This is a genomic window from Flavobacterium sp. (assembly GCF_030146175.1).
GTDB lineage: Bacteria > Bacteroidota > Bacteroidia > Flavobacteriales > Flavobacteriaceae > Flavobacterium.
In genome coordinates this window covers 1-40,425 of sequence record NZ_JASLCE010000053.1, presented here as the reverse complement: position 1 = coordinate 40,425, position 40,425 = coordinate 1, and the positions used below count along the sequence as shown (strand labels likewise).

General features: G+C 40.6%; 29 protein-coding genes and 1 tRNA gene. 19 read left to right on the top strand and 11 right to left on the bottom strand.

Annotated features, from left to right (window positions below; all coding sequences use genetic code 11):
• The first annotated feature begins 227 nt into the window (after positions 1 to 227).
• The 4 genes from Q1R07_RS06640 to Q1R07_RS06625 all read left to right on the top strand — a co-directional run bounded on the left by Q1R07_RS06640 (position 228) and on the right by Q1R07_RS06625 (position 4,261).
• On the top strand, positions 228 to 791 hold the full coding sequence (locus Q1R07_RS06640; protein WP_300487582.1) for a phosphoribosylglycinamide formyltransferase: 564 nt from the start codon (positions 228 to 230) through the stop codon (positions 789 to 791).
• Position 792: 1 nt separating this feature from the next.
• Complete coding sequence (rnhA, locus tag Q1R07_RS06635; RefSeq protein WP_300487580.1) at positions 793 to 1,269, top strand: ribonuclease HI; 477 nt, start codon at positions 793 to 795, stop codon at positions 1,267 to 1,269.
• A 99-nt stretch (positions 1,270 to 1,368) separates the two neighbouring features.
• Positions 1,369 to 2,298, top strand: coding sequence for a PfkB family carbohydrate kinase (locus tag Q1R07_RS06630; protein ID WP_300487578.1), 930 nt, complete (start codon positions 1,369 to 1,371; stop codon positions 2,296 to 2,298).
• Positions 2,299 to 2,362: 64 nt separating this feature from the next.
• On the top strand, positions 2,363 to 4,261 hold the full coding sequence (locus tag Q1R07_RS06625; RefSeq protein WP_300487574.1) for an amidophosphoribosyltransferase: 1,899 nt from the start codon (positions 2,363 to 2,365) through the stop codon (positions 4,259 to 4,261).
• Between the two features lie 227 nt (positions 4,262 to 4,488).
• On the opposite strand, the gene Q1R07_RS06620 is transcribed toward Q1R07_RS06625, so the two are convergent.
• Positions 4,489 to 5,097 carry a superoxide dismutase gene (locus Q1R07_RS06620; RefSeq protein ID WP_136403469.1) on the bottom strand — a complete coding sequence of 203 codons (609 nt, stop codon included), beginning with the start codon at positions 5,095 to 5,097 and terminating at the stop codon, positions 4,489 to 4,491.
• Positions 5,098 to 5,216: 119 nt separating this feature from the next.
• Here Q1R07_RS06620 and Q1R07_RS06615 point away from each other — a divergent pair, with 119 nt between their 5' ends.
• The 4 genes from Q1R07_RS06615 (at position 5,217) to Q1R07_RS06600 (ending at position 13,941) form a co-directional block, all read left to right on the top strand.
• Positions 5,217 to 8,369 carry a UvrD-helicase domain-containing protein gene (locus tag Q1R07_RS06615; RefSeq protein ID WP_300487569.1) on the top strand — a complete coding sequence of 1,051 codons (3,153 nt, stop codon included), beginning with the start codon at positions 5,217 to 5,219 and terminating at the stop codon, positions 8,367 to 8,369.
• Between the two features lie 33 nt (positions 8,370 to 8,402).
• Entirely contained in the window at positions 8,403 to 9,599 is a 1,197-nt protein-coding gene (gene kbl, locus Q1R07_RS06610; RefSeq protein ID WP_300487566.1) for a glycine C-acetyltransferase, read from the top strand.
• A 109-nt stretch (positions 9,600 to 9,708) separates the two neighbouring features.
• Positions 9,709 to 11,112, top strand: coding sequence for an OmpA family protein (locus Q1R07_RS06605; RefSeq protein ID WP_300487564.1), 1,404 nt, complete (start codon positions 9,709 to 9,711; stop codon positions 11,110 to 11,112).
• 63 nt (positions 11,113 to 11,175) lie between these two features.
• Positions 11,176 to 13,941 carry a PD-(D/E)XK nuclease family protein gene (locus Q1R07_RS06600; RefSeq protein ID WP_300487562.1) on the top strand — a complete coding sequence of 922 codons (2,766 nt, stop codon included), beginning with the start codon at positions 11,176 to 11,178 and terminating at the stop codon, positions 13,939 to 13,941.
• Here Q1R07_RS06600 and Q1R07_RS06595 read toward each other — a convergent pair whose 3' ends face one another.
• Both Q1R07_RS06595 and Q1R07_RS06590 read right to left on the bottom strand, forming a co-directional pair.
• Positions 13,942 to 14,724, bottom strand: coding sequence for an alpha/beta hydrolase (locus tag Q1R07_RS06595; protein WP_300487560.1), 783 nt, complete (start codon positions 14,722 to 14,724; stop codon positions 13,942 to 13,944).
• 111 nt (positions 14,725 to 14,835) lie between these two features.
• Positions 14,836 to 16,128 carry an aminopeptidase P family protein gene (locus Q1R07_RS06590; RefSeq protein WP_300487558.1) on the bottom strand — a complete coding sequence of 431 codons (1,293 nt, stop codon included), beginning with the start codon at positions 16,126 to 16,128 and terminating at the stop codon, positions 14,836 to 14,838.
• Between the two features lie 110 nt (positions 16,129 to 16,238).
• Between Q1R07_RS06590 and Q1R07_RS06585 the strand changes: the two genes are divergently transcribed.
• The 6 genes from Q1R07_RS06585 (at position 16,239) to Q1R07_RS06560 (ending at position 22,758) form a co-directional block, all read left to right on the top strand.
• Positions 16,239 to 17,093: a ChaN family lipoprotein gene (locus tag Q1R07_RS06585; protein ID WP_300487555.1), complete on the top strand. Its 855-nt coding sequence runs from the start codon at positions 16,239 to 16,241 to the stop codon at positions 17,091 to 17,093.
• A gap of 53 nt (positions 17,094 to 17,146) precedes the next feature.
• Positions 17,147 to 18,013, top strand: coding sequence for a hypothetical protein (locus Q1R07_RS06580; protein WP_300487552.1), 867 nt, complete (start codon positions 17,147 to 17,149; stop codon positions 18,011 to 18,013).
• A 177-nt stretch (positions 18,014 to 18,190) separates the two neighbouring features.
• Positions 18,191 to 19,027, top strand: coding sequence for a succinate dehydrogenase cytochrome b subunit (locus Q1R07_RS06575; RefSeq protein WP_300487549.1), 837 nt, complete (start codon positions 18,191 to 18,193; stop codon positions 19,025 to 19,027).
• Between the two features lie 20 nt (positions 19,028 to 19,047).
• On the top strand, positions 19,048 to 21,048 hold the full coding sequence (locus tag Q1R07_RS06570) for a fumarate reductase/succinate dehydrogenase flavoprotein subunit (RefSeq protein WP_300487546.1): 2,001 nt from the start codon (positions 19,048 to 19,050) through the stop codon (positions 21,046 to 21,048).
• 44 nt (positions 21,049 to 21,092) lie between these two features.
• On the top strand, positions 21,093 to 21,836 hold the full coding sequence (locus Q1R07_RS06565) for a succinate dehydrogenase/fumarate reductase iron-sulfur subunit (RefSeq protein ID WP_300487543.1): 744 nt from the start codon (positions 21,093 to 21,095) through the stop codon (positions 21,834 to 21,836).
• A 154-nt stretch (positions 21,837 to 21,990) separates the two neighbouring features.
• Positions 21,991 to 22,758, top strand: a complete 768-nt coding sequence (locus Q1R07_RS06560; protein ID WP_300487540.1) for an amidohydrolase — start codon at positions 21,991 to 21,993, stop codon at positions 22,756 to 22,758.
• Here the strand turns inward: Q1R07_RS06560 and Q1R07_RS06555 are convergent.
• Together Q1R07_RS06555 and Q1R07_RS06550 are read right to left on the bottom strand one after the other, a co-directional pair.
• A complete protein-coding gene (locus Q1R07_RS06555; protein ID WP_300487537.1) occupies positions 22,745 to 24,358 on the bottom strand; it encodes an Ig-like domain-containing protein in 1,614 nt (537 codons plus the stop codon). The genes Q1R07_RS06560 and Q1R07_RS06555 overlap by 14 nt on opposite strands.
• A 78-nt stretch (positions 24,359 to 24,436) precedes the next feature.
• Complete coding sequence (locus tag Q1R07_RS06550) at positions 24,437 to 25,120, bottom strand: phosphoribosyltransferase family protein (RefSeq protein ID WP_300487534.1); 684 nt, start codon at positions 25,118 to 25,120, stop codon at positions 24,437 to 24,439.
• A gap of 62 nt (positions 25,121 to 25,182) precedes the next feature.
• Here Q1R07_RS06550 and Q1R07_RS06545 point away from each other — a divergent pair, with 62 nt between their 5' ends.
• Positions 25,183 to 25,977, top strand: a complete 795-nt coding sequence (locus Q1R07_RS06545) for a hypothetical protein (RefSeq protein ID WP_300487532.1) — start codon at positions 25,183 to 25,185, stop codon at positions 25,975 to 25,977.
• A gap of 61 nt (positions 25,978 to 26,038) precedes the next feature.
• Positions 26,039 to 27,580 (top strand): glycine--tRNA ligase, encoded by a 1,542-nt coding sequence (locus tag Q1R07_RS06540; RefSeq protein WP_300487529.1) that lies wholly within the window; start codon positions 26,039 to 26,041, stop codon positions 27,578 to 27,580.
• Between the two features lie 422 nt (positions 27,581 to 28,002).
• Here the strand turns inward: Q1R07_RS06540 and thiL are convergent, their stop codons facing one another.
• From thiL to lepA, 3 genes are all read right to left on the bottom strand, one after another.
• Entirely contained in the window at positions 28,003 to 29,052 is a 1,050-nt protein-coding gene (gene thiL / locus Q1R07_RS06535; protein ID WP_300487526.1) for a thiamine-phosphate kinase, read from the bottom strand.
• Positions 29,053 to 29,142: 90 nt separating this feature from the next.
• Positions 29,143 to 33,195 carry a T9SS type B sorting domain-containing protein gene (locus tag Q1R07_RS06530; protein WP_300487523.1) on the bottom strand — a complete coding sequence of 1,351 codons (4,053 nt, stop codon included), beginning with the start codon at positions 33,193 to 33,195 and terminating at the stop codon, positions 29,143 to 29,145.
• A gap of 202 nt (positions 33,196 to 33,397) precedes the next feature.
• Complete coding sequence (gene lepA, locus Q1R07_RS06525; RefSeq protein WP_300487520.1) at positions 33,398 to 35,194, bottom strand: translation elongation factor 4; 1,797 nt, start codon at positions 35,192 to 35,194, stop codon at positions 33,398 to 33,400.
• Between the two features lie 338 nt (positions 35,195 to 35,532).
• Between lepA and dusB the strand changes: the two genes are divergently transcribed.
• A complete protein-coding gene (gene dusB / locus Q1R07_RS06520) occupies positions 35,533 to 36,525 on the top strand; it encodes a tRNA dihydrouridine synthase DusB (RefSeq protein WP_300487584.1) in 993 nt (330 codons plus the stop codon).
• Positions 36,526 to 36,590: 65 nt separating this feature from the next.
• On the opposite strand, the gene Q1R07_RS06515 is transcribed toward dusB, so the two are convergent.
• The 3 genes from Q1R07_RS06515 to rbfA all read right to left on the bottom strand — a co-directional run bounded on the left by Q1R07_RS06515 (position 36,591) and on the right by rbfA (position 39,773).
• The gene (locus Q1R07_RS06515; protein WP_300487517.1) at positions 36,591 to 38,018 is read right to left on the bottom strand and encodes an MATE family efflux transporter; all 1,428 of its coding nucleotides are present in this window, start codon (positions 38,016 to 38,018) and stop codon (positions 36,591 to 36,593) included.
• Positions 38,019 to 38,180: 162 nt separating this feature from the next.
• Positions 38,181 to 39,380, bottom strand: coding sequence for an FtsX-like permease family protein (locus Q1R07_RS06510; protein ID WP_300487515.1), 1,200 nt, complete (start codon positions 39,378 to 39,380; stop codon positions 38,181 to 38,183).
• Positions 39,381 to 39,773, bottom strand: coding sequence for a 30S ribosome-binding factor RbfA (gene rbfA / locus Q1R07_RS06505; RefSeq protein ID WP_300487512.1), 393 nt, complete (start codon positions 39,771 to 39,773; stop codon positions 39,381 to 39,383).
• A gap of 114 nt (positions 39,774 to 39,887) precedes the next feature.
• On the opposite strand from rbfA, the gene mce reads away from it, so the two are divergent.
• The gene (gene mce / locus Q1R07_RS06500) at positions 39,888 to 40,292 is read left to right on the top strand and encodes a methylmalonyl-CoA epimerase (RefSeq protein ID WP_300487509.1); all 405 of its coding nucleotides are present in this window, start codon (positions 39,888 to 39,890) and stop codon (positions 40,290 to 40,292) included.
• Between the two features lie 46 nt (positions 40,293 to 40,338).
• Positions 40,339 to 40,412 (top strand) — tRNA-Ile (locus Q1R07_RS06495).
• The last annotated feature ends 13 nt before the right edge of the window (positions 40,413 to 40,425 follow it).

The following is a 40,425-nucleotide window of genomic DNA, read 5'->3' as shown; positions in this document are numbered from 1 at the left end:
ACACCTAATTTGTCTACGATAATCGCTTTTACTCTTGATGCAATGTCTGACATAATCTTTAATTTTAAAATTTAATTTGTTGGCAAAAATAAAAAACTTTATTTTAAAACAACATTTTAGTTAATAAATGTAGCTACGAAAATAAAAAATTAATTTGAAAAGGCTCTCAAAAACTGTTTAATATCATTTATTATTCTTTTTTTTGCGGTCTGAAAAACAAAGGATAAATGAGAAAGATCGTCATATTTGCCTCGGGTTCGGGAAGCAATGCAGAAAAAATAATTTTACACTTTAAAAATAGTAATTCAGGGGTTGTTTCGGCTGTTTTTTCGAACAAACCGGATGCAAAAGTGTTAGAGAAATCCCAAAATTTAGGAATTTCGACCGTCGTTTTCGACAAAAATGCGCTTTCTGACGGTACCGTTTTGACAAAAATTAAGACAATCGATCCCGATTTAATCGTTTTGGCCGGCTTCCTTTGGAAGTTTCCGGAGTCGATAATCGAACAATATCCGGGAAAAATTATAAACATTCACCCGGCTCTATTGCCAAAATACGGCGGAAAAGGGATGTATGGAATGAATGTACACCGCGCCATACTCGAAAATGGCGAAAAAGAAACCGGTATCACGATTCATTATGTAAACGAACAGTATGATGAAGGCGGAATCTTGTTTCAGGCAACCGTATCGGTAGAAGGTTGTACCACACCCGAAGCCATCGCGGCCAAAGTTCAGGAGTTGGAACACGAGCATTTTTCAATAGTAATCGAAAACTTATTAAAAGCATAAAGTGCATTCTCACGAAGTACATATATATACAGACGGTGCGGCAAAAGGAAATCCGGGCCCGGGCGGTTATGGCGTAATCCTGCAATGGGTAGGCAAACCGTATAAAAAAGAATTTTACGAAGGATTCCGATTAACAACCAATAACCGAATGGAATTGCTGGCGGTAATTGTTGGCCTGGAAAAACTTAAAATTCAGGGAACAAGTGTTTTGGTGGTTTCGGATTCCAAATATGTGGTCGATTCCGTTTTAAAAGGATGGGTGTTCGGATGGGAAAAGAAAAACTTCGACGGCAAGAAAAACCCCGATCTGTGGATGCGTTTTCTAAAGATATACCGCAAACACCGCGTCGATTTCAGATGGATCAAAGGGCATAACAATCATCCTCAAAATGAGCGTTGTGACCAATTGGCGGTAATGGCTTCACAACAGGAAAAGCTTTCGGTGGATACCTATTATGAAAAAGTGCAGCACGATTAACGATCGTATTGTAAAACTTTACCATTACTTTGTGAGGCTGAATCGTTGCAACTCTGAAACTTATGAAGTATATTTGCACCCTAATTTTCAACACGTTTTATGAACAAACTATTAATTGTAGGTACCGTTGCGTTTGATGCGATTGAAACGCCATTCGGAAAAACTGACAAGATTCTAGGTGGGGCGGCAACGTATATCGGATTGTCGGCGTCATTTTTTAATATAAAATCAGCTATCGTTTCTGTTGTAGGAGAAGATTTTCCGGAAGCGTATTTGGACTTGCTTCGAAATAAAAACATCGATATTTCGGGAGTGGAAGTGGTTAAAGGTGGAAAAACGTTCTTTTGGAGCGGACGCTACCATAACGATTTGAATTCCAGAGATACCTTGGATACCCAATTAAATGTATTAGCGGATTTCCAACCGAAAGTACCGGCCGATTATACCGATGCCGATGTGGTTATGTTAGGAAACCTGCACCCGATTGTACAAAGCAGTGTTCTGGATCAGATGACAACGCGTCCGAAATTGGTGGTATTGGATACCATGAACTTCTGGATGGATTGTGCACTACCGGAATTACTGGACGTAATGAAACGAGTAGATGTAATTACCATTAACGATGAAGAAGCGCGTCAGCTATCAGGAGAATATTCGCTGGTTAAAGCGGCAGCCAAAATTCATACAATGGGACCAAAATATGTAGTGATCAAAAAAGGAGAACACGGAGCGTTATTGTTCCATAATAAAGATGTTTTCTTTGCACCGGCTTTACCGCTGGAGGAAGTTTTTGATCCGACTGGAGCCGGAGATACTTTCGCAGGAGGGTTCTCAGGATTTATTGCACAAAGCGAAAACATTTCGTTTGGCAATATGAAAAATGCAATTGTATACGGTTCGAACTTAGCCTCGTTCTGTGTAGAAGAATTCGGAACACAACGTATGGAGCGTTTGGAAAAACACGAAGTACTGTCCCGACTACAACAGTTTAAAGCGCTGACACAGTTCGACATCGCATTACAAGATTAACGGAAACATCCGAAGCCTCGAAACGGGGCTTTTTTTATTAATACACAACAACAACACAACAACTATGAGTGACGCAATAAAACACGAGTGTGGCATTGCCCTTTTACGATTAAAAAAACCATTATCCTTTTATAAAGAAAAATATGGTTCTGCGTTCTACGGAATACAGAAAATGTATCTCTTAATGGAGAAACAACATAACAGAGGACAAGATGGAGCCGGTTTGGCAAGTATTAAACTGGATGTGGAACCGGGAGAACGCTATATTAGCAGAATTCGTTCCAACCAGTCACAGCCGATACAGGATATTTTTGCGCAAATCAATCAGCGTATAAACGAAGAATTGACCGCACATCCGGAATATAACGATAACGTGGATTTACAGAAACAGGAGATTCCCTATATCGGAGAATTGTTTTTAGGACACGTACGGTATGGGACTTTTGGTAAAAACAGTATCGAAAGTGTACACCCGTTTTTACGTCAGAACAACTGGATGCATCGCAACCTGATTGTGGCCGGAAACTTTAACATGACCAATGTTAAAGAATTGTTTGACGACCTGGTTCGATTGGGACAACATCCAAAAGAAATGGCCGATACGGTTACCGTAATGGAAAAAATCGGACATTTTTTGGATGATGAAGTAACCGATTTGTACCAACAATGTAAAAACGAAGGATTAAGTAAAAGAGAAGCGTCACCGGAAATTGCAGAACGTTTGGATATTGCCCGTATTTTACGACGCGCGTCCAAAAACTGGGACGGAGGATATGCTATGGCGGGACTTTTAGGACACGGCGATGCTTTTGTAACCCGTGATCCGGCTGGAATCCGTCCGGCATTCTATTATCAGGATGACGAAATCGTAGTTGTAGCGTCCGAAAGACCGGTGATTCAAACCGTATTTAACGTACCGTTTGAAGCCATCCGTGAAATCACACCGGGACATGCGATTATCGTTAAAAAAGACGGAAGAGTACTGGACGAACAGATCCGCGAAGCCCTACCGTTAAAAGCCTGTTCGTTCGAAAGAATTTATTTCTCAAGAGGAAGTGATGCCGAAATTTACCAGGAACGCAAAGAATTAGGGAAGTTGATCATGCCGGCGGTTCTGGAAGCAATCGGAAACGATACCGATAATACGGTGTTTTCTTATATACCGAATACAGCGGAAACCTCTTTTTATGGAATGGTCGAAGCGGCACAGGATTTTTTAAACCAACGTAAGATTTCCGATATTTTAGCGAATAAAGAAGTGTTGACGGCCGAAAAATTACAGGATATTTTATCGGTAAAACTCCGAACCGAAAAAGTAGCGATTAAAGATGCGAAACTGCGCACCTTTATTACCGAAGATAGTAGTCGTGACGATTTGGTGGCACATGTATACGATGTGACATATGGGGTGATCAATCCAAGTGACAATCTAGTGATCATCGATGATAGTATTGTACGGGGAACAACCTTAAAAAAGAGTATTATCAAGATGATGGATCGTTTGCATCCGAAGAAAATCGTAATTGTCTCTTCGGCACCGCAAATCCGTTATCCGGATTGTTACGGAATTGATATGGCCAAGCTGGAAGGTCTGATCGCATTTCAGGCTACATTAGAGTTGTTGAAAGAACGCAATCTGTACCATTTGGTAGACGAAGTGTATCAGAAATCAAAAGCACAGGAACACCTTCCGGATAATGAAGTGGTAAACTATGTAAAAGAAATATACGCACCGTTTACAGATCAGGAAATTTCAGACAAGATTGCCGAGATGTTAACTTCGTCGGATGTTAATGCTGAAGTGAAAATCATTTTCCAGACCGTGGAGAATTTACACACGGCTTGTCCGAAAAATTTAGGGGATTGGTATTTCACAGGTGACTATCCAACCAATGGTGGTAATCGCGTAGTGAACCGTGCTTTTATGAACTTTTACGAAGGTAAAGACGCCCGCGCGTACTAACAAGTAGTTAAAAACACGCTTTTTATCGAATTTATTAGTAGATAATCTGATTTTTTTGATAGCAAAAAGCATTGACAATACATTTGTATCACCATAGCATTAGTAGGTTAAGTTTATGGTAGATTTGGGGCAAAAAGGGTGGAATTCTATTCCACCTTTTTATTTTATGATCAATAAAAAACCCCGACAGTAGTACCATCGGGGCTATTTGTAGTTGTTATTTTAGATTATTTTGCAGCTGCATAACGTTTTGCTACTTCAGCCCAGTTAATCACATTGAAAAATGCCTCAATATAATCCGGTCTTCTGTTTTGATAGTGCAAATAGTAGGCATGTTCCCAAACGTCCATTCCTAAAATAGGAGTTCCGCCACATCCGATACCGGGCATTAACGGGTTGTCCTGATTTGGAGTTCCGCAAACATCAAGTTTTCCACCTTTCTGAACACATAACCATGCCCATCCGGAACCAAATTGTGTCGCACCTGCTTTTGAAAACTGCGCTTTAAATTCGTCAAAAGAACCAAAAGAAGCATTGATAGCCTCTGCTAATTCTCCTGTTGGTAATCCGCCTCCGTTTGGCGACATCACTTCCCAGAATAAATTGTGATTGTAAAAACCACCACCATTATTACGAACAGCTGCTTTAGACAAATCAAGACCGTTAAGGATTTCTTCGATTGTTTTGCCTTCTAAATCCGTTCCTGCGATTGCAGCGTTTAAATTCGTAGTATATGCATTGTGATGTTTAGAATGGTGAATCTCCATTGTACGGGCATCAATATGAGGCTCTAACGCGTCATAGGCATATGGAAGTTTTGGTAATTCGAAAGCCATAGTATTTTTATTTAAAGATTAGTATTAATTTTATTCAAAATTATAAATTATACTTTGGAATAAAAAATAGTAATTTTCTATTCTGATATTGGTAATGCCAATATAAACATTTCTTAATTGTGGAGAAAACTGCTTTTTCAATTTATGACGCTTCCGCCGGATCGGGTAAAACCTATACGCTTGTCAAAGAGTATCTTAAAATTTTATTGACGGCCGATTCGAATGATGCGTATAAAAAAATCCTGGCCATAACTTTTACCAATAAAGCCGTAGAGGAAATGAAAACCCGGATTGTAAACGGTTTGTCGGAGTTCTCAAAACCCGATACCAATGACAAAGCTTTGGAGTTGATGAAGGATATTTCGGCAGAAACGCGGCTAAGTCTGGCGACCATTCAGGACAAATCGAAAGCGATCATCAAAAATATTATCCATAATTATGCGTCTTTCGATATTTCTACGATTGATAAATTTACCCATAAAGTAATCCGTGCTTTTGCGCACGATCTGAATTTGCCGGTAACCTTTGATGTTTCGTTGGAAACGGATTCGCTTTTAATGGAAGCCGTGGACGCCATTGTGGCTAAAGCGGGTGAGGAAAACGAACTGACAAACCTATTGGTCGATTTTTCCGTGGATAAAACCGATAACGACAGAAGTTGGGATGTGACCGGAGAATTGTTGGATGTGGGCCGATTATTGCTCAATGAAAACAACCGGAACGAGGTTCAGAACTTTGAAGGCAAATCGATCGAAGAGTTTTTGGCGGTTAAAACCAAACTAAAAGAAGCCGTGTCGTATCTCGATGCCGATAGTGTGGCTAAGGCGGATGAAGCCATGGCGCTGATCGAAAGCAAAGGAATCGACCTCAAATCATTTTCCCGCGGAACGTTTCCTAATCATTTGGGGTATATCCAAAAAGGAGAATTAAAAAGTTCGCATAAAAAGTTTCGGGAGATCGATGATATCGCGGTTAATAAAACAGCAAAAGATAAGGATATAATCGAGTCGATTTCCGGAGAGTTGATCACATTACTGGATGCGGTTTATAAAAACTATGAAAAAAAGAATTTTTATACGGCTTTTCTAAAAAACATCACACCGTTGTCGTTGTTAAACTCGATTAGTCAGGAGTTGGAACGGATTCAGAAGGAGCAAAATATACTGTCGATTTCGGAGTTTAACGCGATCATTTATAAAGAAATTCAAAACCAGCCGGCGCCGTTTATTTACGAACGTCTGGGCGAACGTTACCGTCATTTTTTTATCGACGAATTTCAGGATACGTCCGAAATGCAATGGCACAATCTGATTCCGTTAATCGACAATGCGCTGGCCAGTGAAGATTTGTCAGGCGTACGCGGATCGCTGATGATTGTGGGCGATCCGAAACAATCCATTTACCGTTGGCGCGGTGGGAAAGCAGAGCAGTTTATCGCGCTGAGTAAATGCCATAATCCGTTTTCAAACCCGGATAAAAAACTCGTCCGACTGGAGAAAAATTATAGGAGTTACTCGGAAATCATTCAGTTTAACAACGCTTTTTTTGCGATGCTGGCCGATGAGTTTTCAAACGAAGACTATCAGGATCTTTACCGCAATCACAGTCACCAGGAAAACAATTCCAAAATAGGGGGTTATGTGAATATTTCATTTATTCCCGAAACGGTCGAAGTAACCGATGAAGACGGAGAAGAAACAAACGACAAAGAACAGTTATACCTGAAAGCGACCTTAAAAACTATATTTGATGTCGTTGCAAAAGGGTATGCCTACAAAGATATTGTGTTGCTCACGCGAAAGCGATCGTCGGGTGTCGCGTTGGCAAATTACCTGACCGAAAACGGAATCAAGATATTATCGTCCGAAACCTTGCTGATCGAAAATGCAACCGAAGTACGATTGATTTTAAACGTGCTGCGTTACCTGAAAAACAACAACGACAAAGAGTCCAAAGCAGCCTTTTTATATTTTGTAGCGCGGCATCGTCAAAACCAGTTGCAGATTCACGATTGTATTGAACAGGGGATGCAACAGGAAACGGAAGCGGCACTCGAAAACTGGTTGCGGGAACTCGGAATCGGAATTTCATTTGATGAATGCCGGAAGAAATCGCTCTATGAAACCGTCGAAATTATAATAGCCGTTTTTATAAAAGAAAAAAGTACCATTTCCTATGTGCAGTACTTTTTGGATCTGGTATTGGAAAGAGACGTGCGAACCCAGTCCGGGATTGCGGATTTTCTCGATTACTGGGATAAAAACGGATCCAAATTTAGTATTCCGTCGCCCGAAGGAAACAATGCGGTTCGCATCATGACGATCCATAAATCCAAGGGGTTGGAATTTCCGGTGGTGATCTTTCCGTTTGCAGAAGAAAACTATGCTGCGGCACCGCGGAATAAGATGTGGCTCGAAATGGAAGAAGATGAATTTGCGATTTCCAGAGCCTTGGTCGATGCCAAAAAAGAAGTATCGGAATACGGTGGAAAAGCCGCCGAAGTCTATGAAGAAAAAAGTCAGCAGGACATTCTGGATAACATCAATGTTTTGTATGTGGCGTTAACCCGTGCCGAAGAGCAATTGTATATTATTTCCGGGCGCAACATCAGCAGTAAAGGGGAATTACAAAATAACATGTCGTCGTTCTTTATCAAATACCTCGATTTTCAGGGTGTTTATAATGAGGATAGCATGGTGTTTGAATTCGGAGAACCGAACCGACAGTCGATAGGAGGAAGTTACACCGACACGCAACAGCTAATTGTGGAAGTAAACGAAAAGCTAAATCCAAAAGCCATCAAGATTGCCCAACGGGAAGCATTGATGTGGGGAACCACACAGGAAAAAGCAATTGAATTCGGAAATATACTACACGAAATCCTATCGTTTATAAAAACCAAAAACGATATTCCGCTGGCTTCGATAAAAGCACAGGAAACCGGATTGATTGTCCGGATGCAAAAAGAAACCGTCGAACAGACGTTGCACACGATTGTAAATCACGAAGAGCTACGGCTGTTTTTCGAAGAAGCCGATGCTATCTATAACGAACAAAGTATCATTAAAAAAGACAGTAGAACCATTAAGCCCGATCGCGTGGTTATACGCGGAACAACGGCCTATTTACTGGATTATAAAACCGGAGCACATCAGGCCAAATACGCCCGTCAGTTGGAAGAATACGAACTGGCCTTACGGGAAATGGGTTATGAGGTTGCGAAAAAAACACTGGTATATATAGGGGAAACGTTAAATGTGATACATTTGTAACCGGAATAATAATAACCGAATAAACAGCATATCATGTACGGAAAAATTAAAGCGCATTTACAGAACGAATTAAATGCCATTCAGGATAACGGATTGTTTAAAAAAGAACGTATCATCACGTCGCCACAAGGTGCGGAAATCACCATTTCGACCGGTGAAACCGTATTGAATTTTTGTGCGAACAACTACCTCGGATTGTCATCGCATCCGGAAGTGGTTCAGGCGGCAAAAGACGCTTTGGATACACACGGATTCGGAATGTCGTCTGTTCGTTTTATCTGTGGTACGCAGGATATTCACAAAACATTAGAGCGAAAAATTGCCGATTTCTACGGTACGGAAGATACGATACTGTATGCGGCTGCTTTTGATGCCAACGGAGGTGTTTTTGAGCCATTATTAGGCGAAGAAGATGCGATCATTTCCGATAGTTTAAACCACGCTTCGATTATCGATGGGGTACGTTTGTGTAAGGCGGCCCGTTACCGTTATGAAAACAACAATATGGCCGATTTGGAGCAGCAGTTGATCAAAGCGAATGAAGAAGGAAGACGCTTTAAGCTGATTGTAACCGACGGTGTTTTTTCGATGGACGGTTTGGTAGCGCCATTGGATAAAATCTGTGATTTAGCCGACAAATACGATGCGATGGTGATGGTAGACGAATGTCACGCCGCCGGATTTATCGGAGCGACCGGAAAAGGTACGCTGGAGGCTAAAAATGTAATGGGACGTGTGGATATTATAACCGGAACATTAGGAAAAGCCTTAGGTGGAGCGATGGGTGGTTATACAACGGCCAAAAAAGAAGTAATCGAAATTTTAAGACAACGTTCAAGACCGTATTTGTTTTCAAATTCATTGGCACCGTCTATTGTGGGCGCGTCGATTAAAGTTTTTGAATTGTTGGAAAAAGATACCACATTGCGCGACAAACTGGAGTGGAATACGAACTATTTTAAAGCGGGTATGAAAGCGGCCGGATTTGATATCATCGATGGCGACTCTGCAATTGTACCGGTAATGCTTTATGATGCAAAACTTTCGCAAGTAATGGCAGATGAATTACTTAAAAAAGGAATCTACGTAATTGGTTTCTTTTTCCCGGTGGTTCCAAAAGATAAAGCAAGAATTCGGGTACAATTATCTGCAGCCCATTCTAAAGAGCATTTAGACAAGGCTATAAGCGCTTTTACAGAGGTTGGAAAGGCATTGGAAGTAATTCAGTAAGAAGTTTTTAGTAAGAAAAAGCGAATTTTTTAACAAATTGCTTTGTAGTTAATATTTTACATCTTACTTTTGCTGTAATTATAACGTATTGTAATTAAATAAAAAAAGTATGAGACATCTAAACAAATTATTCGTAGCAGCATTGATGTTTGCGGGTCTAAGTTCGCAGGCTCAGGATAGCAATAACCCTTGGGCTATTACTATTGGTGCGAATGCTGTAGACACTAGATTCAGCGCTAGCAAGAAATTAGAAGACCAATTTTCACAGTTTTTTAACGCAAAAGCCAACTGGAACATTATTCCATCAGTATCTTTTGTTAACGTTTCCAGACACATTGGAGATAACTTCTCTTTTGGCGTAACTGGATCGGTAAACAAAATCACTAAATTTGTTGAGCCAAGAGTTACAGTACCTGGAGATTACACTGTAGTAAATCCTGGAGATTTATCTTACTACGGAATTGATGGGGTTATTAACTATAGCTTCATGAACCTGATCGGATCTAAAGTTATTGATCCGTCTGCACACATCGGTGGAGGTTATACTTTCTTTGGTGATGCTAGTACAGGAACCGTTAACGGAGGTTTAGGATTAACTTTCTGGTTCTCTGAAAACGTAGGTTTATCTTTCCGTTCAACTTACAAACATTCATTTGATGAGACAAGAGATCCGTCAGTAGACGTTCCTTCTCACATGCAACACTTCGCAGGTATTACTTTCAAATTTGGAGGTAAAGATACAGACGGTGACGGAATCTATGATAAAGATGACGCTTGTCCAGATGTACCTGGTTTAAAAGAATTCCAAGGTTGTCCTGATACAGACGGTGACGGAATTCCAGATAAAGATGACGCTTGTCCAGATGTAGCTGGTCCTAAAGAATTCCAAGGTTGTCCTGATACAGACGGTGACGGAATTCCTGATAAAGACGATGCTTGTCCTGAAGTAGCTGGTCCAAAACAATTCAACGGATGTCCTGATACAGACGGTGATGGTGTGCCAGATAACGTAGACAAATGTCCAAACGTAAAAGGTCCTAAAGAAAACGGTGGTTGTCCTTGGCCAGATAGAGATGGTGACGGTGTAGCTGATAAAGATGATAAATGTCCAGATGTTAAAGGAACTGTTGCTAACAACGGATGTCCTGAAGTTTCTGACGAGACTATCAAAAAATTAAATGCTTACGCTAAAACGATCTTGTTCAACTCTGGTAAAGCTACTTTCCAAAAACAAACTTTCCCTGTGTTACAATCGATCACTGCAATCTTAAAAGAGTATCCAAACTCTAGATTCAGCATCGAAGGACACACAGATAGCGATGGTAAAGATGCATTCAACCAAAAATTATCTGAAGAGAGAGCTAAAGCTGTTAAAGATTATTTAATCGAAAACGGAATTGACTTCGAAAGATTGTCTTCAATCGGATACGGTGAGTCTAAACCAATCGATACTAACAAAACAGCGAAAGGTAAAGCTAACAACAGACGTGTTGAGGTTAAATTAATCAAATAATTTCCCACACAAATAAATAAGGAAAACGCCCCGTTTATCGGGGCGTTTTTTTATTTTTATACTATGGCAACGTTTTCCTTTTTAGACAAGCTCAGTAGTGCGATTATCGAACAGTATCAGGATACTATCTCCAATATTGTGATTGTACTTCCCAACAAAAGAGCGCGTATTTTCCTGATAGAAGCCTTAAAAAAACAATTGCCGGGGACGCTTTTTGCTCCGGAAATCGTCAGTATCGAAGATTTTATACAGGATGTTGCCGGTATACGAACCTGTGATAATATCGAATTGTTGTTTGAGTTCTACGATGTCTACCTCGAAGTAACGCCACCCGAAAAGCAACAATCGTTCGAACTGTTTGCCAACTGGGCAAAAACACTGATACAGGATTTTAATGAAATCGATCGCTACCTGCTAAAACCGAGTCATATATTTTCATATTTAAAAGATATTGAAGATATCAAACACTGGTCGTTGGATCTGGAAAAAAGAACCACGATGATCGATAATTACCTCGAATTCTGGAAACTTTTACCGTTATACTACGAATCACTATACGATCATTTATTGCGAAAAGGAATCGGTTATCAGGGATTAATTTATCGGGAAGCAGTGGAAAACCTCAATCATTTTTCGGAAGCGCTCGGATCCAAAAAATTAATTTTTGCCGGTTTTAACGCTTTGAATCAAGCCGAAGAAAAAATCATACAACAATTACTGTTTAACGATCAGGCAAAAGTCTATTGGGATATTGACGCCGCTTTTTTAAATGATTCGTTTCACGATGCCGGTTTGTTTGTACGCCGTTTTAAAAAAGAATGGAAACAATATACAACCCAGCCTTTTGAGTGGATTGTAAACGATTTTAGCGAGGAAAAAAATATCCGGATCATCGGAACGCCCAAAACCGTAGGACAGGCTAAAATAGCCGGAAAGCTAATAGAAGAAATTCAGCTCGAAACCGAAAGTCTCGATAAAGTTGCTTTGGTTTTAGGAGAAGAAAATTTGCTAATTCCGGTGCTTTATGCCTTACCATCGTCGGTGGAAAGTCTCAATATCACCATGGGTTATAATAGTAAAAATAACCCGGCTCAGATTCTGATCAATAAGCTGTTTAAACTACATACAAACGCCGTTCAGCGAAACGAAAAAAGCTACGTTTTCTATTATAAAGAAGTGTTGGACATACTCACGCATCCATTGGTGGAACCCTACGTAAAAGCCGGATCGCTGGTTCAGGTGATCAACAGAAATAACATCACGTTTCTAACACATAAAAAACTATTTGAAATCCAGGAAAAACCATCCGCATTGTTTCAGTTGTTGTTTGAAAAATGGGATAATAATAATGTCGGACAAGTATTGGATCGATTGTCGCAAATCATATTGACAATCAAATCGTTTTTAAACAACGATAAGGAAGAAGACAAGCTGTCAAAAACCTTTTTGTACTCGATTTTTAAAGTCATCAATAAACTGATCAACTACCACGAAGCACATCCGAAACTGGATACGGTGAGTACGCTTTATACAGTGTACAAACAAGTGATCGATCTGGCGGAAGTCTCATTCGAAGGGGAACCGTTAACCGGACTTCAGATCATGGGGGTGTTGGAAAGTCGTGTTCTTGATTTCGAAACCGTGATCGTAACATCTATGAACGAAGGGAAATTTCCAGCCGGAAAAACCATGAATTCGTTTATTCCGTACGATGTAAAACGCGAATTAGGCTTGCCTACTTACAAAGAAAAAGACGCAATTTATAGCTATCACTTTTATCATCTGCTGTTACGCGCCAAAAATATCTATCTGTTGTATAATACGGAAAGTGAAGGTTTGGATGCGGGCGAACGAAGCCGATTTATAACGCAATTGGAAATCGAAAAGCAACCGGCTCATAACCTGTCGCATCAGATTTATAATGCCTTTTTACCGGACAAAGCCTACGAACCGGTAGCGGTACCAAAATCGGATCGGGTGATGGTGCGCTTAAAAGAAATCGCAACCGGGAAAGGGTTTTCGCCTTCGGGACTGACGACTTATATGCGGAATCCGATTCAATTTTACAACCAACGAATCCTGCGCATTTCGGAAGTGGAAGAAGTGGAGGAAAACATTGCGCTGAATACATTGGGAACGATTATTCATGCCACTTTGGAAGAATTGTATAAACCGTATGTTGGCAAATTCCTGTCGTTTACGGATATGGATTGGTTGTTTGCGATGGCCGATTCGGAAGTGGAAAAACAATTCCGATTGGTGTATAAAGAAGGGGAGATTTCGAAAGGAAAGAACCTTTTGGCATTTGAAGTCGCCAAACGGAATGTCTATAACTTTTTAAAAGAGGAAAAACGACAATTGGAAGCCGGTGATGTAGTTAAAATAATCGCTTTGGAAACGCCGTTGGAACGAACATTAGAAGATAGTCGGCTGCCGTTTTCGGTTAAAATTGCCGGGAATGTCGACCGGATCGAACAACGCAACGGGAAAATCAGGATTGTCGATTATAAAACCGGAAAAGTTTTAAAAAACAACGTACAGCTAAAAGATTGGACAGGTCTGACCGAAGATATCAAAAACGACAAAATCATACAGTTGCTTTGTTATGCGTTTATGTATGAAGAGAAAACGGCAGGTTTGGAAATGGAAGTGGGAATTGTGTCGTTTAAAAACATGCGAGGTGGCTTTATGCCTTTTGGTAGAAAAGTGGAAAAAGACTACGAAACGATTGTAACCCCGGATATACTTGCCGATTTCAGAACGCAGATTGTTATACTGATCAATGAAATTTTGAATCCCGAAATTCCTTTCGAAGAAAAAATAAAATAATTAAACGGTTTTAAAAAAATCGCGGAGTACGGTTAGCAGTTCGTCCTGATTTTCCAGATGACTCATATGGCCGTCGTTAAACGTGACCAGCTTTACACCGGTATTCTCGATTTGCTCCAGACTATCCTGATAATTTAAAACCGGATCTTTTTTGCCGAGAATAAGCATAATCGGATAGGGTGCAAAATGCAAAATCACTTCCCGGTCGTTACGGGTTTTCATCCCTTCGAGTGCGGCAATAATTCCTTGTAACGGTGTTTTTAAAGCTTCCGTTTTGGCGGTTTCAATTGCGTCGGCCAGTCGGTCGCGGTTATCTTCGCTAAAAAGATTTGCGATCGACATTTTAATAAAATTTGTATAACTCTGTTTTACGGCAACGATAGCCCGGTCACGGTTGCGTTTCCGCTCCTCACTGTCGGCTCTGGAAGTCGAATTTAAAAGTACCATTCCTTTTACGTGATCCGGATAAAGTTCGGCAAAAGCCAGCGCCACATAACCACCCATCGAATGCCCGATAAAAACGGCTTTCCGAATTCGAAGTTCGCTTAAAACCGTCTGAACGGCATCGGCCATATCTTCCATACTATGAATATATCCGATCGATTCCGATTGTCCGTGACCTAAAAGATCGATGGTAATAACGCGGTATTTTTGGGAAAACGCAGTCGTATAAAAATCCCACATTCCGGCATTTTCAAGAAAACCGTGCAAAAAAACAAGTGCGGTTCCTTTTCCGGTATCCGTATAGGCAATCTTAGCGTTTTTAAAAAGGGAAAACTTCAAAGTAAGCGGTTTTGATAGTGCAAAAATAAAGAATAAAGCGAGACGGCCGAAAAAGAAAACGGTTTGCAAACCAAAGCCGCAAACCGTTTTTATAATTCGTTTGATATCGTATTAGGAATTCATCAGGCTTTCGATTTCATCAGCCTCGATAGGAATATTACGCATCAGGTTAAACGGTTCTCCTTTAGCCTGAATCACCACATCGTCTTCAATTCGGATTCCGAATCCTTCGGCCGGAATATAAATTCCCGGTTCAATAGTGAAAACCATATTTGCCTGCATTGGCTCATATAGTAAACCATAATCGTGCGTATCTAATCCCATATGGTGTGACGTACCGTGCATAAAATATTTTTTATACGCCGGCCATTCCGGATTTTCGTTTTGAACATCCGCTTTGTCAAGCAAACCTAATCCCAGTAACTCAGACGTCATAATTTTACCGACTTCCACATGGTATTGTTTCCAGAAATTCCCCGGAACCAACATTTTGGCGGCTTCGTTTTTAACGCGTAATACGGCGTCATAAACTTCACGCTGTCTTTTGGTAAAACGTCCCGAAACCGGAATTGTACGGGTCATATCGCTGGAATAGTTGGCGTATTCGGCACCTACGTCCAATAACAATAAATCGCCGTCGTTACATTGTTGGTTGTTTTCGATATAGTGTAAAACATTCGCGTTATTACCCGAAGCGATAATCGGCGTATAAGCAAAACCTTTGGAACGGTTTCGTAAAAATTCGTGTGCAAATTCGGCTTCCACTTCATATTCCATAACGCCTGGTTTTACAAACGATAAAATACGACGGAATCCTTTTTCGGTAATGTTACAAGCCTGTTGGATCAGATCCAGTTCTTCGCTTTCTTTTACCGAACGAATGCGCTGTAAAATAGGATTGCTCTTTTCTACTTTATGTGCCGGATACGTTTCTTTCCACCATTTGATAAAACGAGCCTCACGTGTTTCTGTTTCCACAGAAGCGCGGTAGTGTTCGTTTGTGTTGATGTACATCGTATCGGCATAGGTCATCAGTTCGTATAAAACTTTTTTGAAATCCTGTAACCAATAAACCGTCTTGATTCCCGACACTTCAAAAGCGCGTTCTTTAGTAAGTTTTTCACCTTCCCAAACGGCAATGTGTTCGTTTGTTTCTCTAAGAAAAAGTATTTCTTTCTGATGTTCGTACGGAGCATCCGGGAAAAGCAATAAAACGCTTTCTTCCTGATCTACGCCCGACAGATAGAAGATGTCGCGGTGTTGTGCGAACGGAAGTGTACTGTCGGCACTAACCGGATAGATATCGTTGGAGTTAAAAATGGCAATGCTGTTTGGTTTCATAGCCGCAGTGAATTTCTTGCGGTTTTTGATAAAAAGGTTTCGGTCAATCTGATGGTATTTCATAACGAAATAAATTTAAGTATAGAACTTCAAATTTAGAGATTTTAGGTCGAAATGGTGTTAATGCGAATTTAAAATTTTGAAGAATTCATAATAATGGGTAATTTTCTGCCATGAAAAAAATACTATCACTCTTTATACCCCTGTTTTTTGTGACAATTTTGCAGGCGCAGGACAAAATGCCGTATCAGTTATTTGATAAAAAAGGAAAAAAAGCAAACTATGGAAAACTGCTAAAAGCGGCCGAAAAGGCGGAAGTGGTTTTGTTTGGCGAGCATCATGATAATTCGGTTGTTCATTGGTTGCAATTGGAGCTGACAAAAGATCTGGGTGAAAAAAGAGAAGTCGTATTAGGCGCCGAAATGATCGAAGCCGACAATCAGAAACAATTGGATCAATACCTGCGTGGCGAAATTGATCAAAAAGCATTTGATACGCTGGCAAGGCTTTGGAACAATCATAAAACCGATTATAAGCCTTTGGTAGACTATGCAAAAGAACATCGTAAACATTTTGTAGCTACCAATGTACCGCGCCGTTACGCCAGTATGGTTTTTAAAAAAGGACTTGAGGCTTTGGAGGCATTGACACCGGAAGAGAAAAACTGGATCGCGCCGTTACCGATAGCTTATGATGCGCAATTGCCGGGCTATGTTAAAATGATTGAAATGATGGGCGGTCATGGAGGGGATAACCTGCCAAAAGCACAGGCGATCAAAGATGCTACGATGGCCTATTTTATCCAAAAAAACCAAAAACCGGAATCGGTATTTATTCATTATAACGGAACGTATCACAGCGATAATTTCGAAGGAATCTATTGGTATTTAAAGAGAAATAACCCGGAAAGTAAGATAATTACTATTGCTACGGTTACGCAAAAAAATATTTCGCAATTAGAGGCCGAGCACTACAATAAAGCCGACTATATTCTCGTTGTAGATGAAGATGTAACCAAAACATACTGATTTAACAAAATCTTGGCAGGATTTTTGTTAGTAATGTTGTGTTAATCCAGGCTATGAAATTTAAAAGCATCATATTAATTGTATTACTTGCCATCGCATTCTTTTCGTGCGATGATAATGATGATGTAAAAAATGCCGAACCACACTTGGTAATGCGATTTAAGTTTGATGCGACACAGCCAAGATTGAACAATTTGGGCCAACCGGCGGCTATTACCGAAGGTAATGCGGCACAATCACCTTCGTTTAATGCAATCAGTTCGCATTATATGGAACTGGCACCCAATGCCAGTACGGCCTTAGGTATGGGGACGGTAGTGTACCATGCGCCCGAAACGATGGCAGGCGGCGAAAATGCCATTGATTTCAGTCAGTCGAAAATTGCTGAGGAAGGCGAAATCTTTTTGTCGATACCCTTGAGTCAAGTCGCAACAGGAAGTTACGAATGGATACGGACATCGCTTTCGTATCAAAACTACGATATTAACATATTGCATCAGGGAACCGATTATACCGGTACATTGGCTAGTTTTGTCGGTTTTAAAACCTATTTGACTACACATCATATCGGAAACAGTAGTTTTCCGGTAAACGGAAACCGCGAACAGGGATATTGGGCTTTGAGTGTAAACGGAATGCCGTTTTCAGGTCAGACCGCAACCGGAGCGACCACCGTTCCAAATCCGCTTTATGCAACGTCTCCGATTCCACCTAAATCGTGCGTCGTAACCGGTAAATTTGCCACACCTTTGGTGATCACCGGAAATGAAACCCGCGACGTCGAAGTGACGCTTTCGCTATCGGTAAACAACAGTTTCGAGTGGAAAGAAGTTCATGTGGATGGAAAATACGAGCCATCTGCCGGGGAAAATGTGGTCGATATGGGCTTAAGAGGCTTGGTGCCGACCTATCAGAAATAAAACTCCAAAAGTTATTCCGCTATAATTTAATAAGATAGGAAAATGAGAATATGCTTTTCTCAATACTATCGGACAAATACTTTAAATTCATTATAAATAAGCCTGAAAGGGTTGCGGTTAATTTGAAATAGCCTTATTTTTGTTTGATTTTTTTAAAAACTATTACAATCAAACACTATGGCGAAATCTGCACTTTTAAAGTCATCTATTGGAAAGAAATACTGGATGGCTCTTACGGGTTTATTTTTATGCTTGTTTTTGGTGGGACACTTAGCAGGTAATCTACAGTTATTGTTCGGTACACAATTGCAGTTCAACGAATATGCATTGTTTATGACAACCAATCCAGCGGTAAAAATTCTATCTTATGTTACCTACATTTCGATCCTTTTCCACGCGATCGACGGTATTCTTCTAACTATTCAAAACAAAAAAGCGAGGCCTATTGGTTATGCGAAGAACAATGCTGGAGCAAACAGTGCCTGGGCATCTAGGAATATGGCTGTTTTGGGAACATTGATTTTGATTTTCATTGCAACGCACATGGTAAATTTCTGGGCAAAAATGCACTTTACAACAATGCCGTTACAAAAAATCACAGTTGAAGCACAACCGGGAGCAACTCAGGATTTTTACCTGACTTCAGGATGGGGACAGGATAAATTTATTCCGGTACAAAGTGTTGATGGGGAAAATATCGTTATTGATGGACGTGATTTCTACTACACAAAACCACTTAAAGTGAAATTTGCAGAAGGATATAAAGATTTGCATACCATTACAATTGAATTCTTTAAAGACCCGAAATGGGGATTGGCATTCACAATTTTCTACGTGTTTTCTATGGCGGTATTAGCGTTCCACTTACTACACGGATTTAATAGTGCTTTCCAGTCGTTAGGAGCAAACAATCCTAAATACACCCCGGCGATCAAAGTTTTCGGAAAAGGATTTGCAATTATTGTACCGTTATTATTTGCTATTATTCCTTTATATATTCACTTCTTTAAATAATCCTATAATAGATAAAGATTATGGCATTAGATTCTAAAATACCTCAAGGTTCTATTTCGACGAAATGGACAGACTATAAAGATCATATAAACTTAGTGAACCCGGCCAACAAGCGTAACATCGATGTGATTATCGTTGGAACAGGATTGGCAGGAGGTTCGGCTGCTGCAACTTTAGCAGAATTAGGATATAACGTAAAAGCATTTTGTTTTCAGGATTCTCCACGTCGTGCGCACTCGATTGCAGCACAGGGAGGTATCAATGCGGCAAAAAATTACCAGGGAGATGGTGACTCAACTTTCCGTTTATTTTACGATACGGTAAAAGGTGGGGATTACCGCGCCCGTGAAGCAAACGTACACCGTTTGGCAGAAGTTTCGGCTAATATTATTGATCAATGTGTGGCTCAAGGGGTGCCTTTGGCTCGTGAATATGGCGGATTATTAGATAACCGTTCTTTCGGGGGTACTTTGGTATCGAGAACCTTCTACGCAAAAGGACAAACCGGACAACAGTTATTATTGGGAGCTTATTCTGCGATGAACCGTCAGATCGGACGTGGAAAAATCCAAATGTATAACCGTCACGAAATGTTGGATCTTGTAATTGTTGAAGGAAAAGCAAGAGGAATCATTGCCCGTAACCTGGTTACCGGAGAAATCGAAAGACATTCGGCTCACGCTGTAGTGATTGCTTCCGGAGGTTATGGAAACGTATTCTTCCTTTCTACAAATGCGATGGGAAGTAACGTAACGGCAGCCTGGAAAATCCACAAAAAAGGAGCGTATTTCGCTAACCCTTGTTATACGCAAATTCACCCAACCTGTATTCCGGTTTCGGGTGATCACCAGTCAAAATTAACATTGATGTCCGAATCATTGCGTAATGACGGTCGTATCTGGGTACCTAAAAAATTAGAAGATGCACAGGCAATCCGCGAAGGTCGTTTAAAACCGACGGATCTTGCTGAAGAAGATAGAGATTACTATTTGGAAAGACGTTATCCATCTTTTGGTAACCTTGTACCGCGTGACGTAGCTTCGCGTGCGGCAAAAGAAAGATGTGATGCCGGTTTCGGAGTAAACAAAACAGGAGAAGCGGTTTATCTTGATTTCGCCTCTGCGATCCAACGTTATGGAAAAGAGCAGGCAAAAATCAAACACTTAAACCCAGAGGATGCGGCTCTTGTTAAAAAATTAGGAACAGAAGTAGTAGCCAATAAATATGGTAACTTGTTCCAGATGTATGAGAAAATCGTTGACGATAATCCATACGAAACACCAATGATGATTTATCCTGCGGTTCACTATACTATGGGTGGAATCTGGGTAGATTATAACCTGATGACGACTATCGAAGGTTGTTATTCTATTGGTGAAGCAAACTTCTCCGATCACGGAGCGAACCGATTAGGAGCGTCTGCTTTGATGCAGGGTCTTGCCGACGGATATTTCGTATTACCGTATACTATCGGAGATTATTTGTCTAAAGATATCCGTACCGGAAAAATCTCAACCGATTTACCGGAGTTTATCGAGGCAGAGAAAAACGTTAGAGATCTGATTGAAAAATTAAGTAAAAATAACGGAACACATTCCGTAGACTACTTCCACAGAAAACTTGGAAAAGTAATGTGGGATAAAGTAGGGATGGCGCGTAACGCAAAAGGATTAGCAGAAGCGATGGAAGAAATCAAAGCCATCCGTGAAGAGTTCTACAGAGACGTTCGTGTACCGGGTGATGTTAACGGATTCAATCAGGAACTGGAAAAAGCATTACGTGTAGCCGATTTCCTTGAATTAGGAGAATTATTTGCGAAAGATGCTTTACACCGAAACGAATCATGTGGTGGACACTTCAGAGAAGAATATCAAACGGAAGAAGGAGAAGCACAACGTGATGACATCAACTTTGCGTACGTAGCTGCCTGGGAATACAAAGGAGATCCTAGAGAAGCCGTATTACACAAAGAAGAGCTGAAATTCGAAAATGTGAAACCGGTACAAAGAAGTTACAAATAATGTAATGTGTTAAGGGATCCTCTTAATACTTAATACTCAAAGTTATGAATTTAACGTTAAAAATATGGCGTCAGAAAAACGCTCAAGATAAAGGACAATTAGTTGATTATAAAATCAGCGATGTGTCACCGGATATGTCTTTCCTTGAAATGTTAGACGTATTAAACGACGGATTAGTAGAAAAAGGAGACGAACCGGTAGCTTTCGACCACGATTGTCGTGAAGGAATCTGCGGAATGTGTTCCCTTTATATTAACGGAGAAGCTCACGGACCGGACAAAGGTGTAACAACATGTCAGTTGCATATGCGTATGTTCAAAGATGGCGATACGATTTTTATCGAGCCATTCCGTGCTAAAGCATTCCCGGTAATTAAAGATTTAGTAGTAGACAGAAGTGCTTTTGACAGAATCCAACATGCTGGTGGATTTATTTCGGTAAACACTTCCGGAAATACACAGGATGCCAATGCTATTCCAATTCCAAAACACGATGCCGACAGAGCTTTTGACGCGGCAACCTGTATCGGATGTGGTGCTTGTGTAGCAACTTGTAAAAACTCATCTGCTATGTTATTCGTATCGGCAAAAGTTTCCCAGTTTGCCTTGTTACCACAAGGTAAAGTTGAGGCAGCGGAGCGTGTATTAAACATGGTAGAACAAATGGACAACGAAGGATTTGGAAACTGTACCAATACAGGAGCCTGTGAAGTCGAATGTCCAAAAGGTATTTCGCTTGAGAATATTGCTCGTATGAACAGAGAATACTTTAAGGCAAGTATCAAATAGGTTTAAAAAAATCACGATTTAAAACGCACCCTTCGTTCCGTTGGGTGCGTTTTTGTTTTTTACATCGAAATTATAGCCCGAAACCGTTTCTTTTGACAGAACTTTCATATTTTTATTAGATAAAACTCGCCAACATTAAAAATAATAACACAAGATGAAAGTCAGTATCATTCAGGCGCCGCTATTTTGGGAAAACCCGGAAGTGAACAGAAATTATTTCGCAGCAAAAATTCAGAATATACCCGAAGATTCCTTACTAATTGTTTTACCGGAAATGTTTAGTTCCGGATTTACAATGAATCCTGAAGAAGTCGCTGAGCCTATGAATGGTTCAACGGTGAATTGGATGAAACAAACCGCTACGGAAAAAAACTGCGCGATAACAGGTAGCCTGGTGATTAAGGAAGACGGGAATTTTTATAACCGCTTGCTTTTTGTCTTTCCAAACGGCGATGTCGAACACTACGACAAACGCCATTTGTTTTCTTTGGCGGGAGAACACAAAACCTATACGTCCGGCGGAACCGAACGTTTGGTGGTAAACTACCTGGGTTGGCGTATTTGCCCGTTAATCTGTTACGATTTGCGATTCCCGGTATATTCCCGAAATAACGACGATTACGATCTGTTGATTTATGTGGCCAATTGGCCGCAGGTGCGAATCCTGGCCTGGGATACACTTTTAAAAGCAAGAGCCATCGAAAATATGTCCTATGTAATTGGTGTCAACCGAATTGGCGACGATGTAAACCACAATTTTTATTCCGGTCATTCGCAGGTTTTGGATTACCTGGGGAATGCCTTAGTGGAACCGGTTGAAAAAGAAGTGGTCTTTTCGGTACAATTGGATAAAGAATTAATGCTGGCGAACAGAAATAAACTGGGCTTCCTGAGAGATAGGGATAGGTTTAATCTCCTTTAAAAACCTGATCTACGTCCCAATTGGCGCGTACATCAACTTCACCCTGGAAATAGAGTACTTCTTCCGGAAGCTCTTTTCTTAGGAAATTACCGGTATCCCATTTACGGTTTTTATTGTCGTCGTAGATAAGACGTAGGGTATAGGTGGCCGGATCGAGCAAATTGAAATCAATAACCGTTTCTTTTTCACTGTATTCCGACGCGATGGTTTTTCCGTTTTTATCGAGTATTTCCAGTATTACCGGAAAGCGTTTTACATGTTCAAGTCGGACGCGTAAATTTCCGAAATCGGTATTGCTACGCGTTCCCAGCGTATACTTTAAAGTGTCGTTCGGGGTTTCGTAAAAATCGGTCAAAGCGCCTGGAAATAGAGTTAACTTATACCGCTGATCGGCCTCTTTTTTAAAGTCGATTTCCAGTTTCTTTTCATACTCATGATACGTAAGTTGGAACGGTAGTACTGCCGTTGAATCTTTTACATTAATCAGTCTGATTTTTGTGTTGTCAATTTTTGAGATTGGAATCGACGGCGTAATGGTAAGAATATCTCTAAAACCAATTGTGCCGCTTGGTTTGGCTTCAAAAGACAAGGTATCGGCTTTGGCCTTCATTTCTTTTATTTTCGCGGTAAAATCTTTTGTATAATCGCCATTACGGACATTAATTTTTAAGGAGTCGGCCTTTATTTTTGGAAGCCAGATATACAAGGAGTCTTTCGAAGGATATTTTGTAATAACCGAACGAAGTTCCTCATTTCCTTTGGAAACCGTAATCTTGGTGTTTTTTGCTTTTTCCTTACCTTCAAAACCCATGATCAGTTTATTTGCGTTTTCCTGTGACGGTTTTTCGGCTTTAAAAGCGATCTCTTCTTTGAACAGATCCAATCGGAAAATCGTATCGTTAGGGATACGTATCGGTTTTTTAAAGAATGCAATTTTATCCGTTTTAGGGTTGAATTTGTAATCGTTGTTCTGGTCTTTAAGCGCTACAAGGTAATAATCGCCTTCTTTTACATTTTCAAGTGTAAAAACTTTTAAACTGTCCAGTGTATTGGTTACATAGCGAGGTTGTTGTTTAAAAACGGTTGAATCGGCAAATGTGCTTGCTTCATACAACATTACCGAAACAAAATTATCGGTTTTTATATCGTGTGCATCACGAATGATTCCGCCAATTTTTAAAGAATCAATATACGATCCGGTCGAGAAAACATATTTAAACTGCGAGTATGGATTTTGCTCGTTATTGTCGGAAATACTTTGCCCGAAATTAAAACTGTATGTCGTATTGGGTTGTAAAGTGTCCTTGATCTTAATCGTGATATATTTACTGGCGTAGCCCATTGGAATAATATCCGGAGCTTTTTTCATTGGAGGAGAAATGATCAACTGCTTGTTGATGTCTTTTACCTTAATATATTCACTAAAGTTGATTTTGATAAAATTACCGGTAAAATTAGTGCTGAAATTCTTAGGCGTACTAAAAGTAATCGTCGGCGGAATAGTATCTTTCGGTCCACCCGAAACCATACCTCTTTTGGCACAACTGGTTAGCAGTAGCGAAAAAACAACAATAAGAAAAGCGATGCGGTATTTCAACATGTTAGCAGTGATTTTAACAGCACAAAATAACGATTATATTCAGTGGAAAGAAAATCTTTTTGGAAAATCTTTGTAAAATTACGAGTCGGTATAGGCAATCGTGGCAATACTCAGCCTTGCTCCCGGAATTTTTAACAATTGTTTGCCACAGGCTTCCAATGTCGAACCCGTGGTTATCACATCGTCGATTAATAGGAAATGTTTTCCGCGACAGGAATTAATATCGCGAAGCGCAAACAGTTCCATATCGGTTTCGGTTCGTCCGAAAAGCGTCTTTTTGGTTTGGGTTTTCGAGTACCGCTTTCGGTATAATAGCTGATCGTTATAAAAAGTATGGAAACCGTCTGCCAAAGTACGACCAAATGTAGTCAGCTGGTTATAACCGCGTTCGTGCAACCGTTTTGGATGTAGCGGAACGGGAATGATATCGGTCACGGTTTGTAAATCAGGATTGGCTTCAAATCGGGCGAAGTACCATTCGGCGAGTAAAGTGCCAATTTCCTGTTGGCCTTTGTACTTTAAATGGTGGATAAGTTGTTGTGTAACACCATTTTTACGGTAATATAAAAGCGAAGATCCGTGGACTAACGGAAGCCGTCCGTAGAACTTTTTATAAGTCATATTGGCGTTGGTAATCGGATGATCGGTGTAAGGAAGCTCATGACGGCATTTAAGACATATAATCTTCTCATTTTGCAATAAAACGGAATTACAGCCAACGCAAATTGGCGGAAAAAGTAAGTTTATCAAGTTTTTTATCATTTCATCGATTATTTTTTTTGAATTACGGAAGGCGGAATACTTTTAGCGATTATTAAATAGAAATGGTACGTAAAAGCGCTACAAAATTAATTCAGGTAAGTGTTGGTGTACTGCTCATCGGAGTGTTCACCCTGTCTTTTAATTTATATCGGTTATCCGTTGAAAATAAGACGCTTAAAGATAAGCTTTCTCTGGAAAATTCCCTTCATAAGAATGAGCTTTTGGAGATTTTAAAGCGGTACGATTCGGTCAGTAATATGCTGGTCGGTCGAACAAAGGCCGCAATGACTCCTTTTAAGTCCACCGTGCCATCCAATACTCTTTTAAAAACTGTCGGAACCAGTCATTTTAAGACAGAAGTTGTAAAAAACAAACCGCTAAGTGCTAAAATTAAAGCGGAAAAACGAAAACCCGTTAAATCATTAGCCGAATCCGACACTCCTTCCGACAATACTGATGCGTCTTCAAAATACTTAAAAGCACTCAATGTTAGTGTAAGAGGCGTAAAAATCATCTACAGTGATTATCTGGAAACCAATCGTTCCAAAAAAATAGACCAGATCCGTATTTGTTATACCTTAGGTTATAATGAAACGGTTTCAAAAGGAAACCAGGAAATTTTTTATCAGATCGTTGATCCCGAACATATGGTACTGGCCAATTGTTCCCATCCGGATGAAAAATTCAACTGCGATTTAAGCTGTACGGCTAAAGGAATCGTATTCTACGAAAATAAATCCACCGATGTCTGCGCCTTTGTAGATGTGGATAAAAAAAAGCTGATCCGCGGCGATTATGAAGTGAACATAATCCATCAGGACCGTATAATCGGAACGGCGAATTTCCAATTTAGATAATTGGTGTAAAAAGTTAAAATTTCTCCTGTTTTTTACAATCTCTTTTTCCTATTTTTGCAACATGGCAAAACAAGATGACTTATTTAAAAATGTAGTTTCGCATGCTAAAGAATACGGATTTATATTCCCTTCGAGCGAAATCTATGATGGTTTGAGTGCAGTTTACGACTATGCTCAGAACGGTGTTGAATTAAAGAAAAATATACGGGAATACTGGTGGAAATCCATGGTTCAGATGCACGAAAATATCGTCGGTATCGACGCGGCTATTTTTATGCACCCAACAACCTGGAAAGCTTCGGGCCACGTAGATGCGTTTAACGATCCGTTAATTGATAATAAAGATTCCAAAAGAAGATATCGTGCCGATGTTTTAATTGAGGATTATGCCGAAAAATTAAATCAGAAAGCACAAAAAGAAATAGATAAAGCACGCGAACGTTTTGGCGATGCTTTTGATGAAGCACAGTTTGTAGCGACAAATGCCCGTGTGATCGAATACCGTTCCCGCCAGAGAGAAATCCTGGAGCGTATGGCGCGTTCGCTGGAAACCGAAAACCTGGCTGATGTAAAAGCACTAATCGAAGAGCTTGAAATCGCTTGTCCGGAATCGGGATCTAAAAACTGGACAGAAGTGCGTCAGTTTAACCTGATGTTCGGAACAAAATTAGGTGCTTCTGCCGATTCGGCGATGGATTTGTACCTGCGTCCGGAAACGGCTCAGGGAATTTTTGTAAACTTCCTGAACGTTCAGAAAACGGGACGTATGAAAATACCTTTTGGTATTGCACAAACCGGAAAAGCCTTCCGTAATGAAATTGTAGCCCGTCAGTTTATTTTCCGTATGCGTGAATTTGAACAAATGGAAATGCAGTTTTTCGTTCGCCCGGGAGAAGAAATGAAATATTACGAATACTGGAAAGAAACCCGATTGAAATGGCATCTTTCATTAGGACTTGGAAAAGAGAATTACCGTTTCCATGACCATGAAAAACTGGCACACTACGCCAATGCTGCTGCGGATATCGAATTTAATTTCCCATTCGGATTTAAAGAATTAGAAGGAATTCATTCCAGAACCGATTTCGATCTTAAAGCACACGAATCGCATTCCGGAAAAAAATTACAATATTTTGACAATGAAACCAATTCCAGCTATGTACCGTATGTCGTGGAAACATCTGTTGGATTGGATCGAATGTTTTTATCCGTATTCTCAAAATCCTTACAGGAAGAAACATTGGAAGACGGATCGACACGTACGGTATTAAAATTACCGTCGGTGTTGGCGCCAACCAAAGCAGCCGTTTTACCATTGATAAAGAGAGATGGTTTACCGGAAATTGCCCGAAATATTATCGACGATCTGAAATGGGATTTCAATGTATCGTATGACGAAAAAGATGCTGTAGGGCGTCGTTACCGTCGTCAGGATGCTTTGGGAACACCATTCTGTATTACGGTTGATCACCAGACATTGGAAGACCAAACCGTAACGATCCGTCACAGAGATAGCATGAAGCAGGACCGCGTTAAAATTTCCGAATTAAGAGGAATTATTAGTGACGAAGTTTCGATGCGTAACTGGTTAATGAAAATGTAAGATACCTATAGTGAAAAAGCTTTCCGTAATTGGAGAGCTTTTTTGTTTACGGTTGGGAACTAACGTACGGTCTGAATTACGGTTTGGGTAGTCTTTTTAGGACAAAATGGGAGTTTCGAAAGTCATTAAAAGTGTTAAAATGGACAAAAAAGCTAAAAAAAAGTCAAACCGTAAAAAAAACTGAAAAAAACCGTAAAATGCTTGTGTGGGAAACAAGTACTTTTACAGTGTCATTAAATACTTAATTAAGTTAGTTTATACAGTATAAGGTAAATATAGTGGATTACCTTCTTTAGCCCAGCCTGTAAAAGGTCTTGCTACAGCCCAGCCAAATAGAGGATTTGGTTTAGCTCATTAAAAATCAAGCGTTAGTAATGTACTAACGCTTTTTTTATCGATTTATTTTAATTTTGTAAGAATTTTTATTCGTTTTCCAAAGCATTCCATCCTCTCGCTTTTAACGGAATCTTGGTGTTTGCTCTGGTAATCAGATGAATTCCTTCGCTTTCCGGTGCCATATGACCAATTACCGTAAAATTCGGATTGGCTTTGATCTTGTCGTAATCGTCCATTTTAATAGTAAACAATAATTCGTAGTCCTCACCGCCATTTATCGCGATTGTCGTACTGTCGACATTAAATTCTTCACAAGCGTTGATCAACTGTGGATCCAATGGCAATTTATCTTCATATAAATTACAGCCTTTTGAAGAATTCTTACAAAGGTGAATAATCTCAGACGATAATCCGTCGGAAACATCAATCATCGAAGTCGGTTTCAAATCCAAAGCCTCCAATAATTCTTTAATGTCCTTACGCGCTTCCGGTTTTAACTGGCGTTCGATTAAATAGGTATAGGCATCCAGATCGGGCTGGTTGTTCGGGTTAACCTGGAAAACCTGTTTTTCGCGTTCCAAAACCTGTAATCCCATATAAGCCGCACCGATATCACCGGTCACAACCAATAAATCGGTTTCGCTGGCTCCGTTACGGTAAACCAGTTCTTCTTCGTTGGCCTCACCAATAGCTGTAATGCTTATGATCAATCCTTTTTGAGACGAAGTGGTGTCACCACCAATCACATCTACATCATATATTTTGGAAGCCAGCGCAATTCCTTCGTACAATTCTTCCAATGCTTCCAGTGGAAAACGATTCGAAACAGCAATCGATACCGTAATTTGTGTCGGTTTGGCATTCATCGCACAGATGTCGGAAAGATTTACCACAACGGCTTTGTATCCTAAATGTTTTAAAGGCATATAGGCAAGGTCAAAATGAACACCTTCTACCAGTAAATCGGTAGAAACCACTACTTTTTTATCCTTAAAATCCAGTACGGCCGCATCGTCGCCAATCCCTGTTAGTGTGGATGGCTGATTGATTTTGAAATTTTGGGTCAGATGACTTATTAATCCAAATTCGCCCAGTTGCGACAAACTGGTTCTTTGAGGTGTTTTGTCTTCTATCATCGAAATAAAGTATAAGATGCAAAGTTGCGAAGGTTTTTTAAATAAAAAAAACGCATCCGGTTAAATACGGGGACTTTAAAAATGAAAGGCCTACCGTTTCATTGAAAAGTGGGATTTAAATTCTTTTTCTTCTCCGTTATCTTTAAAGATCACCTTAAACCAATAGTCGGTCGACGGAAGCGGATAGCCGTTATAGGTTCCGTCCCAACCCGGTCCGTCCGGTCGAAGTTGTTTTAGGAATTTACCATAGCGGTCAAAAATATAGATTCGGGCATCTTTCTGATTTCGCAGGTCGCGGATGTTCCAGGTGTCGTTATAACCGTCGCCATTCGGTGTGAAAAATTTCGGATATTTTAGAATAAAGGCTCTTAGTCGGATACTGCCACAATTGGCTTTGGTATCGGTAACGGTTACCCAGTGTTCACCACCGGAAACATTATCAAAGTAATTGGAAGATTGCGGATAGCCATCGTCCAGTTGATATTCGTAGTGACCATATCCGCCGGTTATGTTAACGGTAATTGAACTGTCATCAGAAAAAGGCTCTCCAACGGAAAGCGTAGCCACGGCTGTACTTGATTGATCAATCGTAACTGTAGTCGGGTTATAATTACAATCGCTGCCTGATTCCGGAGTGAGTTTTATGGTATTGATCGTATACTGTCCGGGTTGAGTAGCAGTATAGTTGGGCCCGGTATGAATCAGTTGGTTGTTCTGATACCATTCTACGGTAAATAAAGCGGGACTTAATCCGGAGGTAATGGTGTAGGATGTCAATGGATTCTGAGTAATCGGATCAACGCAAATAGTGCCATTGGCTATATTAAGATCTAATAAAGGGTATATGGTGACCAGAAACTGTTTTTCGCTAAAACAATCTACATTGTCGGACGCTGTAACATATACATAGACGGTTTGTGAATTGGTAATCGCATCGCCCGGTTGGTAGGCTGTGCCCGTTCCGCCACTACCGCTAAAGTAAGCACCCAAAACCAATGGTGGCAGAGTATAACTACCGCAGCGTTCCTCGTTGTTGAAATTCGGAAGTACCGGCGTCGTGGAAATAGTAACAAGAAAATCATCTTCGTCCGTACAATTGATACGGTTTCCGGAGATCGCATATACATATACCGTCTGACTGGTCGTTAAAACAGCTCCTGCCGGAATAACCGGACCCTGACCATTGGGTTGTGCGTAATAATTTCCTACGGTAAGGTTGGGAAGTGTATAACTATCGCAGGCTTTAACATCGTCAAATGTGCCAACTTCAACACCGATCGCATTTACGGTGAATACTGTTTGAGAATTACATTCCGGGAAATCAGTCCAATAATTGTAGATGTATATGGTTTGTGTAGTCGAAATTTCGGTTCCGGCGGCTAATTCGGTTCCGGTACCACCTGGTCCGGTATAGTATTTTCCATTGGTTAGCGTTGGTAAAATAAAAGAGGTACAGGTATAAATATCCGTAAAACTAGTGATAGGCGGACGCGGACGAATCGTTACCGTAAAGGAATGCTCGTTGGTACAGCCATTGGCTGCAATAGCATAAATATAGATCGTTCGGGTACTGATGATGGCTTGACCGGCACTCATTGGTGTTCCGGTTCCGCCAGTTCCGGTAAAATAATTTCCGTTTGTTAAAGGCGGTAGAATATATTGTCCGCATTCCCTACGATCGGTTGGTGTGTCGACCAAAGGTTTCGGGAGTATTGTGATCTGATAATTTAAAAAATCGGTACAATTGGGTGAGCTTGTGGTTGGAGCATAATAATATACAGTTTGTGAATTGTGAATCACCGTACCGGCCGGAATCACGGTTCCGCCACCCAAGGGCTGTGTATAATAGTTTCCGACTTCAATAGCGGGAAGTGTATATTCGCCACAGGCGGTTATCGGTTGAAAGGATGGACCATCGATGATGGTTACCCGAAAATGATGTTCATTCGAACATTCTCCGTCAAAAGCAAAAACATAGACATCCTGAGACGTAGTAATAATGGTTCCGGGCGGCAGTTGAGGACCAGTGCCATTAGGTTGTGAATAGTAGCTACCGTAGTTCAACGTTGGTAAAACATAAGAATTACAAGTAATCACATCGGCAGGTTTGTCGACAAGTGGACGTGGTAAAATCCGGATATGATATATTTTTTCCTGACAAACATTTCCGTTGACAACCGCATAAAAATAAATCGTCTGAGGGGTAGTTAATACTGTTCCTACAGGTAAAAGCGTTCCAGTTCCGCCTGGTCCGGTATAAAAATTACCTGCCGGAGAGTTGCGGATAATATATTGTTCGCAGCCAATATCCGGAAAGCTTATCTGATCAATTAATGTTACGACAAAGGTAGTTTGATCGGCACAACCTAAAGGTCCGGGCGCGGTGTTATAAATATAATAGGTTCCCTGTTGGGTAATGACGTCACCGGCAAAAAGTGGCGTTCCCGATCCGTGAGAACCGGTAAAATAATTTCCGTTAGTAATAGGAGGTAGTACATAACTACTACATTCGATAACATCTGGAAGGACATCTACTAATGGAAGTGGTAGTATCGTAATGGTAAAACTGGTAAGAGCATAGCAGTTTGCGTTAGTAACATCAGTCATCCGAACCCATATGGTAACTGGCGACTGTGAAGCATTTACGATAAAAGCCGTCGGATTGGCAATACTGTTTGTGTTGTTGTCTGCGTTGCTTTGTGAGGTAAAGTACAGAATGCTAAAATCGCTAAGGCTTTGCCCATTTAAAACGATAGGGGTTTCAACCGTCAGGTCAAAACTCAGGAGACCATTACGATTGCTACACTTTGTCATATTTAAAGCCTGTCCGGGTACAATGGTATTATTGATGATCAGATCAAACGAAGTAAGATTATCACAAGTTACGCTGCCATTTCGTTTACGGACTTTAATATATATGGTCTGACTGCCGGCACTCATATAGCTACTGATATCTGAAGCGGGAATTGGATTGTTGGCGTTGGCATCCGCTAGTGAAGCATAATATAAAACATCAAAATCAGCAGGATTCAAGCCTAAAACCGTAGCGTTATTCTGAGTAAGATCAAAAGGGTAACTGGCTAATCCGGTGTTGCAAACTCGTAAGTCATTTGGCGTACCGATAGTCAGCTCGGTAATCTCGATTTCGTCGGTCATCTGACAGGCACCGTTTGTGGTGGTAGCGATCACACTATAAAGTCCGGCTTGTGTTACACTTAGAGACGATGCTGTTGCGCCCGGGATAATATCATGATTAAATGTCCAGACATGATTAAATTGTGGCCCCAAACCGGATTGTAGTACTATGGTTTCACCCTGACAAATAGTGGTGTCGGAACCTAAGTCGGTATTGGTGGTAAAACTCTTTCCGGCGATAAAAACAGCGGAGTCAAAATTGGAATCGTTATAATCGCCAATCGCTAATTTAATCCGATAGGGATTGTTAGGAGTAACGGCCGATGAAGCGGTTAATAGAACCGTTTCTCCCCGCATATTGATGGCCGAAGTTCCCGGATTAGTAACATTATAGCGACCAAATAAACCCGGATTGTCTGATGTACATCCGGAATTGTACTGATTGTTGCGAATGGTTTTTACGGAAATCGGAGTGTTGGTATTGGGAATAACTGCCAGATTTGTGGTAACACCGGTAGTCAGATCGGTTAACAAAAAAGCAAAAATGTCGTTGAAACCGCATTGGTATTCTCCATATTCGTTGGAAGCAAACAGGAAATCAAAACTAAAACTACTGGATAAAGGCGTGAAATCAAACTGGATATAAGCGACATCGCTTATGGGAAGCGTCTGTCCGCTGGCATTACTGATATTTTGTAAATCGGGATCACCGGCATTGGTTAAAGAAGTACTCTCGTTTAATCCGGTATATTGACCTTCGGTATATTTGGCAATACCGTTTCGGATAATAATTCCTTCCTGAATCGGGAAATTGGGGTTTGTATTGGTAAACCGACCGATACCGCGATGTGAGGAAAACTGAAAATTGGTTTCGTTAAAACAGGAATTCTGTAAAAGGGTGTTGCTTACCAATTGCGGAACAGTTTGGGAAGTGGTATCAATAGTGATTCCCTGCGCATAAAAAGTAAGGCAGCTGAAAAACACTAACAAAACGAGTACCCTTTTCATGAATTAGGAGTTAAGCCTATAAAGTTACTAAAAAAAGCGTTTTTTATTGTGTTAATATAGTGGATTGGATGGTTTGTGTTTTTAAAACCGTATTTTTTTTGTTAAAAAAGCAAAATGTCCACAAGTTGTCTGAAATTTAGAATTGTTTACGATCGTAAAAAGCGAAAAAAAAGACCGGATTTTAAAATCCGGTCTTATATGATTAGTCGTTTAATTTTAATACGGCCATAAATGCTTCCTGTGGAATTTCAACATTTCCTACCTGACGCATACGTTTTTTACCTTTTTTCTGTTTTTCAAGTAATTTACGTTTACGGGAGATATCACCTCCATAACATTTGGCGGTTACGTCTTTACGCAACGCTTTAATCGTTTCACGTGCGATAATTTTCGCACCGATAGCAGCCTGAATCGGAATATCAAATTGTTGACGCGGGATCAGTTCTTTTAACTTTTCACACATTTTTTTACCGATGTTATAGGCATTGTCAGCGTGAATCAAGGCTGATAAAGCATCTACAGAGTTCGCGTTTAACAGTACATCCACTTTAACCAGATTCGACGTACGCATTCCGATAGGTGAGTAGTCAAACGAAGCGTATCCTTTGGAAACCGTTTTTAAACGATCGTAGAAATCAAATACGATTTCAGCCAATGGCATGTCAAATGTCAACTCCACACGTTCCGGTGTTAAATACGTCTGGTTGGTGATGACACCTCGTTTTTCAATACAAAGACTCATTACTTGTCCGACAAAATCCGATTTAGTGATGATCGTTGCTTTGATATACGGTTCTTCCACGCGGTCCAGCCTGGATGGTTCCGGTAAATCGGAAGGATTGTTTACAATTAATTGTGTGTCCGGTTCCTTTTTGGTATAGGCGAAATACGAAACGTTGGGTACGGTAGTGATCACGGTCATGTTAAACTCACGCTCCAGACGTTCCTGAATGATTTCCATGTGAAGCATTCCCAGGAAACCACAACGGAAACCAAAACCTAAAGCAGCCGAACTTTCCGGGCTAAATACCAGCGAAGCGTCATTTAACTGTAGTTTTTCCATTGAATTACGAAGCTCTTCATAATCCTCAGTGTCAACAGGGTAAATACCGGCGAAAACCATTGGTTTTACATCTTCAAATCCCTGAATCATATTCTGAGTTGGTGTTTTGGCATCGGTAATCGTATCTCCCACTTTTACTTCGCGGGCTTCTTTAATACCGGAAATCAGATAACCTACGTCACCGGTAGATACTACCTGTTTGGGTACCTGATTTAATTTTAAGGTTCCGATTTCATCGGCGAAATATTCATTACCGGTCGCCATAAACTTAATTTTCTGACCTTTTCGGATTTCTCCGTTGATCACACGGAAAATAACTTCAATTCCGCGGAACGGGTTGTAAACCGAGTCAAAAATCAAAGCCTGAAGCGGTTCCTCTTTATCACCTTTTGGTGCCGGAATACGTTCGATAATGGCTTCCAGAATTTTATCCACACCAAGACCGGTTTTTCCGGATGCCGGGATAATATCTTCCAACTTACAGCCTAACAGATCCACGATATCATCGCTCACTTCTTCCGGATTGGCACTTGGTAAGTCAATTTTATTTAGAACTGGGATGATTTCCAGGTCGTTTTCCAGAGCCAGATACAGGTTGGAAATAGTTTGCGCCTGAATACTCTGAGCTGCATCCACAATTAAAAGTGCGCCTTCACAAGCGGCGATCGAACGGGATACCTCATACGAGAAATCCACGTGACCCGGAGTATCGATCAGGTTCAGGATGTACTGTTCTCCTTTATAGGTGTACTCCATCTGAATCGCATGACTTTTAATAGTAATACCACGTTCGCGTTCCAAATCCATATTGTCCAGCAACTGAGCTTGCTGCTCGCGTGCGGTAACGGTTTGGGTAGCGTCCAGTAATCGATCGGCAAGGGTACTTTTCCCGTGATCGATATGTGCAATAATGCAGAAATTTCTAATATGCTTCATCTTCGTTTTGTATCAATTTTAAGAGCAAATCCGAATCCGGATCGGCCATACCTTTGTTAAAAAACAAAAGGACTTTATAAGCCTTTATGCAGATAATCAGCCGGATATGGGGATTTCCTATATAAAGGTAGTGAAATAATCCGCAAATATAATTGAAAGTTGGTCAGTTACAAGCGGATAGTGTTGAAATCACTGTCTTTTTTATGCCGATTCGATGATTTTCAGAAAAGACAAGTATGGCTTCGGTTAAAGCGCTACTCAAAAGCACGCAAAGCTTTACAGTAACGTTAAGAAAAAGAATTGATTAAAATTTGTAATTTTGCGGCAAAATGTAGATGATGGTCAAGATTGGCAATATAGAATTACCGGATTATCCGCTATTACTCGCACCTATGGAAGATGTGAGTGATCCGCCATTCCGCAGGTTGTGCAAATTGCATGGTGCGGATTTGATGTATTCCGAATTTATCTCTTCGGAAGGATTGATCCGTGATGCAATGAAGAGTCGTAAAAAACTGGACATTTTCGATTACGAACGACCGGTAGGAATTCAGATTTTCGGCGGTGATGAAGAAGCGATGGCATTATCGGCCAAGATCGTGGAAACCGTAGAGCCGGATCTGGTAGATATCAATTTCGGATGCCCGGTAAAAAAGGTAGTTTGTAAAGGTGCCGGAGCAGGTGTTTTAAAAGATATTGATCTGATGGTTCGTCTAACCAAAGCCGTGGTTAAAAGTACACACTTGCCGGTAACGGTAAAAACCCGTTTGGGATGGGATGACGATTCGATTAATATCGATGAGGTGGCCGAACGCTTACAGGACGTCGGAGTTCAGGCGCTTACGATCCATGCGCGAACCCGTGCACAGATGTACAAAGGACATTCCGACTGGACGCATATCGAACGGGTAAAAAATAACCCGAGAATCACGATGCCGATTTTTGGTAATGGCGATATTGATAGTCCGCAAAAAGCATTGGAATATAAAAACCGTTTTGGCCTTGATGGCATTATGATCGGGCGTGCCGCGATTGGTTATCCTTGGATTTTTAACGAGATCAAACATTATTTTGAGACCGGCGAATTATTAGCTGCGCCTACGATCAAAGACAGAGTGGAAGCAGCACGTAATCACCTTACCTGGTCAATGGATTGGAAAGGCGAACGCGTTGGGATTGTAGAAATGCGCCGTCATTATACCAATTATTTTAAAGGCATCCACGGATTTAAAGAATACCGTCAGAAACTGGTTACTCAGGATGATGGAGCGATACTGTTTAAAGTATTCGAAGAAATTGAAGAGGCGTATGCCGATTATCAGATGACATAAAAAAAGAGCTGTTCGAACAGCCCTTTTATATAGGAAACCTGCCAGAATGAATCTGGCAGGTTTTTTTATACTTCAACACGTTTCCATCGACCTCTTCGGTATAGGAAGATACTGGCGATCGTAATTGCTGTTTCGGCAATCGGAACTGAAAGGAATACCCCGGTTGGTCCCATTTTATAATATTTAGCCAACAGATATGCTAATGGAATCTGGAACAACCAAAACCCGAAAAAGTTTACCCAGGTTGGTGTCCAGGTATCTCCGGCTCCGTTAAAAGTATTAATCAATACCATTCCGATACCATAAAAAACATAGCCTAAGCACATAATATGCAATGCCTCAACCGCGATGTTTTTTACCAGTACATCATTGGTGAAAAAACCGATGATATAATGCGCAAACAAAAATGTAACGACTGTAATTACAGCCATAAAAGCCACATTATATTTAGCGGTTGTCAATACCGATTTTTCAGCGCGTTCCACCTGTTTGGCACCGAGATTTTGCCCTACAAGGGTAGAAGCGGCATTACTTAATCCCCAGGCTGGAAGGATAAAAAACATAATGATCCGCAAAGCTGTTTGGTATCCGGCCGATCCATGATCACCTCCGGTTGTAGCCACCAGTTGCGCTAAAAAGATCCAGCTACACGAAGCGATTACAAATTGTAAAACGCCCGGAGCTGCAATTTTGATCAGTGCTTTTATCTGTTCGGAATCCGGGACAAAATAGGAAGGGATAATTTTTAAAATGCCCCGTCCGTTAAACAAATGATACAATTGATAGAGCACACCAATACTTCTGCCGGTTGTTGTGGCAATCGCGGCACCGGTAAGCCCGAAAGCCGGAATCGGTCCGAAGCCATTGATCAATATCGGACATAAAATGATGTTACAGATATTGGCCAACCATAAACTTTTCATCGCGATAGCCGCATTTCCGGCACCGCGAAAAATTCCGTTGATCAGGAAAAGCAACATAATACACAAGCTACCACCCATCATAATACGGGTAAAATTCACCCCATAATCGGCGGCTTCCTGCGAAGCACCCATTAGTAATAAAATATCTTTAGCGAAAATAAACCCGCCAATGCTGATAATACTATTAATAAAAACCGCGATAATAATGGCCTGCATACCGGCTTTGGCTGCGGCAACCGGGTCTTTTTCTCCGATACGACGCGCCACCACGGCGGTTGCCGCCATACTGATTCCAATGGCAAGTGAATAGATAATGGTGATCACCGATTCGGTTAGGCCTACGGTTTGAATGGCATAGCTGCTATGTTCCAAATGACCTACAAAATACAGGTCGACCAAAGCAAAAACGGATTCCATCAGCATTTCCAAAACCATAGGAATGGCCAGCAGGATTACCGCTTTTTTGATACTACCACTGGTATAATCGAAGTTTTCGTCCCCTTTAAGGGCTTGTTTGATAGTGCTGAAAATTTTAAAAAGAGTGCCTTGCGGCCTATTTGTTTCTGTCATAATAATTAGGATTAATGATTGATAAGATCCCGGTAAACGGGAAGGGAAGTGAAATCGAAATGTCCTAAATTATCTCCGGATAGGTTAGGACGATGCAGAAACTTTCATCGGCGTTCAGTTATAATGAGCGACAAATATAGAATTTATTTTTCAGGAGAAAATCTATTGCAATAATTTTTTACTCACGCGGCTGGAGGCGATAAGCGATGCCAGAAAGCCTAAAATAACGATCGTCAGTAATACGGTAAGGATGTTCATAATATCGAAAACCACCGGATAGGCCATTGTTGGTGTGACCATGATCAATGAAAACTGCTTTTGCAGGATAACCACAATAATACCAAGCACTAAACCGATTAGTCCGCCGGTTACGGTGATCAAACTTCCCTGAAGTAAGAAAATGCTTCTCAGATGTTTGATTTCGGCACCGAGATTAAAAAGTGTTTTCAGATTGGCTTTTTTATCCAGAATCATCATGATCAAGGCACCAATCAGATTGAATAATGCAACGATGATCACTAATGTAAAGATCAGGTATACGGCAATATTTTCGGTATTCAGCATTTTGTAAAGACTGTCGTTGAGCTGCGCCCGGGTTTTGATCGAAACGGTGTCTTTAAAAATCGATTTGATTTCGGATAACGCCTGATTTTCATCGGCTCCGGCTTTAAGCTGAAATTCGATGGCAGTCACCTGATTGGGTTTGTACTGTAATAATTCCTGCGCCAATCCTAAATCGGAAAAAACGTACTTGTTGTCCAGATCTTCGTTGATGGCATAAATCCCAATCGGAACCAGAACCGCTTTGTTAAAAGCATCGTTCGGATTGTCGATCGTGCCTTTGCCGGGTTTGGGTACAAAAACTTCAAAGGTGTTGTTGTAATCGAAAAGGCCCATCGACAATTTATTGGTAATGCCATATCCCACGACTACCTGACTGGTATTTGGATTTAACCATTGACCGCCGTAAATTTTCTTTTCAAACGGATTGATTTTTCGATAGATGCTATCCACACCTTTTAAATAAGCCACCTGTTCCTTACCGTTAAAGTAGAACAGGACGCGTTCCTCGACCACTTTACTAAAAAGGGCGATGCTTTTGGTGTTTTTGAGCTGTTTTTCCTGTTCCGGACTTATGGTTAGAAATTTGCCGGTTTTTCCGAACATTTTTAAATCGGGATCGGTATCGTTGGCAAACGAAAGACTAAACTCCCGTAGGCCACTAAACACCGAAAGCACGACAAATAAAGACATAGCACTAACAATAATACCCAGCGATGCAATACCGGTAATGATATTGATCGCGGTGCTTTTGCTAAAACTAACGGTATATCGTTTGGCTATGTAAAACGGGAAATTCAATTACGATTTTTTTCGTTTGATTAGAAGTTCCGGGTTTTCGATCGGATTTTCGTCGCCGCTTAATGCTTTGTCGATTTTCTCGATATAATCAAGACTATCGTCGATATAGAAAGCCAGATTGGGTACTTTGCGCAATTGTAGTTTTACACGTTGTGACAAATCGTGTTTGATCAATGGAGTATTGCTACGGATGGCATTTAGAATTTCCGGACCTTTGTCGGCCGGGAAAATACTCAGGTATACTTTGGCGATAGATAAATCGGTGGTTACACTTACTTTCGATACGGAAATAATTAGATTGCTAATTCCGTTTTTACGCACTTCGCCCTGCAGAATATCAACAAGATCTTTCTGCAAAACGGTTCCTATCTTTTTTTGTCTATTTGTTTCCATGATGCAAAAGTACAATTTTTTGGATTGTAAAGTTTTAAAGTTGGTGGCGGATAAAGTTTTTTATCTTTGTTTTCGGAAGATAACGACCAAAAAAACAAAACAGCAAGTAGTACAATGAGAAAAATAGAGCATATCGGGATAGCGGTAAAAGACCTTGAAGTGTCCAATGTTATTTTTGAAAAATTATTCGGTGCGCCGGCCTACAAACAGGAGGAAGTGGCTAGTGAAGGAGTGAAGACATCCTTTTTTATGAATGGACCGAATAAAATAGAGTTATTGGAGGCTACTACTCCGGACAGTCCGATTGCCAAGTTTATCGAGAAAAAAGGCGAAGGGATTCACCATATTGCTTTTGATGTAGAAGACATTGTTTCGGAAATCGCCCGTTTGAAATCGGAAGGATTTACGGTATTAAACGAAACACCAAAACGCGGCGCTGATAACAAACTAGTGGCCTTTTTGCACCCTAAAGGGACCAATGGTGTACTGGTAGAACTGTGTCAAGAAATTTCGGAATAAGTTTGCACTAAACGAAAAATAGTAGTAATATTGCAGCCTCTAAACCGGTCCTATAGCTCAGTTGGTTAGAGCACCTGACTCATAATCAGGTGGTCCTTGGTTCGAGCCCAAGTGGGACCACTGGTTAAAAAAA

Coding starts and splice junctions, on each gene's coding strand:
- Q1R07_RS06640 (WP_300487582.1), top strand. CDS start 228: ATGAGAAAGATCGTCATATTTGCCTCGGGTTCGGGAAGCAATGCAGAA.
- Q1R07_RS06630 (WP_300487578.1), top strand. CDS start 1,369: ATGAACAAACTATTAATTGTAGGTACCGTTGCGTTTGATGCGATTGAA.
- Q1R07_RS06625 (WP_300487574.1), top strand. CDS start 2,363: ATGAGTGACGCAATAAAACACGAGTGTGGCATTGCCCTTTTACGATTA.
- Q1R07_RS06620 (WP_136403469.1), bottom strand. CDS start 5,097: ATGGCTTTCGAATTACCAAAACTTCCATATGCCTATGACGCGTTAGAG.
- kbl (WP_300487566.1), top strand. CDS start 8,403: ATGTACGGAAAAATTAAAGCGCATTTACAGAACGAATTAAATGCCATT.
- Q1R07_RS06605 (WP_300487564.1), top strand. CDS start 9,709: ATGAGACATCTAAACAAATTATTCGTAGCAGCATTGATGTTTGCGGGT.
- Q1R07_RS06600 (WP_300487562.1), top strand. CDS start 11,176: ATGGCAACGTTTTCCTTTTTAGACAAGCTCAGTAGTGCGATTATCGAA.
- Q1R07_RS06590 (WP_300487558.1), bottom strand. CDS start 16,128: ATGAAATACCATCAGATTGACCGAAACCTTTTTATCAAAAACCGCAAG.
- Q1R07_RS06585 (WP_300487555.1), top strand. CDS start 16,239: ATGAAAAAAATACTATCACTCTTTATACCCCTGTTTTTTGTGACAATT.
- Q1R07_RS06580 (WP_300487552.1), top strand. CDS start 17,147: ATGAAATTTAAAAGCATCATATTAATTGTATTACTTGCCATCGCATTC.
- Q1R07_RS06575 (WP_300487549.1), top strand. CDS start 18,191: ATGGCGAAATCTGCACTTTTAAAGTCATCTATTGGAAAGAAATACTGG.
- Q1R07_RS06570 (WP_300487546.1), top strand. CDS start 19,048: ATGGCATTAGATTCTAAAATACCTCAAGGTTCTATTTCGACGAAATGG.
- Q1R07_RS06565 (WP_300487543.1), top strand. CDS start 21,093: ATGAATTTAACGTTAAAAATATGGCGTCAGAAAAACGCTCAAGATAAA.
- Q1R07_RS06560 (WP_300487540.1), top strand. CDS start 21,991: ATGAAAGTCAGTATCATTCAGGCGCCGCTATTTTGGGAAAACCCGGAA.
- Q1R07_RS06555 (WP_300487537.1), bottom strand. CDS start 24,358: ATGTTGAAATACCGCATCGCTTTTCTTATTGTTGTTTTTTCGCTACTG.
- Q1R07_RS06550 (WP_300487534.1), bottom strand. CDS start 25,120: ATGATAAAAAACTTGATAAACTTACTTTTTCCGCCAATTTGCGTTGGC.
- Q1R07_RS06545 (WP_300487532.1), top strand. CDS start 25,183: ATGGTACGTAAAAGCGCTACAAAATTAATTCAGGTAAGTGTTGGTGTA.
- Q1R07_RS06540 (WP_300487529.1), top strand. CDS start 26,039: ATGGCAAAACAAGATGACTTATTTAAAAATGTAGTTTCGCATGCTAAA.
- thiL (WP_300487526.1), bottom strand. CDS start 29,052: ATGATAGAAGACAAAACACCTCAAAGAACCAGTTTGTCGCAACTGGGC.
- Q1R07_RS06530 (WP_300487523.1), bottom strand. CDS start 33,195: ATGAAAAGGGTACTCGTTTTGTTAGTGTTTTTCAGCTGCCTTACTTTT.
- lepA (WP_300487520.1), bottom strand. CDS start 35,194: ATGAAGCATATTAGAAATTTCTGCATTATTGCACATATCGATCACGGG.
- dusB (WP_300487584.1), top strand. CDS start 35,533: ATGGTCAAGATTGGCAATATAGAATTACCGGATTATCCGCTATTACTC.
- Q1R07_RS06515 (WP_300487517.1), bottom strand. CDS start 38,018: ATGACAGAAACAAATAGGCCGCAAGGCACTCTTTTTAAAATTTTCAGC.
- rbfA (WP_300487512.1), bottom strand. CDS start 39,773: ATGGAAACAAATAGACAAAAAAAGATAGGAACCGTTTTGCAGAAAGAT.
- mce (WP_300487509.1), top strand. CDS start 39,888: ATGAGAAAAATAGAGCATATCGGGATAGCGGTAAAAGACCTTGAAGTG.